At 59.3% G+C, this 56,377-nt stretch carries 49 protein-coding genes (2 of these 49 cut by a window edge); 26 read left to right on the top strand and 23 right to left on the bottom strand.

All coding sequences use genetic code 11. The features are described from left to right. On the bottom strand, positions 1–976 hold the 5' portion of the coding sequence (locus tag F6X24_RS03110; protein WP_191906433.1) for an AAA family ATPase. 332 nt of this gene lie to the left of the window's left edge; 976 of the gene's 1,308 nt are visible here — the first part of the coding sequence; it begins with the start codon at positions 974–976; its stop codon lies beyond the left edge, outside the window. A gap of 91 nt (positions 977–1,067) precedes the next feature. Between F6X24_RS03110 and F6X24_RS03105 the strand changes: the two genes are divergently transcribed. Together F6X24_RS03105 and F6X24_RS03100 are read left to right on the top strand one after the other, a co-directional pair. Next, positions 1,068–2,468 carry a sensor histidine kinase gene (locus tag F6X24_RS03105; RefSeq protein ID WP_151086514.1) on the top strand — a complete coding sequence of 467 codons (1,401 nt, stop codon included), beginning with the start codon at positions 1,068–1,070 and terminating at the stop codon, positions 2,466–2,468. A gap of 76 nt (positions 2,469–2,544) precedes the next feature. Next, complete coding sequence (locus F6X24_RS03100; protein WP_151086512.1) at positions 2,545–4,200, top strand: FAD-dependent oxidoreductase; 1,656 nt, start codon at positions 2,545–2,547, stop codon at positions 4,198–4,200. 47 nt (positions 4,201–4,247) lie between these two features. Here the strand turns inward: F6X24_RS03100 and F6X24_RS03095 are convergent, their stop codons facing one another. The 3 genes from F6X24_RS03095 to F6X24_RS03085 form a co-directional block, all read right to left on the bottom strand. Continuing rightward, positions 4,248–5,612, bottom strand: coding sequence for a lysophospholipid acyltransferase family protein (locus tag F6X24_RS03095; protein ID WP_151086510.1), 1,365 nt, complete (start codon positions 5,610–5,612; stop codon positions 4,248–4,250). Between the two features lie 73 nt (positions 5,613–5,685). Continuing rightward, a complete protein-coding gene (locus F6X24_RS03090) occupies positions 5,686–6,444 on the bottom strand; it encodes a hypothetical protein (protein WP_151086508.1) in 759 nt (252 codons plus the stop codon). A gap of 165 nt (positions 6,445–6,609) precedes the next feature. Continuing rightward, positions 6,610–6,948 (bottom strand): DUF4157 domain-containing protein, encoded by a 339-nt coding sequence (locus tag F6X24_RS03085; RefSeq protein WP_151086506.1) that lies wholly within the window; start codon positions 6,946–6,948, stop codon positions 6,610–6,612. 385 nt (positions 6,949–7,333) lie between these two features. On the opposite strand from F6X24_RS03085, the gene F6X24_RS03080 reads away from it, so the two are divergent. Both F6X24_RS03080 and F6X24_RS03075 read left to right on the top strand, forming a co-directional pair. Then, positions 7,334–7,975: a C40 family peptidase gene (locus F6X24_RS03080; RefSeq protein WP_229725305.1), complete on the top strand. Its 642-nt coding sequence runs from the start codon at positions 7,334–7,336 to the stop codon at positions 7,973–7,975. Positions 7,976–8,129: 154 nt separating this feature from the next. Further along, positions 8,130–8,900, top strand: a complete 771-nt coding sequence (locus F6X24_RS03075; RefSeq protein WP_151086503.1) for a YkvA family protein — start codon at positions 8,130–8,132, stop codon at positions 8,898–8,900. An 80-nt stretch (positions 8,901–8,980) separates the two neighbouring features. Here F6X24_RS03075 and F6X24_RS03070 read toward each other — a convergent pair whose 3' ends face one another. The 5 genes from F6X24_RS03070 to F6X24_RS03050 all read right to left on the bottom strand — a co-directional run bounded on the left by F6X24_RS03070 (position 8,981) and on the right by F6X24_RS03050 (position 16,325). Beyond that, complete coding sequence (locus F6X24_RS03070) at positions 8,981–9,241, bottom strand: acyl carrier protein (RefSeq protein ID WP_151086501.1); 261 nt, start codon at positions 9,239–9,241, stop codon at positions 8,981–8,983. 110 nt (positions 9,242–9,351) lie between these two features. Beyond that, a complete protein-coding gene (locus F6X24_RS03065) occupies positions 9,352–12,792 on the bottom strand; it encodes an efflux RND transporter permease subunit (protein WP_151086499.1) in 3,441 nt (1,146 codons plus the stop codon). A gap of 30 nt (positions 12,793–12,822) precedes the next feature. Continuing rightward, entirely contained in the window at positions 12,823–13,950 is a 1,128-nt protein-coding gene (locus F6X24_RS03060; protein WP_151086497.1) for an efflux RND transporter periplasmic adaptor subunit, read from the bottom strand. 47 nt (positions 13,951–13,997) lie between these two features. Continuing rightward, positions 13,998–15,659 carry a TolC family protein gene (locus F6X24_RS03055; RefSeq protein ID WP_151086495.1) on the bottom strand — a complete coding sequence of 554 codons (1,662 nt, stop codon included), beginning with the start codon at positions 15,657–15,659 and terminating at the stop codon, positions 13,998–14,000. A gap of 48 nt (positions 15,660–15,707) precedes the next feature. Next, complete coding sequence (locus tag F6X24_RS03050) at positions 15,708–16,325, bottom strand: TetR/AcrR family transcriptional regulator (RefSeq protein ID WP_229725303.1); 618 nt, start codon at positions 16,323–16,325, stop codon at positions 15,708–15,710. Between the two features lie 326 nt (positions 16,326–16,651). Here F6X24_RS03050 and ispF point away from each other — a divergent pair, with 326 nt between their 5' ends. From ispF to F6X24_RS03025, 5 genes are all read left to right on the top strand, one after another. Beyond that, the gene (gene ispF, locus F6X24_RS03045; RefSeq protein WP_151086493.1) at positions 16,652–17,131 is read left to right on the top strand and encodes a 2-C-methyl-D-erythritol 2,4-cyclodiphosphate synthase; all 480 of its coding nucleotides are present in this window, start codon (positions 16,652–16,654) and stop codon (positions 17,129–17,131) included. Positions 17,132–17,146: 15 nt separating this feature from the next. Further along, on the top strand, positions 17,147–18,820 hold the full coding sequence (locus F6X24_RS03040; protein WP_151086492.1) for a M28 family peptidase: 1,674 nt from the start codon (positions 17,147–17,149) through the stop codon (positions 18,818–18,820). Between the two features lie 58 nt (positions 18,821–18,878). Next, the gene (locus F6X24_RS03035) at positions 18,879–19,256 is read left to right on the top strand and encodes a GxxExxY protein (RefSeq protein WP_151086490.1); all 378 of its coding nucleotides are present in this window, start codon (positions 18,879–18,881) and stop codon (positions 19,254–19,256) included. A gap of 52 nt (positions 19,257–19,308) precedes the next feature. Further along, positions 19,309–20,679 (top strand): LutB/LldF family L-lactate oxidation iron-sulfur protein, encoded by a 1,371-nt coding sequence (locus tag F6X24_RS03030; protein ID WP_151086488.1) that lies wholly within the window; start codon positions 19,309–19,311, stop codon positions 20,677–20,679. Between the two features lie 71 nt (positions 20,680–20,750). Continuing rightward, on the top strand, positions 20,751–21,815 hold the full coding sequence (locus F6X24_RS03025) for a hypothetical protein (protein ID WP_151086486.1): 1,065 nt from the start codon (positions 20,751–20,753) through the stop codon (positions 21,813–21,815). Between the two features lie 32 nt (positions 21,816–21,847). On the opposite strand, the gene F6X24_RS03020 is transcribed toward F6X24_RS03025, so the two are convergent. From F6X24_RS03020 to F6X24_RS03005, 4 genes are all read right to left on the bottom strand, one after another. Then, positions 21,848–22,888 carry an IS630 family transposase gene (locus F6X24_RS03020; protein ID WP_151086484.1) on the bottom strand — a complete coding sequence of 347 codons (1,041 nt, stop codon included), beginning with the start codon at positions 22,886–22,888 and terminating at the stop codon, positions 21,848–21,850. A 30-nt stretch (positions 22,889–22,918) separates the two neighbouring features. Further along, on the bottom strand, positions 22,919–23,812 hold the full coding sequence (gene sdaAA, locus F6X24_RS03015) for an L-serine ammonia-lyase, iron-sulfur-dependent, subunit alpha (protein ID WP_151086482.1): 894 nt from the start codon (positions 23,810–23,812) through the stop codon (positions 22,919–22,921). A gap of 176 nt (positions 23,813–23,988) precedes the next feature. Then, positions 23,989–24,450 carry a peptide-methionine (R)-S-oxide reductase MsrB gene (msrB, locus tag F6X24_RS03010; RefSeq protein ID WP_151086481.1) on the bottom strand — a complete coding sequence of 154 codons (462 nt, stop codon included), beginning with the start codon at positions 24,448–24,450 and terminating at the stop codon, positions 23,989–23,991. A gap of 76 nt (positions 24,451–24,526) precedes the next feature. Further along, positions 24,527–25,066, bottom strand: a complete 540-nt coding sequence (locus tag F6X24_RS03005) for an RBBP9/YdeN family alpha/beta hydrolase (protein WP_151086479.1) — start codon at positions 25,064–25,066, stop codon at positions 24,527–24,529. Positions 25,067–25,111: 45 nt separating this feature from the next. On the opposite strand from F6X24_RS03005, the gene F6X24_RS03000 reads away from it, so the two are divergent. After that, entirely contained in the window at positions 25,112–26,656 is a 1,545-nt protein-coding gene (locus tag F6X24_RS03000; protein ID WP_151086477.1) for an NAD(P)H-hydrate dehydratase, read from the top strand. A gap of 32 nt (positions 26,657–26,688) precedes the next feature. Here F6X24_RS03000 and F6X24_RS02995 read toward each other — a convergent pair whose 3' ends face one another. The 3 genes from F6X24_RS02995 to pafA all read right to left on the bottom strand — a co-directional run bounded on the left by F6X24_RS02995 (position 26,689) and on the right by pafA (position 29,950). Continuing rightward, on the bottom strand, positions 26,689–27,546 hold the full coding sequence (locus F6X24_RS02995; protein ID WP_151086476.1) for a UbiA prenyltransferase family protein: 858 nt from the start codon (positions 27,544–27,546) through the stop codon (positions 26,689–26,691). Between the two features lie 86 nt (positions 27,547–27,632). Continuing rightward, positions 27,633–28,184: an inorganic diphosphatase gene (locus tag F6X24_RS02990; RefSeq protein WP_151086474.1), complete on the bottom strand. Its 552-nt coding sequence runs from the start codon at positions 28,182–28,184 to the stop codon at positions 27,633–27,635. Positions 28,185–28,249: 65 nt separating this feature from the next. Then, positions 28,250–29,950 (bottom strand): alkaline phosphatase PafA, encoded by a 1,701-nt coding sequence (gene pafA, locus F6X24_RS02985; RefSeq protein WP_151086472.1) that lies wholly within the window; start codon positions 29,948–29,950, stop codon positions 28,250–28,252. 136 nt (positions 29,951–30,086) lie between these two features. Between pafA and F6X24_RS02980 the strand changes: the two genes are divergently transcribed. After that, positions 30,087–30,788: an HAD family hydrolase gene (locus F6X24_RS02980; RefSeq protein WP_191906432.1), complete on the top strand. Its 702-nt coding sequence runs from the start codon at positions 30,087–30,089 to the stop codon at positions 30,786–30,788. A gap of 213 nt (positions 30,789–31,001) precedes the next feature. On the opposite strand, the gene F6X24_RS02975 is transcribed toward F6X24_RS02980, so the two are convergent. Continuing rightward, a complete protein-coding gene (locus tag F6X24_RS02975) occupies positions 31,002–31,529 on the bottom strand; it encodes a 3-hydroxyanthranilate 3,4-dioxygenase (protein WP_151086469.1) in 528 nt (175 codons plus the stop codon). Between the two features lie 90 nt (positions 31,530–31,619). Between F6X24_RS02975 and F6X24_RS02970 the strand changes: the two genes are divergently transcribed. Beyond that, positions 31,620–33,425, top strand: coding sequence for a hypothetical protein (locus F6X24_RS02970; protein WP_151086467.1), 1,806 nt, complete (start codon positions 31,620–31,622; stop codon positions 33,423–33,425). A gap of 54 nt (positions 33,426–33,479) precedes the next feature. On the opposite strand, the gene F6X24_RS02965 is transcribed toward F6X24_RS02970, so the two are convergent. Next, entirely contained in the window at positions 33,480–35,411 is a 1,932-nt protein-coding gene (locus F6X24_RS02965) for a hypothetical protein (RefSeq protein ID WP_151086465.1), read from the bottom strand. Between the two features lie 42 nt (positions 35,412–35,453). Continuing rightward, entirely contained in the window at positions 35,454–35,996 is a 543-nt protein-coding gene (locus F6X24_RS02960) for a hypothetical protein (protein WP_151086463.1), read from the bottom strand. A gap of 187 nt (positions 35,997–36,183) precedes the next feature. Between F6X24_RS02960 and F6X24_RS02955 the strand changes: the two genes are divergently transcribed. From F6X24_RS02955 to F6X24_RS02945, 3 genes are all read left to right on the top strand, one after another. After that, positions 36,184–36,909, top strand: coding sequence for a glycosyltransferase family 2 protein (locus tag F6X24_RS02955; protein WP_229725484.1), 726 nt, complete (start codon positions 36,184–36,186; stop codon positions 36,907–36,909). A 36-nt stretch (positions 36,910–36,945) separates the two neighbouring features. Beyond that, positions 36,946–38,073, top strand: coding sequence for an acyltransferase family protein (locus F6X24_RS02950; RefSeq protein WP_151086460.1), 1,128 nt, complete (start codon positions 36,946–36,948; stop codon positions 38,071–38,073). 343 nt (positions 38,074–38,416) lie between these two features. After that, positions 38,417–40,096: a hypothetical protein gene (locus F6X24_RS02945; RefSeq protein ID WP_151086458.1), complete on the top strand. Its 1,680-nt coding sequence runs from the start codon at positions 38,417–38,419 to the stop codon at positions 40,094–40,096. A gap of 89 nt (positions 40,097–40,185) precedes the next feature. On the opposite strand, the gene F6X24_RS02940 is transcribed toward F6X24_RS02945, so the two are convergent. Then, complete coding sequence (locus F6X24_RS02940; RefSeq protein ID WP_151086456.1) at positions 40,186–40,731, bottom strand: carbohydrate binding domain-containing protein; 546 nt, start codon at positions 40,729–40,731, stop codon at positions 40,186–40,188. Positions 40,732–41,017: 286 nt separating this feature from the next. On the opposite strand from F6X24_RS02940, the gene F6X24_RS02935 reads away from it, so the two are divergent. From F6X24_RS02935 to rfbA, 6 genes are all read left to right on the top strand, one after another. Then, entirely contained in the window at positions 41,018–41,617 is a 600-nt protein-coding gene (locus tag F6X24_RS02935) for an acyltransferase (RefSeq protein ID WP_151086455.1), read from the top strand. A gap of 89 nt (positions 41,618–41,706) precedes the next feature. Continuing rightward, positions 41,707–43,005, top strand: a complete 1,299-nt coding sequence (locus tag F6X24_RS02930) for a nucleotide sugar dehydrogenase (protein ID WP_151086453.1) — start codon at positions 41,707–41,709, stop codon at positions 43,003–43,005. Between the two features lie 85 nt (positions 43,006–43,090). Continuing rightward, complete coding sequence (galE, locus tag F6X24_RS02925) at positions 43,091–44,122, top strand: UDP-glucose 4-epimerase GalE (protein WP_151086452.1); 1,032 nt, start codon at positions 43,091–43,093, stop codon at positions 44,120–44,122. Positions 44,123–44,222: 100 nt separating this feature from the next. After that, a complete protein-coding gene (gene rfbB / locus F6X24_RS02920; RefSeq protein ID WP_151086450.1) occupies positions 44,223–45,278 on the top strand; it encodes a dTDP-glucose 4,6-dehydratase in 1,056 nt (351 codons plus the stop codon). Positions 45,279–45,388: 110 nt separating this feature from the next. After that, on the top strand, positions 45,389–46,396 hold the full coding sequence (locus F6X24_RS02915) for an SDR family oxidoreductase (protein ID WP_151086448.1): 1,008 nt from the start codon (positions 45,389–45,391) through the stop codon (positions 46,394–46,396). A gap of 106 nt (positions 46,397–46,502) precedes the next feature. Beyond that, positions 46,503–47,381 (top strand): glucose-1-phosphate thymidylyltransferase RfbA, encoded by an 879-nt coding sequence (rfbA, locus tag F6X24_RS02910; protein WP_151086447.1) that lies wholly within the window; start codon positions 46,503–46,505, stop codon positions 47,379–47,381. A 73-nt stretch (positions 47,382–47,454) separates the two neighbouring features. Here rfbA and F6X24_RS02905 read toward each other — a convergent pair whose 3' ends face one another. Beyond that, positions 47,455–48,663 (bottom strand): ATP-binding protein, encoded by a 1,209-nt coding sequence (locus tag F6X24_RS02905; RefSeq protein ID WP_151086445.1) that lies wholly within the window; start codon positions 48,661–48,663, stop codon positions 47,455–47,457. Between the two features lie 171 nt (positions 48,664–48,834). Between F6X24_RS02905 and hemA the strand changes: the two genes are divergently transcribed. Continuing rightward, positions 48,835–50,115, top strand: a complete 1,281-nt coding sequence (hemA, locus tag F6X24_RS02900) for a glutamyl-tRNA reductase (protein ID WP_151086443.1) — start codon at positions 48,835–48,837, stop codon at positions 50,113–50,115. Between the two features lie 100 nt (positions 50,116–50,215). Here hemA and F6X24_RS02895 read toward each other — a convergent pair whose 3' ends face one another. Next, positions 50,216–50,536, bottom strand: a complete 321-nt coding sequence (locus F6X24_RS02895; RefSeq protein WP_151086441.1) for an ArsR/SmtB family transcription factor — start codon at positions 50,534–50,536, stop codon at positions 50,216–50,218. A gap of 724 nt (positions 50,537–51,260) precedes the next feature. Between F6X24_RS02895 and F6X24_RS02890 the strand changes: the two genes are divergently transcribed. From F6X24_RS02890 to F6X24_RS02880, 3 genes are all read left to right on the top strand, one after another. Then, on the top strand, positions 51,261–52,373 hold the full coding sequence (locus F6X24_RS02890) for a mechanosensitive ion channel family protein (RefSeq protein WP_191906431.1): 1,113 nt from the start codon (positions 51,261–51,263) through the stop codon (positions 52,371–52,373). Positions 52,374–52,473: 100 nt separating this feature from the next. Continuing rightward, positions 52,474–52,956 (top strand): GAF domain-containing protein, encoded by a 483-nt coding sequence (locus F6X24_RS02885; RefSeq protein WP_151086437.1) that lies wholly within the window; start codon positions 52,474–52,476, stop codon positions 52,954–52,956. A 72-nt stretch (positions 52,957–53,028) separates the two neighbouring features. Continuing rightward, positions 53,029–54,414 (top strand): FAD-dependent oxidoreductase, encoded by a 1,386-nt coding sequence (locus tag F6X24_RS02880; protein ID WP_151086436.1) that lies wholly within the window; start codon positions 53,029–53,031, stop codon positions 54,412–54,414. Between the two features lie 70 nt (positions 54,415–54,484). Here F6X24_RS02880 and F6X24_RS02875 read toward each other — a convergent pair whose 3' ends face one another. Further along, the gene (locus F6X24_RS02875) at positions 54,485–55,354 is read right to left on the bottom strand and encodes a hypothetical protein (RefSeq protein WP_151086434.1); all 870 of its coding nucleotides are present in this window, start codon (positions 55,352–55,354) and stop codon (positions 54,485–54,487) included. A 203-nt stretch (positions 55,355–55,557) separates the two neighbouring features. Here F6X24_RS02875 and F6X24_RS02870 point away from each other — a divergent pair, with 203 nt between their 5' ends. Then, a protein-coding gene (locus F6X24_RS02870) for an isopenicillin N synthase family dioxygenase (protein WP_151086432.1) crosses the window boundary here: on the top strand, positions 55,558–56,377 show its 5' portion. Its footprint extends 158 nt past the window's final position; 820 of the gene's 978 nt are visible here — the first part of the coding sequence; its start codon is at positions 55,558–55,560; its stop codon lies off the right edge, out of view.

The raw sequence follows: 56,377 nt of genomic DNA, 5'->3' as shown, positions 1-56,377 counted from the left end.
CAAAGCGACGGCGCAGGGCGTAGTCGAGCGGGGCCAGCGAGCGGTCGGCCAGGTTGAGCGTGCCGATGACATAAAGATTGGCCGGCACAAAAAAGCGCGGCGCCTCGGGCGGCGCGTAGGGTAGGCGCAGGCCATGCGCCAGCCCGCGCTTATCGGGTTCCAGCAGCAGAAGCAGCTCGCCGAAAATACGGGCTACGTTGCCCCGGTTGAGCTCATCAATCAGCAAAAAATATGGGCGTTCGGGGTCGGCAGCCGCACGTTGGCACAGCAGCGGCAATATGCCCGGCACCAGCCCGAACTGTCCCTTGGCCCCCGGCCGGAAACCTAGCATAAAGTCTTCGTAGCCATAGCTGGGATGAAACTGCACCAGCTCAATGCGCTGCTCATCGCGGGCACCCAGCAGCAACCAGGCCAGGCGGCGGGCCAGGTAGGTTTTGCCGGTGCCGGGCGGCCCTTGCAACAGCAAGGCCTTGCGGCGCCGCAGGCCGGCCAGGGCAGCATCCAACTCATTTTCAGAGATAAATAGCTCGGCCAGCGCCTCCGGCCGGGTATAAGCGGGCGCAGGTGCAGCGTACGCCAACGTGGGCTCGGCTACGGCCGAAGCCCCGTTTTTGATTGGCGTAGCCGGACCGGTGTACAGGTCTTCGGCCTGTTGCTCAGCGGCCTGGCCCTGGTCGTGCGAAGAGCCGGCGGTAAGAACAGGGCGCTTGGCGGCAATGGTAAAATCGAGAGCTTCGAGCAGCGCATTGGTTGGCTGGCCGGCCGGGTGAGGCCAGCGCGCCTGCGGGTCGGACTGCGCTAGGCGATAAGCCAGCTCGGCTACGGCGCGGGGCGGATAGCGGCGGCCCCGATACAGCAGCTCATACACCGTGCTCGGGGGCAGGCGACGGCCTTCGCGCTCTACCAGCCGCAGGGCGCGTAGTACTTGCTCGCGGGTGAGAGAGAGGGCTGGTGGGGTAGAAGAGACGGTGGTCACGGTGCAAAAGAACAGCTGTTGCGAAGCACTTACGCGGGTTGCCGCTGCCGGGTGCCGGCGACTTCAACGGCATTGGGTAGTTACTTTGGGTATGGCTCAGCAACTTCCTCCCGACCCCGCCGCGCTCAGTGGCATTATTGCGTTTCAGGGCCTGCCCGCCGACGTGCTTGACTGGCTGCTGCAAGCGGGTGAGTTGCGCCAGTATGCCGATGGGGAAATACTGGTGCAGGCCGGCGACCCGGCCGATGTGATGATAGCCGTAGTAGCAGGCACAATGCAATATTACCGCCTCGACAATGGCCGGCGCGAGCCGATTTTTCGTATTGAGGCCGGCTATCTTAGCGGCGTGCTGCCTTATTCGCGGCTACAAGTATTTCGCGGGCAGGGTGTTGCGGTAGGCAACACCAAGCTGTTCTTGCTGCCGCGCACCCAGTTTCCGGCCCTGGAGCAGGTAAGCCCCGAGCTGGTGCAGCGCCTGGTAGCCGTGATGAGCGACCGCGCCCGCGACGAAGTGCGGGGCCAGGAGCGCGACGATAAGCTGCGTGCCCTGGGCAAGCTGTCGGCAGGCCTGGCCCACGAGCTGAACAACCCCGCGGCAGCTATTGCCCGCGCATCGGCTGCCTTGAACGAGGCGCTGAAAAAAAAGCCCTTTTTGCTCACCAACCTGCTGGCGGCCTGCCCGCCCGCCGAAGCCGTAGCCGCTTTGCTGAACTACGGCGGCCTGCCCGAGGCGGCGCCGGTGCGCTCGGCCCTAGACCGGGCCGACTGCGAAGACGAGCTGGCCGATTGGCTGCAAGCTCAGGGCTGCCCCGATGGCTTTGCCCTAGCGCCCGGCCTGCTCGATGCCGGCTACACCGCGGCCACCCTTACCCCGCTGGTGGCGTCGCTGCCCGCGCCGGCGCGCCCGCCCGCCCTGGCCTGGTTCGAAAGCCACCTTTCCGCGCTGCGCCTTACCCACGACATTCATGAGGCCAGCCAGCGCATCAGCACCCTGGTGGGCAATGTTAAAACCTACTCGCACATGGACCGCGCCGGCGGGCGCGAGCTGCTGGTCGTAACCAGCGGCTTAGATAGCACGCTTAATATATTTGACCACGCCCTGCGGCAGAAAAACGGCAAGCTCATCCGTACCTATAGCCCCGATTTGCCGATGGTACTGGGCGAGGCGGGTCAGCTTAATCAGGTGTGGACCAATTTGTTGGATAACGCCATTGATGCCCTGCCCGCGAGTGGTGGCGTACTTACGGTGCAGGCGGTAAAGGAAGCCGATGGCGTTTGCGTCAGCATTATCGACAATGGCAGCGGCATTGCGCCCGAAGTGCTGGCCCATATGTACGAGCCCTTTTACACGACTAAGCCCGCCGGCGAAGGCAGCGGCCTGGGGCTTGATATTGCCCGGCGCATTGTGCAGGAGCACGGCGGCCAGCTGGAAGCCAGGTCGGAGCCAGGCCGTACCGAGCTGGCGGTATGGCTGCCGGGCAAGGTAGCGTAATCAGCAACCTGCCCGAAAAGCAACTATTATGCAGCCTGTACCCTACGGCAAGCACTAGCTCACCCCGAACCCGTTTATGAAAAAGCCGATTATTCTGACTGTTGACGACGACGCGCAGGTGCTGGCAGCCATCACCCGCGATTTGCGCCAGGAGTTTCGCAAAGACTACCGTATTCTGAGCGTCAGCTCGGGTCCCGAAGCCCTGACGACTCTTACCGAGCTACGCGCCCGCGCCGAGCCGCTGGCCTTGGTGCTGGCCGACCAGCGCATGCCCGAGGTGGAGGGCGTGGAGGTGCTGACCCGCGCCCGCGAGCTGTTTCCGGAAGCTAAGCGGGTGTTGCTCACAGCCTATGCCGATACAACAGCGGCCATTAAAGCTATCAACTCGGCGCAGCTCGACTATTATCTGCTCAAGCCCTGGGACCCGCCCGAGCAGCTGCTCTACCCTACGCTGCACGATTTGCTGGCCAGCTGGCAGGCCTCGTACCAGCCGGCCTTCGCGGGCCTGCGGCTGATTGGCTTTCAGTGGTCGCCGCTCTCGCACGAGCTGAAAGATTTCCTGAGCGGCTACATGGTGGGCTACCAGTGGCTTGACTTTGAGCAAAGTGCCGAGGCCAAGGTATTGCTCAAAGCCAATGGGTTTGAAGCGGAAGACCTGCCGGTTGTTATCTGCCCTGATGGCAAGGCCGTCGCCAAGCCCAACAAGCTCGACCTGGCCCGGCATCTGGGCCTGCTCGTCGATGCCAAGCAGGAGCTGTACGATGTGGTGGTTATCGGGGCGGGGCCGGCCGGGCTGGCCGCCGCCGTATACGGGGCCTCGGAGGGGTTAAAAACGCTCATCATCGAGCGCCAGACGCCGGGCGGGCAGGCCGGCTCGTCGTCGCGCATCGAAAACTACCTGGGTTTTCCTACCGGCGTGAGCGGGGCCGAGCTGGCTCACCGTGCCTGGACCCAGGCCACCCGCCTCGGGGCCGAGTTTATGGCGCCGCAGGAAGTGAAAAGCCTCTGCGTGCAGGATGGCTACAAAGTGCTGACCATGAGCGACGATACGGAGGTAAAAGCCCGCGCTGTAGTACTCACCACGGGCGTCAGCTACCGCATTCTTAATGTGCCGGGGCTCGACCGCCTCAGCGGAGCCGGCGTGTACTACGGGGCCGCCCGCACCGAGGCCCGCAGCTGTAGCGCCCAGCCAGTGTACATCATTGGCGGGGGCAACTCGGCGGGGCAGGCAGCTATGTACCTCTCTACCTATGCCTCGCGGGTATTTATTGTTATTCGGGGCGAAAGCCTGGCCGCCAGCATGTCGGCCTATCTTATTGAGCAGATTAGTCAGACGCCCAACATCGAGATTCTGCCGCGTACCCAGGTGCGCGAAGCCTGCGGCGAGCAGGCCCTCGACGCCGTAGTTATTGAGCAGGAAGGCCACCAGCCCGAAAAGCGTCCCGCCCGGGCACTCTTCGTATTCATCGGGGCCAAGCCCAGCACCGAATGGATATGCCAGCTGGCCCTGTGCGACCCGAAAGGCTACCTGCTCACCGGCCGCGACCTGGTAGCCGACCCGCGCTACAAAACGGCCTGGAAAAAAGACCGCGAGCCTTATTTACTGGAAACCTGCGTGCCGGGCTTGTTCGCGGCCGGCGATGGCCGCGCCGGGGCCATGGCCCGCGTAGCTTCGGCCGTAGGCGAAGGCAGTATGGCCATCAAATTTGTGCACCAGTACCTGGATGAATAATATATAATTAATTATATATTATTCATCCAGGTACTGGTGCCAGGTAGCTACCTCGTGACCGGGCGTTGTGCGTAAGCTTCGCGGGCTTCGTCGAGCAGGCGTAGTACCGTCGTGCGCTGCGCTTGCAGCAGGCTGCGGGTAGCGCCCGGCAGGCGGCGCACGCGCAGGCGGCGAAGCCGGGCGCTCAGGGTTTGCCAATAGCCCAGCGCGTAAAAGCCCGCGATGGGTAAGCTGCTCACAAATAGCAGGGTAAGACGCCAGTCGTGCGTAAGCCAGTGCTGCACGGCGGCCGCTTCCAGCGCATAAGCCAGCGGAAAGGTGAGCATACCCACGCCCAGCATAATACCCGCGATAAACTCCGTTTCGCGGGTGGCGCGGTGGGCTATTTCAGCCGGCAGCTTATAGGGCAGATAATTGGTAAGCAGCCCATAGAGCCACACCGGAAAGCCAGCTATCAGGTACAGGTAGTCGGCCAGCCCGGTGCCGGGGCGCTGGCTTTGGTCGAAGTCATCATCGTCGAGGCGCTGGTGCTGCAAGTTGGCCAGGTACTCGCTGAGGGCGGTGCGCAGGGCCGCCAGGCGGCCCGCGTCGTGCTGCTCAAACCAGGCCAGCGCATCGAGCAGGGTGCGGCTGAGCTGAAAATTATCGTAGAGCGTGGTGGGGTCGTCGTCGGGGTTGAGGTGGTCGCCGAAGGTGCGCTCCACCTGCTGGGCCAGCTGCTCGTCCTCGGCCGCGCGGCTGATAACGAGCCGGCGCGTAAGCCGGCGGCGAATCTCCTCGGTCATCTCATCGGCCGCCGCGTCGGGGTCTTGCCGGTAGCGGGCCGCGTAGTCGCTCACCTCAATCGGCGGGGCCACGTTCAAGAATACATCGGAGCGAAAGCGGCTGGGGTCGAAGTAGTTGGTGCCCACGCACACAATTTTCAGGCCCAGTCGGAAATCGTGCCGGGCCTCCGTGCCCAGCGCGATGCGGGCCGCGCCGGTTTTGAGGGGCCGCAGCCGGCGCTCGCTCACGCTGGTGCCTTCCGGAAAAATCATGACCGTGCCGCCGCGCTCTAGGTAGTCGTAGCAGCGCCCAAAGCTGGCCTCGTTGCTGGCCGCCAGCTGCGCGGCGCTCAGGGCCTCGGCGCCGGTTTCGGCATCCTGCCGCCGGAAGATGGGAATGCAGTTGCCCGAGCGCATAATAGCCCCGAGGAAGGGGTTTTTGAAGAAGGTGCTCTTGGCCAGAAACGCGATGGGCTGGCGGCGGTGCACGGCCGTCACGAGCGGGTCCATCAGGGTATTGGGGTGGTTGCTACACAGCATGAGCGGGCCGGGTTGGCGCAGGCGCTCCCGGTGGCGCACCTCAAGCCGGCGAAAAAACACGCGCAACCCCACGCGCACCAGGGGTTTCATGAGGGTATAAAAGAGCATAGGCGGCAAGTTTACGCAAAAAGGGCCGGCTGCAAGCGCAGCCGGCCCTTTGCCGATGGTTTTGCCCAGGCGCTTAATAGGCGCTGTTCAGCTGGTCGAGGTTATTAGGGTTCTGGCTGCCCGAGGTCTTAGCATCGTAGCGGCTGCCCGAAGCCGGCCCCTGGTCGCGGCGCTGGCCGCTGCCATACGATTTGCTGCCTACGTTGTTGCTGTAGTCTGATGAAGCCGTGCGGCTGCCGTAGTCGGCTCCGTGCTGGTGCGAGGAGGCGTAGCCGCTACCCGAGCTCACGCGGGGGTTGCCGGCCCCGTAGCGGCTGCTGCCCCAGGGACGCTGCTGCGCGCCACGCGGGCTATAGTCATCGCCGGCATCAGCCCGCGAGTTTTTGTCAAACGGCGAGCGGCGCGACTTGTGGCGGTATTCGGTTTCCTCCTCGTGCGAACTTTTGTTGCGGGTGGCCAGCAGGGCGATACCCGCTGCCAGTAGGCCCACGCCTACTGCCTTCTGCGTATTAGATAAGTTGCTAATGCGGGTCCAGGCCTGGGCACCCAGGTCTTTAGCAGCCTGCGGCAGCTGTTGCGCCTGGTCGGTCAGCCCCGAATCGGCGAGCCATTGCTTGCCGCTGGTCAATGCGCTGTTCAAAGCACCCTGAATGCCATCGGCCGCCGGCTGGTTAGTAGTATAATCGGTTGGATACTGGCCCTGGCCGGTAGCATGAGCCGCCGTAGTAGAAAACTGGCTGTCAGCGTGTGAAGACGTACCGAAAGCCTGATTAGCGTTGGAATGCGAAGGGGTGGCTGAGCCGGTGTACGGCTGGTTGGACGTAGGTTCCATGAGCGAAGAAGAGTAATGGGAAAAGGATATGGTTGGCCGCCGCCGGAGCAGTGGCACTGCTGTATTCGTAATTCAGGCGCCGTGGGTTGCAAGTAGTGGCCCCTTACTGAGAAGCATTGACGCGGGCGGGCGCAACCTGGCTGGCACCCAGCGAAGCGCTTTTCATCAGGGCCGATGTGGTTGCGCTGTCGGGCTGGTAGCTCCTTCAACGAAGCGTCGGGCACCCTCCCGCGCTTCTACCTCAAACTTATTCTGGTAGTAGCCTACTCGCGCCGACTCTACGAGATAGAGCCACAGAAAGCGGACGGTGCCCAGCTCGCGCACCTGGCGCAGGTGTACTTCCTCGTGCGCTACCCACTCAGGGTCGGCCAGAAACTCTTCGCGGGTGGCCCCGCTCAGGTGCACGGTCTGGCCCAGCACCATGGCCACGCGGGGAGCACGCCCCAGTACCAGCCGGGCAATACGGGCCAGGGGAGAATTGACAAAAGTGTTGAGCTTACTCATTGTATAAAATTCGGGCGTGGCTACGAAACCAAATCAAGGAAGGTTGCAAGTGGAATTGCTAAATATTAGTTCTTTTACGGTACTTTTTAAAGAAAAACATACTTTTTTTAAGAAATTAGTAGGTGGGTTAGGTTTTTATTGCTTAGCTTTGGCTACTGGCTACCCGCTAAAAAAGCTTTTAAAAGGTAGCTATTACGCTTTCACTCAACCTTAATTCCAGCCGCTTAGCGGCACTGCCTAGCGCAACAGTTTACGCTTTTCTGCCTTCCCGGTCAGCCAGCTTGAGGGCGCTGGCCGGTGCCCACCCCAACGACGGACAATGAAGAATACCCTGCTATCTTGCCTCGCCGCTGCTTCCCTGGCGCTTTCCTTTTGCTTTGAAAAAATGCCCGATGCCCCGGCTTCGGCTGGCGCTTCAGCTCCGGCAGTCGCCGAGGCCTCTTTGCTTTCGGGCCTGCTCGGCTCCGATGGCTCGGCCACCAAGCCGGCTACCGACGAATCGGGCGCCGTTAGGGCCTCGCGCGACTCGCTGGCCTACGGCTACTACAACCAGACGCTGGGCGTACACCTGGCTCACACCGAAAATAAAACGCTGCTGCAAACCGTAACCGACTGGCTCGGCACGCCTTACAGCTACGGCTCCAACTCGCGCCGGGGTACCGACTGCTCGGGCTTCGTGACGCAAGTATTCAAAAAAGTATATGGTATCACCCTGCAGCGCAGCTCGCGCTCCATGTTCTCGACGGTGAAGCGGGTGGCCAAAACTGATATGAAAGCCGGTGACCTCGTGTTTTTCCGTCACGGCCACGGGGCTATCTACCACGTAGGTATCTACCTGAAAGACGGGCGCTTTGCCCACTCGGCCTGCAATGGTGGCGTGATGGTAAGCTCGCTCAATCAGCCCTACTACCACCACAACTTCTACGCGGCCGGCCGCGTGGCTGGCACGGAGGCTGCCCCGGCGCCCACCACCCCGGCCGACGTGATAGAAATGCTGGCTGCCGCCGAGCACGCCCGCCCCGAGTAAGCACCCAGCGGCTACCCTGTTGATAACGACTCCTGGCATTTGCGCCGGGAGTCGTTTTTTTGGGCCCGTATAACTTGGCAGCCGCTAATGCAGTAAACAGCCAGTTGCTAACCTTCGGCGGCGGTGCCGCTTCGCTTTCCCTCCTTTTTTCAGCATGGCTACTTCTAACACGCCTCCGCCCTCCGGCAGTGATATCGCTGCCTCCGTCATCTTTAAGAAATTTCTGGCTGCCGCCGAAGGCTACATCAAGCAGCCTACGCGCCTGAAGAAGCTGCTGCTCGACGCCTTTAACAAAGCCCGCGAGAAAAAGGAAATTGGTACGCTGGCCCACGAGGCCTGGGAAACCATCCAGAGCTTGTTTCGCCTCATCAAGCTGAGTGCCGCCGGTGAGTACACGGGTGTGCCTACTACTACGGTAGTGGCTGCCGTGGCGGTGCTCATCTATTTTCTATCGCCGATTGACCTGATTCCGGATTTTATTCCGGTGGTGGGCCTGCTCGATGATATGGCGCTGATAGCCTGGTTTTCCACTTCCATTAAGCACGAGCTGGATAAGTTTCACGAATGGGAGGCTGCCAAGGCGGCTACTGTAGTGGCCGACGACGAACTGTTTAAAAGCCGTAGGGCCGGCTCGGCTTACCGGACAGCCACCGAGCCCTGGGAAACCCGCAGCGCCGCCTCAACCAATCAATCGGCCAAAAACGCCGGTACCCTGGCCCTGCCCGATGGGCCGGCTGGTACCGGGCAGTCGGCTACCGATGCCGGGCTGGGCTCGCCTTCCAGCTCCACTACCCGCCCGGTGCACGATGCCGGGGCCGATGTGGGCAGCGACAATCGCCCTGGTATTGATGCCATAGCCAACACAACCGATAGCAGCCGCGACGGCAACGATGGCCGCATCGAAACGGGTGGCAACGTGCGCTAAAGCAAAAAACACGAACCAAGAAGCCCCCTGACCTCGCACGGAAGTCAGGGGGCTTCTTGGTTCGTAGCGGCTGCCTGCCGCTACGCGGCGTGGGCCGTTACATAGCGCACAAAGTCGCCAACGGTATAAAAAGGCACTTCGTCGGGCACTAGAATATGGAAGTTGCGCTCCAGCTCCACGATAATATCTACTACATCGACGGTATCAAAGCTCAGGTCGCGACTCAGGCTGGCGGTGCGGCGCAGGCGTACAGCCTTGATAGCCTTGCGCTTACTGATAATACGCAGCACTTGCTGCTCAATGCTTTTAGAGGGAACGGTAGCTGAAATCGCGGTAAACATAACTTTTTACAAAAACAAGGTGAGATAGGCAGGAAGTAACGCAGCCGCTCGTCGGTTGCGGCTGGCCACTCGATGAGTAGCCGGAAGAAACCGACGAGCTCCCGCAAACTTTAGGCCAGTACCGGGGGCGTAGCCGCTTCTACTTCCTCGGGGCTCAGCACGGCAGCGGGCGGCTGGTTGTTCACGTCGCGGCCGGTGATTTTGGCCCGTAGCTTCTCGTTAAGAAGATACATGACCGGGACTACCAACAGCGTGATAAGGGTTGCAAACGTTAACCCGAAAATTATTGTCCAGGCCAGCGGGCCCCAGAACACGACTGATTCACCGCCCAGGAAGAAGTGCGGGTTGCCCGAGTTGAATAATTCATAAAAGTCTATATTCAACCCCACGGCCAGCGGAATAAGACCCAGCGTAGCCGCCGTAGCCGTCAGGATAACCGGGTTGAGGCGGGTGCGGCCGGCCGTGACGAGCGCATCGTGCAGGCTCATGCCCTGAGCGCGGAGCATGTCGGTAAACTCGACGAGCAGGATACCGTTTTTCACCACGATACCAGCCAGCGCGATAACGCCGACACCCGTCATCACAATGGAGATATTCATGCCCGAGATAGCCAGGCCTAGCATCACACCGATAATCGAGAAGATGATTTCGGTGAGAATAATAAGCGGCTTGCTCACGGAGTTGAACTGCGTAACCAGCACCAGAAAGATGAGTGCAATGGCCCCGATGGCCGCTACGCCCAGGAAGTCGCTGGTTTCCTTCTGGTCTTCCTGCGCCCCACCCATGCGCACGGTGTAGCCGGGCGGCACAGGGAAGCTTTTGAGGGCGCGCTGCACATTGGCTACCACATCGGGTCCGGTGAAGCCGTTGAGCACGTTGGAGCTGATGGTGATAAGGCGGTGGGTGTCTTTGCGCTTAATGCCGCCGTAGGTGGTGCCGTAGTGCACATCGGCGATGGCCGAGATAGGCACTTGGCGCACCGCGCCGGTAGCATCACGAAACGTGAGCGGGGCATTCACAATGGCATTCACGTTGTCGCGGTACGGCTTGGCGTAGCGCACCTGAATGGGATACTCATCGTCCGGCGTCTTGAATTTGCTGGCCTCGAAGCCGTAGATGGCGGTGCGCACCTCCGAGCCAATCTGGCCGGTGCTGATACCCTCACGGTTGGCACGGGTACGGTTAATGGTAACGCCGATTTCGGGGTTGCGGTCTTCGAGGTCGGAGCGCAGGTCTTCGATGCCCCCGATTTTGAGCGAGTCCACATAGCGCTCCACTTTCTTCGAGAGCGCGGCCAGCTTGGGATAGTCGTCGCCGGCTACCTCAATAGCCACCGGCTTGCCCTGGGGCGGCCCGCTGGCCTCCTGGTCAACCGAAACTTCGGCACCCGGAATGCCTTTCACGGCTTCGCGAATATCATCCATGTAGATGTGGGTGGCTTTGCCCTTGCGCTCGCTCAACTCCTTAAACGCGATGCCTACTTTGCCCAGGTGCGACTGCGAGGTGCCGGCTGCCGTCGCCTCGCTGGGGTCGCCCGCGCCGATGGCCACGTTGGTAATCACCGATTCCACGTCGGGGTTGTGGCGGCCAATCACCTTATACATCCGGTTTTCGATGATATGGGTAATCGAGTCCGTCACTTCTACGCGGGTGCCCACGGGCATCCGCAAGTAGGTATAGATAAACTTGGGGTCGCCTTTGGGGAAAAAGTCTACCTTGGGCTTGCGCGCACCCACGGCCATAATGCTGAGTACGCCCAGCACTACCAGGCCGCCCACGATGGCAACCTGCCGCCACACCTTGCCGCCCACGGCCAGCTCTACCAGGCGGGCATAGCCGTTCTGGAAGCGCGGCAGCACGCTGCGCTGGAAGCCGGCTATCAGGTACACAAACACATACTTATCGAGGAAGCAAAGCACGATAATGCTCATCATCAGGTTGCCCAGAAACTTCGAGCCCGACAGGTAGCCGCCGATGGCCACCAGCAGCAAGCCGCCCATTCCCAGCAGAAACCCGCGCGTAAGCTGCGGCTTCTGCACCCGGTCGAGGTGCTCTTCGCGCTCCATGAAGCTCACGGCAAACACCGGGTTCATGATGAAGGCTACTACCAGCGACGCGCCCAGGGTAAGAATGAGCGTAACCGGCAGAAAGAACATGAACGAGCCCACAATACCGGGCCAGAACATCAGCGGCACAAACGGGGCCACGGTGGTGAGCGTGCCGGCCAGTACTGGCACAAATACTTCTCCGGCTGCATACTTGGCGGCCTGCGGGGTGCTCAGGTTGGGGTGCTCGTGCAGCAGGCGGTGGGTGTTTTCGATTACCACAATGGCGTCGTCGACCACGATGCCCAGCGCCAGCAAAAAGGCGAAGAGCACAATCATGTTCAGCGAGAAGCCAAACATGGGCAGCATAATAAAGGCCAGGAACATCGACAGCGGCACCGACAAGCCCACAAACAAGGCGTTGGTAGTGCCCATGAAAAACATCAGAATCAGGGTTACCAGCAAAAAGCCGATAATGATGGTGTTAATCAGGTCATTAAGCGTGTTGCGCGTGTCGTTCGACGTATCACCGGTAATCGTGATTTTCAGGCCTTTCGGCATGCTGGCTTCCGATTCTTTCACCAGCTGGTGAATCTTGTCGGAGGCGTCGAGCAGGTTTGCGCCCTGGCGCTTCACCACGTTCAGGGCAATGGCAGGCTGGCCGTCGAGGCGGGCAAAGCTCTCGCGGTCTTTAAAGCCATCGGTCACGGTGGCAATGTCGCCAAGCCGCACCGGTGAGCCGCGCAGGTTCTTAATCTGAATATCAGCGATATCGGCGGCCTTCACATACTGGCCGGCCACGCGCACGGCGCGCTTCTGCGAGCCCACGTCGATAGAGCCCCCCGAAACGGTAATGTTCTCGCGGGCAATGGCATTCTCAATATCGGTAAAGCTGAGCTGCGACGCTTGCAGCTTATAGAGGTCCACATCTACGTTTACCTGCTGCTCCAGCGCGCCTACTATATCGACGCGGGTAATTTCGGGCAGCGCCTCAATCTTATCCTGAAAGTCGTCGGCGAGCTTTTTGAGCTGGGCAGCGGGCAGGTTGCCGCTCAGGTTGACGTACATAATCGGCTGCTCCGAGATGTTGACTTCCTTCACCAGCGGGGCGCTGGGCAGGTCGTTGGGCAGCTCGGTGCTGGCCTTGTCCACGGCATCCTTGATGAGCTGCTTGGCCGCCTGCACATCAACGCCGGAGTTAAACTCCACATCGACAATGCAATAGTCCTGGTTGGAGGTGGAGTTGATTTTCTTCACCCCGTTCACGCTCTTGATTTCTTTCTCAAGCTGGCGCGTCACCAGGTTCTCAATGTCGGTGGGCGACGTACCGGGGTACACCGTGGCCACGATAATGCGCGGGATAACGATATCCGGAAACTTCTCCTTGCCCAGCTTGATGTAGGCAAAGATACCCGCTATCGAAATCAATAGCGTGATAATATATATACTGGTCTTGTTGTTTATCGACCAGCTTGTGGGCCCAAACTCTTTTTCAATGTCTTGCATACTAGCTAGTTGTTACTTGAAAGAGTAGATTTAGCTGATTTTCACCGTCTGGCCGTCGTTCAGGTTCTGATAACCCGCCGAAATCACCTCATCGCCCGTGTGCAGGCCGCTGAGTATCTCCTGCTTGCCGTTGTAAGTCTGGCCGGTTTTGATGACGCGCTTCTGCGCTACGGCTTTGCCTTTTTCGCGCGCCACCACGAGCACGTAGGCGTTCTCTTCGTCGTGCTGCACCAGGTCAACGGGCAGCACGGTGGCATTGGCATGGCCATAGTTCTGAATGCGCACGGTAGCCACCATGTTGGGCCGCAGGCGGTTAGCCTTATCGGCCGGCAGGCGCAGCTCCACGGTGAAGGTGCGGCTGGTGGCCGAAATAGTGCGGCTTACGGTGCGCACGGTGCTCGGAATTTCTTCGTTGCCGAGGTCGGGCATGGCCACGAGCGCCTTGTCGCCCGCCTTAATGCTGCCGGCGTAAGCTTCCGACACGTCGGCGAGCACTTTGCCGCCCTGCCCGCTGTTGAGCTGCACCACCGGCGAGCCGGGCGCTACCGTTTCGCCGAGCTTGGGCAATACGTTATCAACCACGCCGCTGTACGGAGCCACCACGTTGTACATAGCCCGCTGCTGGTTGAGGGTGGAGAGGTTGCGCTGCAGGCCCTCATAGGTATTCTTGGCTTGCAGGTATTGGATTTCAGTGCCAATCTGCTGCTTCCAGAGGCCGGCCTGCTTTTCGTACACAATGCGCGCCAAATCCAGGCGGGTGCGCAGCTCGGCAATGCTGGCGTCGAGCACCGAGGCATCGACGGTCGCCAGCACCTGGCCCTTATGCACCTGGTCGCCGCGCTGCACCCGCACGCTGGTAAGCGTGCCGGCCGCCCGCGAGCTGACGGTCGAGTTCTGGTCAAAATCGACGCGGCCCTGCACTTCGAGGTAGCCGGCAAAGTTTTCGGGAGCCACTTTCAGCACCGATACCGGCACGGCAGTGCTGGCCGAGTCGGTCTTGCCCGCCCCGGTTTTGGCTTCGAGGTCGGCTATTTTGGCCTGGGTAGCGGCCTGGTCGGCCTTGAGCTTGGCTAGCTCGGCCTTGGGGTCTTTGGTACCGCCACAAGCGGTAAGAGCAACGGCAACGGTGGCAGAAAGAAGAAAGGAAGTGGGGCGCATAAGGTAGGAGCTGACGGCCATGCCGAGCATGACGTTCTTTTAAGGGGTTACTTGGCCTGCGTGTAGAGTTCGCCGGTGGCTTTGTCGCGGTCAACCTTCGCTACCAGCACATCATAAATAGCCGAGTAGTAATTGGTTTGGGCTTCGCGCAGCGAGGTTTCGGCCGTAATAACTTCGAGGTTGGAGCCCACGCCGGCATTGAACTTGATGCGCGTGACGCGCGCCACATCGGCGGCCAGGTCGAGGTTGGCCTTTTGGTTATCCAGCACGTCGAGGGCGTTGACGAGAGTAGCGCGGCTCTGCGCATCCTGCAAATCGATGCTCTGGCGCAGGGTTTCAAACCCTTTCTCAATGGTTTGCTGCGCGATGCGCGCCTGCTGCACCTGGTAGCGGCGCCGAAAGCCATCAAACACCGGAATGTTCAGGGCCAGCCCCACGTTGCCGAAGCCAAACCAGTTCTGGTTGAGCTGACCGGCGCTGTTGGTCGAGGTAGGCCCCCGGAAGGCAAACAAGTCGCTCGCCGTCTTGGCTGAGCCCGAAAAGCCGTAAGCGGCCGTAAGGGCGAGGCGCGGATAAGCACCGGCCTGCCGGTTGCGCAGGTCGAGCCCGGCTAGGGCCTGCTGCGTTTGCAGGGTCGAGAACTCAATGCGGTTGTTGTAGTTGAAAACTGCGTTTGCCTGGCTGGGCTGGCCGTTGTTGATGCCCGGCGTGGGCGGTCCCGTAGTGCCCTGGCCCGCGCTGGTCGGGGCCGCCGGCAGACTACTCAGGCCAGTGGCCCCGCCACCGGTGCCGAAGCTGGCGGCCCCCAGGTTGCGACGCAGCGTTCCGGCATCAACGACCGCCGCGCCGAGCGAGTCGGTCAGCTGCACGGGCTGGCTTTGGGGCAGGCCCATCTGAAATTTGAGGAGCGCCACGCTCAGCTCCGTGAGGCGCTGCGCTTTTTGCTGCTCTACCACCAGGTTGTTGCGCTGCACGCGCAGGCGGTCTACGTCGAGCTTTTCGGCAAAGCCCGCCTTAAACGTCTGGTTGGTTTGGTAAAGCACCGTGTCGAGGCGCTGCACGTTGCGGGCCAGCAGGGCCAGGCGCGAGCGCGCTACCAGGGTACTGTAGTAGGCTTTGCTAACCTGCTCTACTACGTCAATCTCGGCCTGCTGGGTCTGTTTTTTGGCCAGGTCGGTGTAGACCTTAGCTGCCTTGAGGCCAATGAGATAGGAGCCGTCAAAAATCTGCTGTGAGAACGAGGCCGATGTGTTGCCTGCGTATTGCAGGCCAAAGGCAAACGGCTGGGGCGGTACCGATACCGGGTCGCCGTAAGTCGGTGCCAGGGTTATCGGATTGCCGCCCTGCGCCTTGTTGATATCGGCTTGCGTCAGGGTTGTGCCTTTCAGCACCGGGCCGGCCAGCGCGCCAAAGTCAACCAGCGACTTTTGCAGCTTGAAGTTGTCGGCTACGTTGGCCCCCACGTTCAGCTGCGGCAGGCCCTGGGCTTTTATTTCGCCCACGCGGGCGGCCGCGGTCTGCTCGGCCAAGCGCGTGGCCTGCAGGCTCGATTTGTTTTGCACGGCAAAGTGCACTGCCTGCGAGAGGCTCAGGGCCATTAGGCCGGAAGAGGGCTGGCTCGGAAGCGCGGCCGGCGCCTGGGCCAGGGCTGCCGGCCCAAAGGCCAGCGCCGAGGTGGCCAGCAACGCGCCTAATAAGGATTTATTCATAACAGGTGAAAGACGAACAGTCTGGTAAAGAGCAGGTAAAGAGCCGGGCTATTCTTCCTCGGTGATGCGGCGATACTCGTTAATAAGCTTGTGTCCCTTGAGCGTAGCCACCCCCAGGAGAAAATGCTCGTCGAATACCCGGTTCACGCGGTCGGGCCCAAACTGAGCGGGCGGGTACAGCACCGGGTCGAAGGCCAGCTCAATCTGGGCCAGGTTGAGGCGGGCCAGCACCTCCACGTCGAGGTCGGGGCGGTAGAGGCCTTCGGCCATGCCCCGGCGCAGGTTCTGGGTTATCTGGTTGAGAATGAAAGTGTTTTTGTGGGCTACAAATAGTACCCACGCATCGGGATGATACTTGCGCAGGTCGTAGAAAATGCTGGGGTGAATGTTGCTGAACTGCTGGTCGGCCCAGTGCGAGAGGTTCAGCATTTCTTCCACGGCGTTGGCTGCCGGGGCCGCTATGCTGGCGCACTCGCCCTGCACCTTAGCCAGGTGCGTGCTCATCACGGCCAGCACGATTTCGTCTTTGTTGGTGAAGGTCTTATAAAGCGTCTTTTTCGACATCGCCAGTTCGGCCGCGATATCGTCCATGCTTACACTCTTGATGCCGTTGCGCATAAACAGCGCGGCCGCTTGGTGCAGAATCCGGTCCTTGGTTTCTATCATGACGCTGCAAAGATACGACGGAAACTTTTGATGGGCTCAAAGTTTCCGCGTTGTTTTTTGCTCGCGTCAGCCGACCAGATTGGTTGTTTGAGTAGTTATGTAACCTGACGGATTAACTCCGCTTTTACTTTAAGCAGGTCCAGCATTTTCGGTCCTTTGGGGATAAGCCCGGCCAGCAACAGCTAACTTTATTGTCTGCGCAAAGCTAATAATATTAGTTAAAACTACAAGCTCTTTTTCAGTAAAAGTTAAGCGATACCGAGCGGCCTCTCACGGCATCCCCGCAGGTAAATACCTTTGCGCTCCATCCCGCTTACTCAGTGCTTATGAAAATCCGCGTTGGCTTCGGCTACGACGTTCACCAATTGCAGCCGGGCCTGCCGTTCTGGCTGGGCGGCATCCTGGTGCCACACACCCACGGCGCGCACGGCCACTCCGATGCCGACGTGCTCATCCACGTTATCTGCGATGCGCTGCTGGGCGCGGCCAACCTGCGCGACATCGGCTTTCATTTCCCCGATACCGACCCGCAGTATAAGGGCATCGACAGCAAGAAGCTGCTGGCCGAAACGCTACGCCTGCTACGCGGCAAAGGCTACGAGCTGAGTAATATAGACTCTACTATATGTTTGGAGCAGCCAAAGGTGAACCCGCACATCCCGGCCATGCGTCAGGCGCTGGCTCAAGTAATGGCCGTTGAGGAAGACCTGATTTCCATTAAGGCCACCACGACCGAAAAGCTGGGCTTTGTGGGGCGGCAGGAAGGCGTGGCGGCGTACGCTACCGTCTTGATTTATAAAGCGTAATACCAAGTATTTCTCATGAAATCCTTTTCTCTCTGGCTGGCCGCCCTGGCGCTTCCGGCATTGGTGCAGGCGCAGACCAGCCCGGCCAAAACTAAAATCAAGCTTAAAAACGTGCCGGCTGCGGGTATTGCGCCGCACGGCCCGGTGCCGGTGCCAGCGCAAACGGCCGACTACGTTACTACATACGCCGAGCGCTATATTACGCAGGAGCACCTGCGGCGCGACCTCAGCGTGCTGGCTTCGGATGAGTACGAGGGCCGCGAAACCGGCACCAAGGGCCAGAAAATGGCCGCCGCTTACATCAGCAAGCAGTTTGCCGCCGACAGCCTGGTAGCCCCCGTTACGACCAATACCGCCAACCCTTACCTGCAAACCTTCAACCTCGAGCGCAGCGCCTGGCAGCCGGGCGGTACCATCACCGTGGGCGGCAAGGCCTACGAGTGGCTGAAGGATTTTTATGCGTTTGGCCGCTCGCCGTTTCAGCAGGCTACCGCCGTGCAGCCGGTATTTGTGGGCTACGGTATTGAGCAGGGCACGTATTCCGACTACGCGGGCCACGACGTGAAGGGCAAGGACCTGATTATGCTGCTGGGTGAGCCCCGCACCACCGAAGGCAAGTCGGTGCTCAGCCCCGACGGCTCGGCCACCAAGTGGGCCGTTGATTTTCGGGCCAAGGCCGCGCTGGCGGCGCAAAAGGGTGCCCGCAGCGTCTTTTTTGTCGATTTTTCGCCCAAGGCCGATTTTGGCAAGCTGGCCGCTCGCCTCACGCCGCGCATTATGCAGCCCACCATCGCAGCCGCCGACCAGGCAGGCGGGCGGGCGCCGTCGTTCTTCGTGTCGCCGGCCCTGGGCCTGAAGCTGCTGGGTACCAGCGACGCAACCATTCGGAGCTACGAAACGGCCACGGCCGCCGCCAGGCAGCCGGTAGCCACTAAGGTTAAGCCCGCCAAATTCAGCATCAGCGCCCCGCAGGAGCGCAGTGCCGTAAGCACCGAAAACGTGCTGGGCTTTTTGCCGGGCACCGATAAGAAAGAGGAAATTCTGGTGGTGTCGGCGCACTACGACCACCTCGGCATCATTGGCGGGCAGGTGTACAACGGGGCCGACGACGATGGCTCGGGCACGGTGGGAATGCTCAGCATTGCGCAGGCCTTTACCAAGGCCGCCCACGCCGGGCACGGCCCGCGCCGCAGCATCCTGTTTCTGGCCAATACGGGGGAGGAGAAAGGCCTGCTCGGCTCCGAGTATTACACCGACCACCCGGTATTTCCGCTGGCCAGCACCATCACCGACCTCAACATTGATATGATTGGTCGCACCGACGATGCGCACCAGGGCAAGGCTGATTACGTGTACGTTATCGGGTCAGATAAATTGTCGTCGCAGCTGCACGCGGCGCTCATCGCGGCCAATCAGCAGCACGGCAACCTCGACCTCGACTACCGCTTCAACGACCCCAACGACCCGAACCGGTTTTACTACCGCTCCGACCACTACAACTTCGCTAAGAAGGGGATTCCGGTGGCATTTTTCTTTAATGGCGTCCACGCCGACTACCACGAGGCCAGCGACGAGATTGCCAAAATTGAGTTTGATAAGCTGGAGGCACGGGCCCGGCTGGTATTCTATCTGGCCTGGGATTTGGCGAACCGGGAGGCGCGGCCGGTGGTAGACTCGAATAAGCCCTGATTATTTAGCGCGAAGTTTCGCGAAGCTGAGCGCGAAGTCTGGTAAAGCCGCTTCTACTATGCATGAGAATGAAATTGATGGTCATATTCGCACGGCAGCGTTTAAGGTGAGCACGGTGCTGGGGCCGGGTTTGCTGGAAAATGTGTACAAGCTGGCTTTGGCTCATGAACTTCGCAAAGCCGGATTGCTGGTGGTGACCGAAGTAGGGGTGCCAGTCGTTTACGATGGCTTACAGCTGGATATCGGCTACCGGTTGGATATCCTGGTTGAAAAAAAAGTCATTATTGAGTTAAAGTCGGTAGAGGCATTGGCCCCGGTGCATTTTAAACAGCTGCAAAACTACCTGGGACTCACGGGCTGTAAGCTGGGCTTACTCATCAATTTCAACGTGGTTTCGCTCCGTGAGCATATTCACCGCATAGTGAACAAGCTGTAAGAGCCGGCTTTACCAGACTTCGCGTTCAACTTCGCAAAACTTCGCGCTAAATATGAAATTGACCGCCTTCCTCCAAGACGCCGAACGCAAAGCCTTCGACCTCGAGCACCGCCGCAAAATCCGATTCAACATCGGCAAATACGACGCGGCCGTGAGCGCCGGCATGCAGCATTACGCCGACCACGAGCTGGCCCGCGCCCGCGCGTCATATATAAAACATAATATATTAGAAAGGCTTGACGAATACCTGCTGGAGTTTGAGCAAAACTTCACCGCGCGCGGTGGGCGGGTAGTGTGGGCCAACGACGCCCAAGAAGCCCTGGCCGAAATCGGCCGCCTCACGGAAGCCCGCAACGCCCGCACCGTGGTGAAGGCCAAGAGCATGACCACCGAGGAAATCCACGTCAATAAATATTTGCAGAGCCGGGGCGTGGAATCGGTCGAAACTGACCTGGGCGAGTACATCGTGCAGCTAAACGGCGAGCGCCCCTACCACATCGTGACGCCGGCCATGCACCTGAGCAAGGCCGACATCGCCGATATTTTCGTCAAGCACCTTGGCATCGAGCATACCGACGATGCGCAGCAGCTAGTGCTCACGGCGCGCCACCTGCTGCGCGATAAGTACACTTCGGCTGAGGTCGGCATTACGGGCGGTAATTTTCTGATTGCCAGGGAGGGGGCCGTGGCCGTGACTGAGAACGAAGGCAATGCCCGGCTCTCGGCTACTTTTCCGGGGCTGCACATCGCGGTGGTGGGCATCGAAAAGCTGATTCCGCAGCTCACCGACCTTGACTTGTTCTGGCCGCTGCTCAGCACCAGCGGCACCGGCCAGCAGGTAACGGTGTATAACACCGTGTATTTCGGCCCGCGCCAGCCCGGCGAAACCGACGGCCCCGAGGAGATGGTCGTTATTCTGCTCGACAACGGCCGCACCAACCTGCTGGCCCGGCCCGACCGCCGCGAGGCCCTGCGCTGTATTCGCTGCGGGGCCTGCCTCAACGTGTGCCCGGTGTACAAAAATATTGGCGGCCACACCTACGAAACCACGTATTCGGGGCCTATCGGCTCGGTTATCAGTCCGCACTTGTCGGGCCTGAAAGAGCACCAGCACCTGAGCTTTGCCAGCAGCCTGTGCGGGGCGTGCACCAGCGTGTGCCCAGTACGCATTAACCTGCATAACTTATTGCTGCTCAATCGCCAGCAAAGCGTGGCCGAAGGCCATAACGCGCCCGTGGAAAAGCTGGCCATCGGCCTCTGGCGCTGGAGCATGTGCCACCGTTGGGCGCTCGATGTGCTGCCCGGCCGCCTCAAGGACTTTAGTCTTGGCTACCTGCTCGACCAGGCCGGCTGGCGCAAGCGCCGCGAAAGTCTGCACGTAGCCGACAAGTCGTTTCGGCAGCTGTGGCTGGCCAAATCATAGAGACGGCCAGCTTGCTTGCGCCGGCACTACGCGCTGGCAGCCAGTAAACGCTTCTGTCCGTACAGGTGCTTATGCCGTTTGCTGTAAAGTTTATTAGCCACCTGCTGGTGGGACTGGCCGGGGGCTGGGTCGTTATTATTACCGTATCGGGGGCCATTCGCTCCTTCATATTGCCACGCAACGAGTCGGTGCGGCTCAACGCCTTCGTGTTTGGGGGGGTGCGGGCGCTGTTCGACTTCGCGGCGCGGCATACCAGCACTTTTGCCCACCGCGACCGCATTCTGGCCCACTACGCGCCGGTAGCGCTGGTAGCATTGCCCATTGGCTGGCTGGCGCTGGTGGGAGCGGGGTTCACGGCCATCTTCTGGGCGCTGGGCGTCGAAAGCATTACCAAGAGCTATGAGCTGAGTGGCAGCTCCTTGCTCACGCTGGGTACGACGCCGGTACAGGGCCTGGCCCTCAACATATTCAGCTACTCCGAAGCCACGCTGGGCTTGCTGCTGCTTACGCTGCTAATATCGTATTTGCCCACTATTTACCAGGCCTTTTCGCGCCGCGAAGTGGTAGTGGCCCAGATAGAGCTGCGGGCCGGTATGCCCCCCGTAGCCAGCGGCCTGCTCAAGTGGCTCGGCCACGATGGCAACTTCGCCAACGACGACGCGCAATGGCTGGCCTGGGAGCACTGGCTGGTTGAAATTGACGAAAGCCATACCTCGCTGCCGGTACTCGCTTTCTTTCGCTCGCCGCAGGCTGGCCGGTCCTGGGTCACGGCGGCCGGGCTCGTGCTCGACACGGCCAACTTGCTGTTTTCGGCGCTCGACGTGCCCCGCTCGCGGCAGGTCGAGCTGACGTTTACGGCCGGCTGCCTGGCCGTAAACCGGGTGCAGCGCTTTTTCGATAAGAAAGCTGAAACGCAGCCCACCGAGCTGCGCACGCCCGAAGAAGTGGCCGCCGCCAACCCCGGCCGCGAAGCCTTTGCCAAGGTCTGGCAGGAGCTGCGCGAAGGCGGCCTGCCCGTGCGCCCCGATGAAGAAGCCGCCTGGCAGCACTACCAGGCGCTGCGGATGCGCTACGCGCCCTCCATTGAGTTTTTAAGTCAGCTGCTGCTGGCGCCGGCAATGGGCTCGCTGCATTAAGGGCTTACTCGTCGGGCAGGATGTTATACCCGTCACGAAGTGGGTTGCGAATCCAGGAGGTGAAAGTTGAGGGTAAGTAAGGACGCGAGTTCTTGGCCGAACTCGTTGAGTCGGGAGAAGAAGCCGAGCACGGCTTGTCGGAAGTGGCCCTTGGTGCGGTAAAAGGTGGCGTTGATGATTTTCTGGCGCAGGAACTTCCACAGGCGCTCAATCAGGTTCAGGTTGGGCGAATAGGGCGGCAGAAAGACCTGCACCAGGGGCTTATCGGCCAGCCACTGGGTCAGTTCCTGGTTTTTGTAGTAGCGGGCGTTGTCGCAGACCACGTAAATCGGTTGGCTGGGATGGGCGGCCAGCAGCTGTTCGTATAAGGCTTTTGTGCTCTGGGCGTTGACGCAGGCCGTTTCGTGCACGTACACCTGCGTAGGGCAGTGCGCGTTGAGGGCCGCGTTCAGATTCACCCGTTCGCGTCCGCTGACCGTAGGCAGGGGCCGCTGTGCGCCTTTTTCGGTCCAGGCCCGGGTGCAGCGGGTGTTGTGGGTGGGGTGGGCCGCGTCGGCAAAATACACCACGGCGTCGCCGGCCGCAGCCCGTTCCAGCAGGGGCTGCAACCGGTTGGCCAGAAAAGCGGCCTGCGCGTCGGCGTCCGCTTCGCAAGGCATGGGCGTGGTGAGCTTGTACACAAAGCCCAACCGGTGTAGCAGGTCCGTCAGGCCCGAAACCGAGTAGCGCACGCCGGTGGCCTGTGTCAGCCAGGCCTGCAACGGGCGGCAGTCGGTGTACAGGGTCCGGCGCAGCTCCTGGCACAAGCCGGCGAGTTGGGTGCTGGTCAGCAGCCCCCAGTAGCCGCGCTGCTCGTGGGCCAGGTACTTCTCCAAGCCCAACCGGGCAAAGGCCTCGGCGTAGCGGTACACCGTGCCATCATCCAGCCCCAAATCGTCGGCAATGCTTCCCGCCGAGCGCCCCTTGTCCAGCAACAGCACCACCGTCACTTTTACGTAGCCCTCGTCATCGCGCCGTTGCTTTTGCAACGCACGCAACCGTTGGCGCTCCGGGTCGGTGAGGGAAACCTGCATGCCGCAAGTTTAATCAACGGCTTTCGCTTTTTACTTCGCGACGAGTTTAACATCCTGCACCAGCACCATTTTCTCGATTTCGCGGCCGCGCCGGGTGTTGGCCAGGCCGCCGAGGGCCGTTTCCTTGTAGCGGGTTTCCATGCTCTGGCCCACCTCGCCGAGGGCGGCCACGCACTGGTCGACCGGAATAACCGGGTCGACGCCCGCGATGGCTATCTGGGCCGACGAAAACGCGATAGCCGCCGCCGAGGCGTTGCGCACCACGCAGGGTACTTCCACGAGGCCCGCCACGGGGTCGCACACCAGCCCGAGCATGCACTGAATAGTAATGGCTACGGCTGCAAAGGTCTCTTCCACCGTGCCGCCGAGGCAGTACACAATGGCCCCTGCGCCCATGGCAGCGGCCGAGCCGGTTTCGGCCTGGCAGCCGCCCACCGCGCCAGCCAGTGAGGCATTCTGCTCGATAATGAGCGCAATGCCGGCCGCTACCAGCAGCCCTTCCAGGATTTTACGGTCGTCGAGCTGATGAATGCGCTGAATGGTGGTGAGCACGCCCGGCAAGATGCCCGACGCGCCGGCCGTGGGCGCGGCCACCACGCGGCCCATGCACGAGTTCACCTCCTTGGCTCCCAGGGCGCTTATTATCAGTTGCTTGAACTCGGGCGAAAGTACCGTGACGGGCGAGGCGGCAATCTTCTTGGCGCCGTTGTTTATCATGCCCGACCGCGAGGTCATGTTGCCAGTCTGGCCCTCGTGCACGGCATCGCGCATCACGTCGTAGGCCCGTTGCAGGGTAGGCCAGATGGCTTCCTCTGTCGCCCCTTTTTGCTCAATCTCATAAGCCAGTACGGGCTGGTAGAGCGGCTCGCCGGTAGCGGCGCAGTGCGCCTGCCAGGAAGCAAAATCGGTGAATAAGAGCGACATGGCGGGGTGGGTTGGGGTAGAGCGGTAATAGAGAATGTTTAAAGATAAAAAAGAACGTCATGCTGAGCTTGTCGAAGCATCTCTACTGCGCCACCAGGATTACTCATCCGACGAAGCGGTAGAGATGCTTCGACAAGCTCAGCATGACGTTCTTTCTAGAAGTCGGCGGTGTGAGCCTACGCCGCCGGCTCCTTAGTCGTCACCAACCGGATGCTGGCCGAGTTGATGCACAGGCGCAGGCCGCCGGGCGGCGGCCCATCGGGAAACACGTGGCCCTGATGCGCATCGCACACGTTACAAAGAACTTCCACGCGGGTCATGCCATAGCTGGTGTCTTTCTTGTACCGGATGGCAGCCTCGTCGACGGGCTGCGTAAAGCTGGGCCAGCCGGTGCCGCTCTCAAACTTGGTACGCGAGTCGTAGAGCGGGGTGCCGCAGCACACGCAGGCATACAGGCCGGCTTCGTGGGCCTCGCAATACTCGCCGGTGAAGGCGCGCTCAGTGCCGTGCTCACGCGTCACGTGGTACTGCTCGGGCGTGAGCTGAGCTTTCCACTCAGCGGGTGTTTTTTCGACGCGGCGGGGCGGGGTCGGGGCCCCGTGGTTGGCCAGCCGGATAACGTCGTTCCAGGTTTGCATAAGAAAAAATAATAGGGAGTTGTGCAAGTAAAACGTCTGACGACGCCCAGGGTTCAAAGCGGCGGGGTTGGGGCGGCTAGGCCCACCCGCGCAGCAGTTCCAGCCCCGCCGGCCAGTTGCCGTGGCCGCTGGCCGCGTTGAGGTGGCCGGCGGCTTCGAGTAATATCAGCTCGCTGCCCCAGGCCTCGGCAAACTGCCGGGCCCGTGCCACGCTTACCCACTCATCGGTGGTGCTGGCGACTACTTTACTTGGAAAAGGCAGGCGTTGCAGCGGCATGGGCCCGAAGCCGGTGGTGGGAAAGACGGCGAAAGACGACGTATCTACGTCGGCGGGCGCCACCAGCAGCGCGCCTTTTATACGGTGGCCATAGGTGTTGGCCCAGTGCGCCACCGTCACGCAGCCCAGGCTGTGGGCAATGAGCACTACCTGGCTTAGGTCTTCGCCGGCCAGTGCCTGTTCGAGGGTAGCAACCCAGTCGTCTTTGTCCGGCGCATCCCATTCGCGCTGCTGAATGCGGGTGAAATCCGGGTTTTGCCGCTCAAAATAGCTTTGCCAATGTTCGGGCCCCGAGCTGCCCAGTCCGGGCACGATAAAGAAGTGAGTTTTTCTTTGCATGGCTAAAAGTAGCTCGCCAGCCATTTTTCGCGTTAGATACCGACTATGAAACTTCTTTCCGCCGCCCAAATCCGCGCCCTCGACCAGGCCACCATCGCCGAGCAGCGCACCACTTCGACTGCGCTCATGGAGCGGGCCGCCACGGCTCTGGGCGACTGGCTGCGCCGCCACTACAGTCCCCGCGAGGCCGGCGAAATATGGCTGCTGTGCGGCCCCGGCAACAACGGCGGCGACGGCCTGGCCCTGGCCCGCCTGCTATTTATGGCCGGCTACGCCGTGCGCCTGGGCCTGCTGCCGGCTGAGAAATACTCCGATGACTATCAGTACAACCATCACGTACTGCCCAAAGTCATCCCGATAACCGAGCTAAGCGCTGATAATCTGCCCGCTATTCAACCGGGCGCGCTGGTAATTGATGCGCTATTTGGCACCGGCCTCAGCCGTCCGCTCGATGGGCTGGCTGCCGCCGTAGTGCGTCGCCTCAACGACAGCCACGCCCGCGTGATAGCCGTGGATTTGCCCAGCGGCCTGCTCGCCGATGCGCCCCAGCCCGATGCCAGCGCCCCCATTGTGCGGGCCACCCACACCATCAGCTTCGGCCTGCCCAAGCTGGCTTTTCTGCTGCCGCAAAATGCCGGGTACGTGGGCGAGTGGCACGTAGTTAATATTCAACTTAGTGAATATTTTGTCGAACAGGCTGAAACGCCCTGGCAGCTTACGCGCATGCCGGGCACGTTGGGTTTCGATGCGGCTCTGGCCGCGCTTACGCCCGACGTGACCCTGCCCAGGCGCAGCAAATTTGCCTATAAAAATACCTTCGGCCACGCGCTGCTGCTGGCGGGCAGCCGGGGCAAGATGGGCGCGGCCGTGCTGAGCAGCGGCGCCTGCCTGCGCGGCGGCGTAGGCCTGCTTACGGTGGCGGTGCCGGGCTGCGGCTACGATATTATCCAGACGACGCGGCCCGAGGCCATGTGCCTGCCCGACGCTGAGGCCGACTTCATCAGTGAGTTGCCCGATTTGCAAGCGTATCAGGCCATTGGCATTGGCCCCGGCCTGGGGCAGGACGAAGCCAGCCGCGCCGTGCTCGAAAAGCTGCTGCGCGAAGCGAAGGTGCCGCTCGTCATCGATGCCGATGCGCTCAACCTGCTGGGCCAGCACCGCGAGCTGCTCGACCTGCTGCCCGAAAATACGGTGCTCACGCCCCACATCGGCGAGTTTACGCGCCTCACCGAAAAGGCCCGCGACGACTACCATCGCCTCGATTTACTGCGCCAGTTTGCGCAGCAGCACAAGTGCGTAGTCGTCCTGAAAGGCGCTTATACTGCCGTGGCTGCGCCCGATGGCCAGGTGTATTTCAACAGCACCGGCAACCCCGGCATGGGCACCGGCGGCAGCGGCGACGTGCTTACCGGCCTGGTCCTGGCGCTGCGCGCCGACCAGCGCCTCGACCCGCTGCGCGCCGCCCGCCTTGCCGTGCTGGCCCACGGCCACGCCGGCGACCTCGCCGCCCTCGAAACCGGTGAGGCCGGGCTGGTGGCCGGTGATTTGGTGCGCTTTATCGGCCCGGCCCTGCGGGCGCTGACGGCGTAGCGGGCAGTCTGCCCTGACGAAGTCTGGAATATTCAAAAAATAAAATACGCCGCTGCCTGCACCAGCAGCAGGCCATCGGTAACCAGGGCGAAGAAATAGTCGCCCCGCCGCTCCTGCGCGGCGATGACAACGGCGGCGCAGAGCGCGGCCGGCAACACAACCGCCAGCGGTGAGGCCTCGCGCCCCAGGCCCAGCGCCACGGCGGCGGCCAGAAAGCTCAGTGACACCAGCTTAGCCCCCTTTATACCCAGCAGCACCGGAAATGTGCGTAGCGCCACGGCGCCGTCGCGGCTGTAGTCGCGGATGTCGAACACAATGGCCAGGGCCACGACCAGGCAAAACCGCTGCCCCAGCAAACCCAGCGCCGAGGCCAGCGGCCGATGCAGCGCCAGCGCGGGCAGGCCTACCGTCACGGCGGCCCACACCCCCGCAATCAGAAATACTTTCAGCAGCGGCACTTCGCGGATGGCCCGCCAGCGCCCCCGCCACGGCAGCACCGGCCACGAGTAGCCAATGGCCAGCGCCGCCAGCGGCAGCAGTATCGGCAAAAAATGCACCCAGCCATCCGTGAGCAGCAGGTAGGCTCCCGTGAGAGCGGCCGTACCCGCCAGCCCCAGCATGGCCGGCCGGTGCCGCTGCTGCCAGGCCTTGCGGCCCGAGGTGCCCGGCGGCTGGCTGTGCTTAAAGGGCAGCGCCGCATCGAGATTATAGGTCAGCAGCGTGGCCGCAAACACCAGCACTACCGTGTGCAGGCCGGCTGCGCCGCCGCTGGCCGGCCACAGGCGCAGCGTGGCGGCCGTTTGGGCCGCGGCGGCCGCGGCCAGCCACCCGCTGCTGTACAGCAGCGCATCAAGCAGGCGCAGGGGCAGGGCACGGCTGGCAGCGGGCATGGCTGGGTAAAAGTGGCACAAAGAAAAGAACGTCATGCTGAGCGGTTCGCCGCTCGGCATGACGTTCTGCTAACGGTTGGGAAGGGCTAAGCGGCCGGCTTATCGCCAAACGTTTCTTCGTAGAGCTTGATGCTGTCGTTGATAATGCGGTAGGCTTCTTCGCGGCCCAGGAACTGCTTTACCTCTACGTGCTTGTTTTCAAGGGCTTTGTAGTCTTCAAAAAAGCGCTGCATCTCCAGCATCATGTAGGGCGGCAGGTCGCTCAGCTCATTATAGTGATTTACCGATACATCGTGGGCAGCCACGGCGATGATTTTATCATCCTCCTCGTCCTGGTCCAGCATCTGCATCACGCCGATAACCTTGGCCTCCACGAGGCACATGTGCGGAATATCGACCGAGCACAAAACCAGGATGTCGAGCGGGTCTTTGTCGTCGCAGTACGTCTTCGGAATAAAACCGTAGGCGGCCGGGTAATGCACGGCCGAGAACAGCACGCGGTCGAGCTTCAACAGGCCGCTGTCTTTATCCAGCTCATACTTGCCTTTGCTGCCTTTGGGGATTTCGATAACACCGGTAACAGTTTCGGGTAAATTATCGCCGCGCGATACGTCGTGCCAGGGGTTGAAATGGGTCACGTTTAGTGTGGGGATGAAGAATAAATGGGAGGATAACGTAAAAGTCGGGACGAACGCCGAACTACCTATTTCAGCACTTCCAAAAGCGGCGTGCCGCTGGTGCCGCTGGGCTCCTGAATGTGCAGGTAGCGAGCCACGGTAGGGGCAATGTCGACAATCTTAACTTCCTCGGCCGACTCGCCGTGGTGCACGTGCCAGCCCCAGAACAGCAGCGGTACGTGGGTATCGTAGGCCCATGAGGCGCCGTGCGTGGTGCCCTTCACCACGGGGTAGGCGTAGGCTTCGAGCCAGCCCGGCGACATCACGAACAGCACGTCGCCCGAGCGCGGGGCGTAGAAGCCGTTGGCCTGATACATGCTCAGGCCCACCGGCCAGGCGTTGCGCTGCAAGTCGGTAGCCGAGATGGCCTGCGCAATGTGGGGCTGCTGGCGCAGAATCTCGGCTACTTCGTTCTGCACCTTGGCCAGCTCCAGCTTTTTCTGCAGCAGCAGCGGGCGATTGAGGTATACCTGCTGGTTTTCGAAATCCAGAATCCAGTTGCCGGCGCCGTAGCGGCGCACCAGGGCGCGCTGCACCGAGTCGCGCACGGGCGCCGTGCCCATGCCGCCGCCCGGCAGGCGGTGCGCTTCCAGAAAGCCGGCAGCCTGGTCGGCGGCGTGGTCGGCGGTCAGAAATACCAGCGCCTCCCCTTTGCCCACTTGCTTGTCGAGCGCATCGAGCACGCGGGCCAGGTCGCGGTCGAGGCGCAGGTAGGTATCCTCCGTTTCGATGGCCGTGGTGCCAAACTGGTGCCCCACGTAGTCGGTGCTGCTAAAGCTCAAGGTCAGAAAGTCGGTTTGCCCGCGCTGGCCCAACTGCTCCTGGCGCAGGGTTTCGATGGCAAAATCGGCCGTGAGCGAGTTGCCAAAAGGCGTGGAGCGGATAAGGTCGAGGTTTTGGGTAGGCGCGGCGGGCTGCTTCTCGCCCGACGACTTTTCGGTGGCTTTCACCGAAGCCGAGGGCGTAGCGCTCAGCGTGGGCAGGTCGTGCGGAAAAACCGGCTTGGCCTCGCCCTTAAAAGCCGATTCCCAGGGCACGTCGTCGGGGGTGCTTTCGGTGTACTCGCCAATCGGCAGCAGGGTGTTCCAGGGCTGGCTAAGGTACTGTGCGGCGTGGCCCGCCGCATTAAACTTGCTGACCCAGTCGGGCAGCACCGGCATGTAGAACGTGCTGGTAATGAACGCTCCATTGGTGCCATCGTACCAATAAGCCGCGTTGGCCGCGTGCCCGGCCGGCAAAATACTGCCCCGGTCCTTGATGCACACGCCGATGACTTTGCTCTGGAAGTTGGTGGCCAGCCGCAGCTCGTCGGTAATAGTAGTGGCCAGGTTGTGGCGCGGCGACATCTGCCCGGCCGCCGCCGTGCCGCCCACGGCCTGCACGGTTTTATCGTCGGTCACGTACGTGGTTTTGCCGGTTTCGCGCTCGTACCAGTTGTTGCCCACAATGCCGTGGGTAGCCGGCGTGGTGCCGGTATAAATGCTCGTGTGGCCCGGCCCGGTATAAGTGGGCACGTAATTATAATGGCAGCTTTCGTAGCTAAACCCCTCGCCCAGCAACCGCCGGAAGCCGCCGCTGCCCAGCTTATCCCAGTAGCGGTAGAGGTAGTCGTAGCGCATCTGGTCGATTACAATGCCCACCACCAGCTTGGGCCGCGCCAGGGCCGGGCCTTTCTTTTGCGCCAGAGCTGGCAGGGCGAGCAAGGTCAGCAGCAATATCTTTTTCATGCAAAAGCCGGTAAAGAAGGCCGACAAAGATACCGTGCCAGTGAAAGAGCGAGGCGGCAATTCAGCAGAATGCTGACTTAAATCTGTGTTTCTATTGCCTGACGCGTTTTCGGCGGGCTGACTTTTCTCGATGCTTATGCCCAACCTTCAAGCTCTCATCTTCGATATGGACGGCGTCCTCATCGACAACACACCCGTGCAGGCCCGTGCTTTCCAATTGCTTTTCCGCGACCAGGGGGTGCAGGTAGATGCCACCCAGCTGCTGCGACGCCTGAACGGCGCGCCGGCCTCCGAAATTCTCGAGGAAGCCTTTGCCGAAAAGCCGCAGACCGCTAAGCAGCTCGAAGCCCTGGCCAGCCAGCGCGAATTTCTCTACCGCACGCTGTATTGGGACGACCGCCGCGCCCTGCCCGGCCTGGTCGATTTCTTGGAAGCTGCCCGCGCCGTCGGCCTCAAAATTGGCCTCGGCACCGGCTCGGGCCAGGAAACCATCGGCTACATCCTCGACGACCTCAATCTGCGCCGCTTTTTCGATGTGGTTATCACCAAAGACGACGTAGATAAGGGTAAGCCCCACGCCGATACCTACGCCGTGACGGCCCAAAAGCTGGGTGTGAAGCCCGAACACTGTGTGATATTTGAGGATGCCTTGCTAGGTGAGCAGGCCGCCTACCGTGCCCATATGCACTGCGTAGCCGTGGCTTCGACCCTGCCGGGCCGCGATTTTCAGGCCCCGCTGCTGGTCATCCGCGATTTTACTGAGCTTACACCCGCAAGGCTGCGTGAAGAGTTTGAGGCAGCCGGAGCAGTGCCAAAGCCGGATAAAAGCCGGGCATAGCAGCTTTCCGCACCATTAGAGCAGTTCCCTAACTGGCCCCTGAACTACCCAACTACCGCGCCCACGGCACGGCGGAACCGCGTCATTAGAGTCGTCTCAGAAGCTCATTCTATGGGAGGCACCGCCTCCCCCGAAAAGTTACGCTGCGCTAAACTCGCGCCAGTCTGAGGGCTGGCTGGGCAGCTTTAAAGCCAGACGAAAGAACCGAAAATACTATCCCATCTTAGCCGGCGCTTCCATATACGTGCCGCACATCTTGCACGTCCGCAGGTCGCCATTAGCCCAGAAACGGTCCATGATGGGCGGCAGCTGGGCCACGATGTCGGTAATCTCGGCAAATTCCTCGTAAAGCTGGTGGCCGCAGTTTTCACAATACCACTGGAAGCCGTCGAGCTCGCCGGCCGTGCGGTAGCGCTCCAGTACCAGGCCCACCGTGCCGGCCGGCCGGCGCGGCGAATGTGGCACGCCGGCCGGCAGCAGAAACATGTCGCCGGCTTTTAGCACGATATCCACTGGCTGGCCATCTTCGATAATCTTCACCACAATATCGCCTTCGAGCTGCCAGAACAACTCCTCGCCCTCGTCGACGTGGTAGTCCTTGCGGGCGTTGGGGCCGCCCACTACCATCACAATAAAGTCTTTATTATCCTTGAAAACCTGCTGGTTCCCTACGGGCGGCTTAAGCAGGTGGCGGTGGTCGGCAATCCACTGCGTAAAGTTGAAGGGGCGGGCAATGGGCATAGAAGTTAGCAAAAGAGGAACAATACAAAGCTAGCTACCGGTCCGCCGCTACTTTTGTTGAAATAATATAGATTAAGACTAATATTAAGTATGTTGCCTGACCCCGCTTCTTCTTCTGTTAATCATCTGGGCGGGCGATGGTTGGTGGGCTTGCTGATGGTTTATGCCGCACTGTTTGTCTGGTACAGCTGGCCGCTGAGCCGGGAATTTAGCACGGCCTTTGTGGGCTACGCCAACCAATACATCTGGAATGTCTGGAATTTTCGGCGGCAGGTAGTGGCGGGGCATAGCCCCATGTTTACGCCGCTGCTGCTCTACCCGCAGGGCACCAGCCTCTGGCTGCACACCTATACCCAGGTGCTGGGCGTGCTTAATCTGGTGCTGAACCAGGAATTCCGGTCCGTTAACCTGGGGTTGCTGCTGAGCTTCGTGCTGTCGGGGGTAGGCGCGGCGCGGCTGGCGGGGCGTTGGGTGCGCCAGCCGCTGCTGTGTGCGCTGGTGGGGTTCGCCTTCGCCTTTTCGCCCTACAAGCTGGCCCGCTGGCCCGAGCACTACAATCTGCTGCTCACGGCCACGGTGCCTTTCTACCTCTCCGCTTTTCTCGATGCCTTTGCCTTCGAAGTCGGTCGGCTCTGGCCGCGCATACGGAGCCGGCGGGCGCTGGCATGGGTAGTTATCTTAGTGCTAGTTACTTTCTTTAGCGATTATCACGTGCTGGCCGGTCTGTGCTATTTTTCGGCGGGCTACGCGGCGTGGTGGGGCCTGCGGCTGGGGGCTATCCGCTGGCGGCGCTGGCCGCCGTGGGCCTGGCTGGCAGCTATTTTTGTGCTGGGCCATTTTGTGTCGCGCGGCCTTGGGCTGCTGGGGCTCGATGACCGGGGTGGCATCTGGTGGGGCGGCGACCTGGCCGGCTACCTGGTACCGCCCGTGGGCAGCCGCTGGCTCGCCACCGCCGCTACCGATGCCTTCTGGCACAGCCCCCACTTCCACAGCCCGGCCTCCGTCGAGAATATTAGTTTTTTGGGATATATACTGCCGCTGGCCGCCTTATTTCTGGCAGTGGCCGCGCTGCGTTCGCCCCGCCTGGGTAGCCTGCCAGCCGCGCCCGCCACTCCCGCCGAAACCCGGCCCTTCTGGGCACTGCTGCTATTGTTTGTGCTGCTCACCATGCCCGAGCTGCGCTGGATGGGCCACGACCTGTTTCGATTACCAACTGGCATCGTGCATTTTGTGCCCTTCTTCAACAATATTCGCTGCCCCGTGCGGCACGTAATGATGGCCTCGCTGCTACTGCCCCTGGCAGTCTGCATCGGCTTGGACAGGTGGCTGTTGGGGCGGGCGCGGGGCTGGCGCCTGGGGCTGCCGGCGCTGCTGCTGGCGGGCGTTTTCGGGGAGTATCAGCACACGGCCTACCCGCTTATTCGGGCTGCTGACGTGCCGGAGGCTTACCGCTTGGCCGCGGCCTTGCCCGGTGGTATCCTGTTCCCAGTTCCCCTAGGCTTGCGCGATGGCAACCAGCAGGTGGGTACCATGAACCCTGCGGAGCTTTTTTACCAGACGCGCCACGCCAAGGCGCTGCGGGGCGGCTACCTCTCGCGGGTGCCGGCCGCCACTTTTGCGGCCTTCGCCCACGAGCCGGTACTGCGCACGCTGCTTATTGCACAGCAGCATCCCGATTCGCTGGCGCTGCTGCCTGCCCCCACGCCCGCCGAGCTGCTGGCTTTTCGGCAGCGCTACCCGCAAGCCATCTTTGTCATTCGTCCCGAGCAGCACGAGCAGCCGGCGCATCGCCTGCTGCGCCAATGGCTGCTGCCGGCCGGCTACACCGAGCAGCTGGTAGCGGGCTACGAGGGAGATTACAGCTTGCTAAAGCCTCCGCTGCCTGCGGGCTATTAAAGCCGTTTCGGGAACAGCGTAGTAGTTGGGCTGAGGCGGCGGCAAAGCAAAAAACTACTTGCTTTGCCGTAGCGCACTCACGCTCAAATTGTCGATATAGAGGGTGCTGGCGGAGGCCCCGTTCATGACATACACCTTTACCTCGTCTTCGGGGCGTGCTTCGGCGGGTAGCTGACTGGCAAACTTTACCTCGTCCCACAGGCCGGGAGTGCCGCCCCACAAGGTGGTTATCTCTCCGATTTTATTGGTAATGCGGATAGCCTGCCACTTGTACGGGTCGGCATTGGGATGCCGAAACTCGATTACCAGCTGTGGCATCCCGTGGATATTGTATACTTTTTCCGGAGAGTAGGCCTGCACCCGCGCCTCTACCCAGTCGCCGGCCCGCAGGTTGGCGGCTCCCAGCTGCCCCTGGTAGCCGGGGCTGTAAGGATGCGCCTTGTTTACGAGCAGCGCCGGGGGCATCTGGGCAAACTCTGTGGTGCGCGCTGAGCTGGTATCGTGGCTGAAGTCGTTGAAATACACCATTTCGGCCTGGTAAAGCCGGAGGTCGGGGGCCGGCTCGTTGGTGTCAAACTTGGTCAGGGCCTCTTTATCAACCTGCGTTTTACCGAAAATCGCCAGGTAATAGCGCTTATTCATGTACTCCGTGATAAATATGCCCTGGCACATCTGCCACGCCTGGAATACGTTGAGTGCCACACAGCCCACGAGAGCCAGTGTGGTGAATGCGCGCACCAGCCGCCCGCGCTGCCACAGCGTCTGCAGCGCTACGCCCAGCGGCAGCGTCAGGATAGGGTAGGCCTGCACCATCGTGCGCGACCCCACGCTATCCATATACCACCAGCACCACCAGCTGTAGGATATGAGCAAATGCAAGGGTAAGTAGGTAACGAGCAGCCAAAACCACTCGCGCCGCTGCCGCCACAGCAGCGCAATGCCCAGCACGGCCAGTCCCATCAGGGGCGTATAGGTAAGCCAACCGTTATTGAAGCTAAACAGCCCCTGAAGCAGATGCGGGTGCCGAAAATCGAACTTCTCGCCGGGGTACGAGTCGTAGAGCCAATGGCCCGACATGTGGTGCCAATATAGGATTTGTGGAATGTTTAGGGCTATTGCTACTGCTGCCGCCAGCAGTATCTGCTTCCAGTGCCGGGCCGCCAGCTGCAGGCGGGCACGCAGGCCCGCCGCAGTAGCAACTCCAAACAACAGCGGCGCCAGCAGGATAATAGCCTCCGAGGGCCGAATCAGCACCGCGAGGCCCATGGTCAGGCCCAGGCCGCCCGCCAGGTACCAGCGCGGCCGCTCCAGCCAGTGCGAAAGCAGCAGCAGCGTAGCCGTGTGCAGCATAAACAGGCTATTGTGCGAGTACAGGCTGCGAAATACACTGTATACCAGGTAGTTGGTGCCAAGGTGCACTGCCAGCAGCAGCACCGCGCTCAGGCGGTCGCTGAAGCAGCGCAGCAAAAATCGCCGGAGCAGCCCCAGCCCCAGCAGGGCGTAGGCCAGTCCGGCCAGGTACAGCATCAGCTGGTAGGGTGGCGAGTAGCCGTCGGCGGGATACTTGCTAAAATGCTGGGTGTAAAAGTGCGCAGCCTGAAAAAAAGGCCACCACAGTAGGGCCTGCCCCATGGTGTACTTAATAACGTACTGGTCGGGGTTGGTGCGCGCTCGCGATACTTCCCAGTTGCCCAGCGGGTGGGCCGGGTTGTCGCGGTTGGTAAGCCCCGTGCGGTCGAGCAGCTCGGGCACAAACCCGAGGCCATCCAAATCGTGGTAAACCGTGGTGGCGGGCAGGTAGAGGTAATACCCGAACATATCCCAGCGGGTCACCTTCAGGTTGGGCCAGTTGGCAGTAGAGGCAGCCATGCCAAGTAGCACGGCTACCAGCAGCCACATGGCTGCCCCTGACCACGGAGCCCGGCGCCGGGCGGCCCGCAGCCTGGCAGGCAAGGAGGAAGGTGCTACGGCGGCTAGTGGGGTCATGGCTAAACGCAAAGAGAATAGGCCCGGAAGCAGGTCGGTAGATTAATCGGCCCGCAGTAGCTGTAAGTCGTCGAGGTAAGCAGGTTGCGTGCTGGTATTGCGCCACATATATACTTTCACCCGGCTGGTAAAGGGGGCGCCTTCGGGCAGCGTGATGACATGGTCTACCTCACACCAGTTATTAACCGAAGATTTGGCCGTTACTTCCTTAAGCAGGTCAAAGCTGTCCCAAAGCAACGGCTTATCCTCGCCGGGGTTTTTAAGCTCCGTCACCAGCAATACGCTCGCCTTGTCATTGGGCAGAAAAACCCAGCCGTGCAGCCGCAGCTTGCTGAGCCGGGTGCCGCTGAGCTTGCCAAACAGGTTGTCGTAGCCCATGCTATACTCCGTTGCCGGGTCAACTTTGGCAGAATAAGCGCCCGAATGCGCCCGCTCTTTTGTAAGCGAAGGCACGTTGGCACCATTCTGCCACCCGTCGAGGTCGTCGAAGCTGGTGGCCGCCAGCTGGCCCGCCGGGGCGCTGGTAGTGGGCCCGCCGCACGAAAAAAGGACAACGCCAAGAAGCGTAAAAAGAATAATTTTCATCACTTATCGCAAGAAGACAACGGGCAAAAGTAGGGCGCACGGACCAAGGAAACCACAACTAAGCTATATGCTTTGCTATGCACGTAGCTTGGACGAACGCCCGGAGGGGAGTTTGTGCAGAATGAAGTCTAGTTTTGGAGTTCAATTTCAGGAGGCGTGGTCGCTGACCAGCCCTTTCGCTCTTATTTTGGTGCAGTTCACAACCCTTTCCATCATCGTGCCCGTGTACAACGAGGGCCGCACGATACACCAGATTCTGGACTTGCTGCGCGAGCTGGAGCTGGTGAACAATATTGGCAAAGAAATTATCTTGGTGAACGACTGCTCTAGCGACGATTCGGCGGCTGTCGTTCGGGCCTATGCTGCGCGCTATCCCGAACTGGGCCTGCGCCTGCTCGAGCACGCCGTGAACCAAGGCAAGGGCGCGGCCCTGCACACGGGCATTGCTGCCGCCACGGGTGAGTACGTCATTATTCAGGATGCCGACCTGGAGTACGACCCGCAGGAGTACAATCTGCTGCTCAAGCCTATTCTCAAGGGCTTTGCCGATGTAGTGTATGGCTCGCGCTTTATGGGCGGCAACCCGCACCGCATCCTGTTTTTCTGGCACAGCATCGGCAATGCCTGGCTCACGTTTCTCACCAATATGGTGACCGACCTGAACCTGACCGATATGGAAACCTGCTACAAGCTGTTTCGGCGCGACATTATCCAGGGCCTGCAACTCGAAGAAAAGCGCTTTGGCTTCGAGCCCGAAGTGACGGCCAAGGTAGCGCGGGTGCCCGGCGTGCGCCTCTACGAGGTAGGCATTAGCTACTACGGGCGCACCTACGCCGAAGGCAAAAAAATCGGTTGGCGCGATGGTTTCCGGGCCATCTATTGCATTCTTAAGTATGGTCTGTTGCGCCGCTGATTATTCTGAAAATAATACAAATTATATTTTTCGTAAATGTCACCTGCTTATACTGCCCCAAAGCACCGAATTCACTTTGCAGGGCTCAATGCACTCCGGTTTGCGGCTGCGCTGGCCATCGTTGTTTATCATAGTACACTGGGAATACAAGAGGGTAAGCCATCTGCGCTAAAGCTTCTATTGCATAACTTAACTGTAGGTGTTGACCTGTTTTTTATAATAAGCGGTTTTTTAATAATCTACCTGCTCTTAGCCGAGAAAGCAAATACGCTAACCATCAGTTTAAAAAGATTTTACTTGCGTCGTGCACTGCGTATACTTCCGCTGTATCTGCTGATTGTGGCTATTGCCTACTTTCAGTACCATGAAAGTAATCCCGGAATAGATTTTTCAAAGTACTTGTACTTTTGGGGTAATTTTTGGATGATTGGCAAGGGTGACTGGACCGTAGCGCCGCTCAACCCGTTGTGGTCATTGTGCATAGAAGAGCAGTTTTACTTGATAGTTCCGCTCCTGATTTTCCTGATTCCTACCAAACGTCTGCCAGCGCTATTTATAGGGATTTTTTTATTGAGTTTGTCATTCCGCATCTACACTGCGCTAACTGTACAGGCCGATTGGATGATTATCTATTGCCACACTCTTAGCCGCTGCGATATGCTGGCGTTAGGTGGTTTGCTGGCCTATGCGCACTTTAAGCGGCCCATTGTACTAAGTTTGCCCGACTGGCTTTTGGGGATACAATTGTTTGTATTTATTGTGCTGCTGAGCGTCTTGGATACCAGCAATTACGAAACCTTCACTTTCGCTACTTTCAAGAAGTACCTGATTGCCTGGCCCCTTTGCTTTATCTTCTGCTTCTTTGTTTTCAATAATTCTCCTTTTGTAAAATCATTGGTTAAAAGCAGTATAATTGATTACCTAGGCAAAATATCTTTTGGTTTATATATGTATCATAGTCTGGTTATTGATTATCTTGACCGGCACAATTGGCATCTGCCACAAAGTATGGAATATGGTCGGCCAATAGTGGTTTTTGTGTTGACTGCAGGCGTTGCAGCAGTTTCATATGAGCTCTTAGAGAAGCAGATTTTAAAGCTGAAAAATCGGTTGGAGGTTATATATACCCAGCCAAGCGAGAAGGCCCTACCAGAAGCAGATTAGTGCCTTCATTATCCGTCGACCATACTGTCAAGATGTGCAGTACAAGGAGGCATTAGGGCTAGGTGCTGGCAGAAGTAAATGCTATCAGCAACACACTAAATACCGGACTATTCCTTCGTATTACCATCTGTACCCGCAAGCTATGCGGGTACAGGCGGACTGATTATTCTTAATATACGTTCAGCCTATGTTGCTTCCTACTACTTATGCTTCTCGTTGGCCCGCGCGTCTAGGGCTACTAGCTATGCTGGTTTTACTAGCATTATCGTGGCATTTTTACTTGGAGCGTGCAGTATACTCCGATCTGGCAGGCCATGTATTCACGAATATCAGGACTAAGGCGATGTTCATTCAGAACCGGCGCTTTGCCCAGGCCCCCACGCAGGTACTACCCCTGCTGGGCATCTGGGCTAATGCCTCGCTCGACCTACTGTTGCGGCTGTTCTCTAGTAGTTTTATACTATATTACCTGATTGTGTACCTACTCAGCGCCTACTGGCTGCGCAACGAGCGGGCGGCTTTGCTCATGCCTTTTTCGCTGGTGCTGATAGCCTCGCGCACCTTCTACTGGCCGCAGTCGGAACTGGCGCAGGCTATGGCTATACTGGTACTGGCGCACGCCGGCATCAGCCGGCGCACGCCGCTGGCGTTCAACTTCACTACGCTGGTACTGGCACTACTCATAGTTACGGGCATCTTTGGGCACCCGCTGGCAGTCTTCCCCTTTCTGTTTTTGTGGGCCTATGAGTGGTTGCTGCGGCGGCGCTGGCGCGACTGGGGCTACTACTCGTTGCTGGCGGTGGGCCTGCTTACGTATGTTTTTCGCTCGGCGTCGGTGCCGGCAGGCAGCTACGAAGACGTAGGCTCGGCCTTTAGCACCAACCTGCGTATGCTGTTTCCACACTACCTGAGCTTGCCCAGCTTCGGCGACTTCTGGCACCTGTGCCGCACCAACTTTGTGGCTATTCCGGTAATACTTCTGGTGCTTACCGGCTACTACCTATGGCAGCGCAGCTGGCCGGCCACGCTGCGCCTGCTGCTGGTGTGGGGAGCGGTGAGCAGCTACGCGTTTATCGTTAATGTGTGGCGCCCCGAATTCGGAGAGTCCACTTATATGGAAAACCTCTACCTGCCCCTCGGTATTCTGGTAGGAGCACCGCTTGCCTTTGAGCTACTTCCGGCTCTTGAGGGCAGTCTGGGCCGGCGTGGGCCGTGGCTGGCGGCTGGTGTGCTGGCCCTGCTACTGACCGGGCGCCTGGCGGCCGTGTATCAGGTACACGACACCTATACCGGCTATCAGCACTGGTTGCAGCGGGTATTGGCCTATACTCATCAATTTCCCGAGCGCCGCTTTTTTCTAGATGATGTCAATGCCGACCCGACGCGCCTGCGCGCTGGCTGGCCCTGGTGGTCTACTCCCTACGAAACCCTGCTTCTTAGCGCCCGCCAGCAGCCCAATTCGGCCCGGTCGGTATACGTCTGCAATGATATGCCGCACTTTACGGAGCTGGGCAAGCAACCTGGCCTGTTTGTGGCACCCTTCGAGCAGCTTCCCCTGCAGGAGCTTCCCGCCCGCTACTTCCGCATGCCCGATACCCAGCTGGCTTACCGCCTGCTGAACAGCGACCCGCCAGCCGATACACTGGCCCTGGGCCCTTACATAGCTTCCCGCCGACAGGCCCACATTGAATTGGTGGCCATTCCCGAAACCCTTAAAAAAGATCATCAGCGCACGGCGCTGGTGCGCATCAGCGCTCCGGCCGCAGCTATGCCGTTGCACTCGGGCTTGCACACCGACCACCCGACGCTGGTGCGCAGCCGCTTTTTGGGGGCCGGCGACTGGCCCACTGATGTCCCCAGCGTCGAGGTGCCGCTCGAAGTAGATGTGTGGCAGCCCTGGCTTCAGGATATTCCGCTTAGCTGCCCATCCAAGCCAGGGAGCTATACGTTGGAAATCAGCCTCTTCAGTAAAGGTTACCGCGACTGGCCTGTGCAGCTGCGCGTGCCGGTAGAAGTAAAATAGCCTTTATAGCGACCGTTCAGGAAAAGGGCTGGAACAATTGCTGTTCCAGCCCTTTTCCTGAACGGTCGCTATAAAGGCTGGCTAACGCGCTATTTGGCTTCGTTGTCGAGCGAGAGCGACAGGTCATCGAGATAAACCGGCTGACCGCCATCGCCGCGCCAGAGGTATACTTTGAAGGTCGAAGTAGCTTTTGCCGTGGCCGGAATAGTGATGACCCGCTCTATTTGCTGCCACTCGTTGAACTTCTTCACTTCCTTTTTCAGGTCAATGCCATTCCAGAGAAGCACGTTATTAGTCGGAAGGGTAGGGTCTTTAATCTCCGTCACCAGTTGGGCGCTGGCCTGGGGGCTCGGCAAATAAACCCAGCCGCTAATCTTTATTTTTTCGGGTCGGCTCGTGCTCATTTTGCCAAGGGTGTTATTGTAGCCCAGGCTATAGTCAATTCCCGGCCGCACCGACACGCTGTACGCGCCAGAGTGGGCCTTCTCCTTCGTCAGGGAAGGCGGCGGCGTATCCCCCATCCAGCCATCAACCGACTCAAAGTTATTGCTGGCTAGCGAGTTGGCAGGAGTAGAGGTCGAATCGCCGCAGCTGGCTAACGAGGCCATCAGTAGAAGGGCTAACCAGTTTTTCATGAGTTAAGAAGGTAAATCTATAAAATTCAGCCTCAAAGATAGGCGCCGCTAATGCGAGTTGACATAGGCTGGGCCCCGGCAGCGAACGCTCGGCTACGGCCTGCTTTTTATTGGTTGAAGCACCAGCGCAGTTCTCGGGAGGCGTGAGCGGGCTGCCCGCTCACGCCTCCCGAGATAGGTTGGGCGCTATAATATTCAAGAAAATAGATTTATGTTAAAGTAACTCGCTTACTCCTTAACCCCCTTGCTTTGCTACCTTTGCGGTCGCAATTGCTTATTCCGCCCCGTGTCCACCCTTCCTGCTGATTTTTATGCGCACCCCACCGCCGTGCTCGACGCGGGCTGCCGCATAGGAGCAGGGAGCCGTATCTGGCACTTTTGCCATGTGGCGGCGGGGGCTGTGCTGGCCGAAAACTGCTCGCTGGGCCAAAACGTATTTGTAGCCGATGGCGTCACGCTGGGTCGTAATGTGAAGGTGCAGAACAACGTAAGTCTTTACGGCGGCGTAGTATGTGAAGATGATGTGTTTCTAGGCCCGTCGGTGGTATTTACCAATGTACGCAATCCGCGCTCGGCCGTGCCGCGCCGGGGCGAAGGCCATTACCAGACGACCTATCTGGAGCAAGGCGTGAGCATCGGGGCAAATGCAACCATTATCTGTGGCGTCCGGCTTGGGCGCTATGCCTTTGTAGGTGCCGGAAGCGTGGTTACGCACAACGTGCCGGCCTATGCGCTCGTCTACGGTACGCCCGCCCGCCCGCAGGGCTGGATGAGTGCCTATGGCCACCGGCTGCGCTTCGATGAAGCGGGCCGGGCCACCTGCCCCGAAAGCGGCCAGCAATACCAGCTAAGCCCGGATAAAAAAACAATAGTTGAAATCGATTAAAAATTGAGAATTAAAAATTAAAATGGGGCAGCAAGTAAGCCTGGGTTTAGTTTTTAGTTTTTAATTCATAGTTTATAATTCCTACAAAAGTGTACGACGAACTCCTCCGCAAAGAAGCCAAGCTGGCCGTGATTGGCCTCGGCTATGTAGGCTTGCCCATCGCCCTCGAATTTGCCAAGCAACTCTCGGTTATCGGCTTCGATATCAATGCTGGCCGCGTGGAGATGATGCGCAACCACCAGGACCCTAGCGGCGAGCTCGATAGCTCAGCTTTCGAAGGCTGCGATATCACTTTTACTGACTCGCTGGAATTGCTTCGCGAGGCCCGGTTCTTTATTGTGGCTGTGCCCACGCCCATTGATGAGCATGCGCAGCCTGACCTCAAGCCCCTGCTGGGGGCTTCGGGCTCGGTGGGCAAGGTGTTGAAAAAAGGCGACTACGTGGTGTTTGAAAGCACTGTGTACCCCGGCTGCACCGAAGAAGACTGTATTCCGGTAATGGAAAAGCTTTCGGGCCTGAAATTCCAGACCGACTTCAAGGTAGGCTATTCGCCCGAGCGTATCAATCCCGGTGACAAGGAGCACACCCTTACGCGCATCGTAAAGGTGGTGAGCGGCTGCGATGAAGAGTCGCTCGACGTTATCGCCAAAGTGTACGAGCTGGTAGTAAAAGCGGGTGTTCACCGCGCCAGCAGTATCCAGGTAGCCGAAGCAGCCAAGATTATTGAAAATACCCAGCGCGACGTCAACATCGCCCTGATGAATGAGCTGTCGATGATATTCGACAGGATGAATATTAATACCTATGAAGTGCTGGAGGCGGCCGGTACGAAGTGGAACTTCCTTAAATTCTCCCCTGGTCTGGTAGGCGGCCACTGCATCGGCGTAGACCCGTACTACCTTACTTATAAGGCTAAAGAGTTGGGCTATGATGCCAAGGTTATCCTGAGCGGCCGCACTACCAATGACAACATGGGGGCTTATATCGCCCGCAAAACGGTGCAGATGATGATTAAGCGCGGCAAGGACGTGGCCAAAAGCCGCGTGCTGGTAATGGGCGCAACCTTTAAGGAAAATGTAGAAGACATCCGCAACTCTAAGGTGGCCGATGTGATTCAGGAGTTGAAAAACTTCTCGGTAAACGTGGATATAGTTGACCCACACGCCAGCTCCGACGAGCTGCACCACGAGTATGGCTTCCGCCTCACGGCCGCCGATAAAATCCGTACCGACTACGATGCCGTTATCGTGGCCGTGAGCCACCAGATGTACGTGGGCAAGGATGAGGCATACTTTAAGTCCATCACGGCCGGCAATGCTGTGCTGGTAGACATCAAAGGTCTCTACCGGAACAAGCCGATGGAGGAAATTCATTACTGGAGCCTGTAAGTAAATGCGTAATGCATTGGTGGTTAATAAGTGATTTACTCTAATCTGTTAGCTATTAATCGTTACTCACTAACTATTACTCACTATGAAAAAGATTCTGGTTACCGGCGGTGCTGGCTACATTGGCTCCCACACGGTGGTTGAGCTGGCCCAGGCCGGCTACGAGCCCGTTATTGTCGACAATTTCAGTAATTCGAGAAAGTCGGTGCTGGACGGGTTACGGGCCATTCTGGGCCATGATGTGACGTGCTACCCCATCGATTGCGGCGATGCCGACGCTTTGCGTCAGGTATTCAAGACGGAGGGTAACGTGCAGGGCGTCATTCACTTCGCGGCTTTTAAAGCCGTTGGCGAATCGGTAGCCAAGCCATTGATGTACTTCCAGAATAACGTGGGCTCACTACTCACGCTGCTGAAAGTAATGCCGGAGTTTGGAGTAGAAAGCCTGGTGTTTTCTTCTTCGTGCACGGTTTATGGTATCCCCGACGCGCTGCCCGTAACGGAGGCTACGCCCACCAAGCCGGCCTCGTCGCCTTATGGCCGCACCAAGCAGATGTGCGAAGACATTGTGCACGATGTGTCGGCTGCGCCCGATAATAAGCTGCATACCATTCTGCTGCGCTATTTCAATCCGATTGGGGCCCATGAGTCGGCGCAAATAGGTGAGTTGCCCCTGGGCGTGCCCAATAACCTAGTGCCGTTTATCACCCAGACGGCGGCGGGTATTCGCGAGAAGCTGACTATCAATGGCAGCGACTACGATACGCCCGACGGTACGAACGTGCGCGACTATATCCATGTAGTGGACCTGGCCAAGGCCCACATTACGGCCGTGCAACGTCTACTCGACCGCAAAGCCAGCGACGTGGTCGAAACCTTTAACGTGGGCACGGGCCACGGCAATTCGGTGCTTGAGGTAGTAAAAACCTTTGAGCAGGCCAGCGGGCAGAAACTTAACTACGTCATGGGTCCGCGTCGGCCCGGCGATGTGCCGGCCATCTATGCCGACGCCACCAAGGCTGCCGACGTACTTGGTTTCACAACGACTACCTCGCTATTAGATTCGCTGGCCAGCGCCTGGAAATGGCAGCAGGCTTTAAAAAATGTGGGAAATTAGAAAATGGCAAATGTGAAAATGAGTAGGCTATAGATTTTCTTTTTAGCACACTTACAATTTTCATACTGTTATATTTCTCACATCTTCAAATTTTAAAAATATGAAAATTCTCATCACCGGCGGGGCCGGCTTCATCGGTTCGCACGTAGTGCGGCTGTTCGTTACCAAATATCCGGAATACCAGATACTTAATCTGGATGCGCTGACGTACGCCGGCAATCTGGAAAACCTGCGTGATATCGAGAACGCCGCCAACTATAAGTTTGTCAAGGGCGATATCGCCGACCAGGCATTTATCGACCAGCTCTTCGCCAACGAGGAGCCCGATGCCGTCATTCACCTTGCCGCCGAAAGCCACGTTGACCGCAGTATTACTGACCCGATGGCGTTTGTGAAAACCAACGTCATCGGCACGGTTAACCTGCTGAATGCGGCCAAAAACCTCTGGAAGCCCAAGGGGTTTGAGGGGCACACGTTTTACCACGTCAGCACCGACGAAGTATACGGCTCGCTTGACTTCGGCCCCGAGCTGTTTACGGAAGAGACGTCGTACGACCCGCGCTCGCCCTACTCAGCCTCCAAGGCCGCGTCCGACCACTTTGTGCGGGCCTGGTACCATACTTATGGCCTGCCCGTGAAGCTGAGCAACTGCTCGAATAACTACGGGCCCAACCACTTTCCCGAAAAGCTGATTCCGCTGGCTATTCACCGCCTGCGCACCGGCCAGAAAGTGCCCGTGTATGGTAAGGGTGAAAACGTGCGCGACTGGCTGTTTGTGAAAGACCATGCCACGGCTATCGACGCGGTATTTCACAAGGGAAAGCTGGGCGACACTTACAACATCGGGGGCGTAAACGAGTGGCAGAACCTTAAGCTCATCGAGCTGCTCTGCGACGTAGTAGATGAGAAAACCGGCCAGCCTCAGGGTACTTCGCGCCAGCTCATCACCTTCGTAACCGACCGCGCCGGCCACGATATGCGCTACGCCATCGACAGTAGCAAAATCATGCACGAGCTAGGCTGGAAGCCGAGCGTAACCTTTGAGCAGGGCCTGAGCCAGACCATTGACTGGTACCTCGCCAACCAGGAATGGCTGGATAGCGTGACCAGCGGCGCCTACCAGGAGTACAACACCAAACAGTACGCGGGCCGCTAAACTTATTTTGTTATTGCGAGCGCAGCGAAGCAATCGCACCTGCACGATACCCCAGCGATTACGTTCTGATGCGATTGCTTCGCTGCGCTCGCAATGACAAACCGACAGCTATGTACGAAATCCCTTTTACCGACCAGCCCATCACCGAACTCAGCTTCCTCGTCACGGGCGGCGCGGGTTTTATCGGCTCCAATCTGGTTGAATACCTGCTGAAGCACAGCGCGAAAAAGGTGCGGGTGCTGGATAATTTCTCCAACGGCTTCCGCAAAAACCTGCGTTTATTTGAAGGCAACGCGGCGCTGGAGGTGCAGGAGGGCGATATCCGCGACCGTGAAGCCTGCGCGCGCGCCGTGCAGGGTATCGACATTGTACTGCACCAAGCGGCGCTGGGCTCGGTGCCGCGCTCCATCAACGACCCCGTGACGACCGATGAGGTAAACGTGGGCGGCTTTGTAAAAATGCTGTTTGCGGCCAAGGAAGCCGGCATCAAGCGCTTCGTGTACGCGGCTTCGTCGTCGACCTACGGCGACCATCCCGGCTTGCCCAAGGTGGAGGACCGCATCGGTAAGCCGCTCTCGCCCTACGCCGTCACCAAGTATGCCAATGAGCTGTATGCCGACGTATTTGCCCGTACCTACGGCATGGAAATTATCGGCCTGCGCTACTTCAATATCTTTGGCCCGCGCCAGGACCCGGGCGGCGCGTATGCGGCAGTTATTCCGCTGTTTATCGACGCCATTCTGGAAAATAATGCCCCCACGCTCAACGGCGACGGTGGCCAGACCCGCGACTTTACCTTCGTGGCTAACTGCGTGCAGGCCAACATCCGGGCGGCGCTCACCACCAATCCGGAAGCGGTGAATCAGGTATATAATATCGCCGTGGGCGACCGTACCTCGCTGGTGCAGCTATACGATATCCTGCGCGAAGAAGCCCACTCGGACCTGGCTCCCAGGTTTGGCCCCGACCGTGCCGGCGATATCCGCGACTCACTGGCCGACATCACGAAGGCCGAAACCCGACTGGGCTACGCGCCGCAGGTGCGCATCCGCGAAGGCCTGCAAAAAACCTTGTCGTGGTTTAAAGACAACCAGGATTTTATCAAAGAGCGCAACTAAAGAAGCGCAGAGTCTCGCAAAGTTGGCAGGGTTCCGCAGAGTACTTAGCCACCAACTTTTGCGAAACTCTGCCAACTTTGCGAAGCTCTGCGCTAAAAATAACTCTATGAAAGGCATTATCCTCGCCGGCGGCTCCGGCACCCGGCTGCATCCGCTCACCCTGGCAGTCTCGAAACAGCTTATGCCGGTGTATGATAAGCCGATGGTATATTACCCGTTGTCTATATTGATGATGGCTGGTATTCGGGAAATTCTTATCATTACCACACCCCACGACCAGGAGCAATTTAAAAAACTGCTTGGCGACGGCCAAAGCCTGGGCTGCGACTTTCAGTACGTAGTGCAGGAAGTGCCCAACGGCCTGGCGCAGGCCTTTGTGCTCGGGGCTGATTTTATTGGCCAGGACAAGGTGGCTTTGGTGCTGGGCGATAATATCTTCCACGGCGAAGGCATGGAGGAGCTACTCAAAGCCAATAACAATCCCGACGGCGGCGTGGTGTATGCTTACCATGTGCATGACCCCGAGCGCTACGGCGTAGTGGAGTTCGACGCCAATAAGGTAGCCCTCAGCATCGAGGAAAAGCCAACTCAGCCCAAGAGCAATTATGCCGTGCCGGGCCTGTATTTCTACGATAACGACGTAGTGGAGATTGCCCGTAACCTGCAGCCCAGCCCCCGTGGCGAATACGAAATCACGGACGTAAACCGCGAATATCTGCGCCGCGGCAAGCTAAAGGTGGGTATTCTGGGCCGGGGCACAGCCTGGCTCGATACCGGCACTTTCGAAAGTCTCATGCAGGCCGGCGAGTTTGTGCGGGTGCTGGAGCAGCGCCAGGGCCTCAAAGTGGGCTCTATCGAGGAAGCCGCTTTCCGCCAGGGCTTTATCGATGCCGCGCAGCTCCGCAAAATTGCGGCCCCGCTGCGCAAAAGCGGCTACGGCGATTATCTGATGAACCTGCCCGACCAATTGGTAATGGGTGCCTGAGTCGCGGATTTAGCGGATTCTTCGGTCTCAAAATCCGACCAATCCAAAGAATCTGCTAAAGCCGCGGTTCCGACTACTGATTCAGCACCAGTCGGAACGTAGTGCCTTTGCCCACTTCGCTCCACTTCACGAAAAGACGGCCCTCGTGGTAGTTTTCGATGATGCGGCGGGCCAGCGCCAGGCCCAGGCCCCAGCCGCGCTTTTTGGTGGTGTAGCCGGGCATAAATACGTTTTCGAGCTTGTTTTTAGGGATGCCTTTGCCGGTATCGGTAATATCGATGGCGACCTGGGGGTGGGGCGCGCGCCGGCGCCACCACTGCCGCCGGGGCTTTACCCGGCGCAGCCGCAGCGTGATGGAGCCGCGCCCATCCATAGCATCGACGGCGTTTTTGCAGATATTCTCGACTACCCAATCGAATAGCGGCACGTTGAGGCAGGCTGGCGTATCGAGCGGGAGGTCCGTTTCGATGGTGAATTTTACCTTGCGCGACACCCGGCTTTCGAGATAGGCAATGGCGTTGCGGGTGGTCTGGTACAGGTTTTCGGCCTTGAGCACCGGCACCGAGCCGATATTGCTGAAGCGCTCGGTAATGATTTCGAGCCGTCGGATATCCTTGCCCAGCTCTTCTACAATCGGCTCGTCCTGAAACCGTTCGGACTGCCGCAAATACTCCTGCCAGCCCACCAGCGAGCTGAGCGGCGTACCTAGCTGGTGCGCCGTTTCCTTGGCCAGGCCCACCCACACCCGGTTTTGCTCGGCCCGCCGCGAATAGCTGAACGAGATGTACGCCATAATGCCCAGGGACGCGATAACGGCCAGGGCTGCCAGCGGGTAGGTGCGCAGCTGCCGCAGCAGCCGCGAATCCTGATAGAAAATATAGTTGCGCGTGCCGCCCGCCAGCTCAATCACAATGGGCGGGTGGCGTTTCTGCATTTCCTGCAATACCTCATTCATCCGCCGCACTGAGTCGGCCGCTGGCAGGTGCGTACCCAGCCCCAGGTTCTTGGCATCGTTAATATTCTCGCCATCAGTCAGGATAACCGGGATGGTCGTGTTGGCTTCAATAATCTGCTCTTGTAAAAAAGGCAGGTTTTTAGTGTCTTCCGTATTTATAATGTAGCGTAGCGTTTTGGCGTATAAGTCAATCTGGCTCTGCTCGCGCTCCGACAGTCGCTGCACGAGCACGTTGGTATAAATAACAGTAGCCCCGGCAATAAGCAAGGCCATTACCAAGACCAAGAGCTTGATGCGCGATTTTTGGTCGTAAAGGGGAGGAAGCATAGGGGGTAAAGGTCGGGCCTGCTGCCCGGAGCGCAGAATACGCAGTTCAACGAGGAAAAGCCCGGGTTTGGGTAGTTACCGAGTCTTCCGAACCCAATCGGCACTCTACCTGTTTCCATCGCAGTTATTTATACCGTAATTTTGCAGGCCGGCCCAGCGTCGTCCCGTGCTATGTCCCATCCGTTTAAGGCTGTCAGTTTATCTTTCCGGAATGCCCCTCTTGCTATTCGCGAGCTGCTGGCGCTGGATGAGGCCGCCTGCCGTCGCTTTTTAGAGCAGCTCCGTACCGAGCTGTACTTATCGGACCTGCTGGTGCTGAGCACCTGCAACCGCACCGAAATCTACTACGCCCACGAAGACGACCACTCGGCCGCCATTATACGGGCGCTGGGCCAGCTTAAGCACCGCCCCGATGCGCTAAGCTTTGCCCCGTATTTCGACCTGTTTGCGGATGCCGACTCGGCCACCCGCCACCTGTTCGAAGTGGCCCTGGGGCTCGATGCGCAGGTAGTGGGTGATATGCAGATTATCAATCAGGTAAAAAACGCCTACCAGTGGACGGCCGATGCCGACGCGGCGGGGCCATTTTTGCACCGGTTGCTGCACACTATCTTTTTTGCCAATAAGCGCGTGCAGCAGGAAACCAGCTTCCGCGATGGGGCGGCTTCTATGAGCTACGCCGCCCTGGAGCTGGTGGAAGAGCTTACCGCCGATGTAGCGAGTCCGCGCGTGCTGGTGGTAGGGCTGGGCGAAATCGGGAGCGACGTATGCCGCCACCTGGCCGATAGCAGGAGCTTTGGCAGCGTGACGCTCTGCAACCGCACCCGCGCCCGCGCCGAGGAGCTGGCCGCCGAGTTTGCGCCCGGCCGCCTGCGCATTGCCGATTTCGAAAACCTGACCGAAGCGCTGCGCGAAGCCGATGTTATCATCTCATCCATCAACCGCGAAACGCCTTTCTTTACCCACAGTCTGGTTGCGCACCTCGATGTGCTGAGCTACAAATTCTTTATCGACCTGGCCGTGCCGCGCTCCGTGGCCGCCGAGGTGGAGCAGGTGCCGGGCGTGCTCGTGTATAACGTAGATGCTATCCAGAGCAAGGCTTCGGCCGCGCTGGAGCAGCGGCTGGCGGCCGTGCCGCAGGTGCAGGCTATTATCGCCGAAAGCCTGGTAGACTTTGCCGACTGGAGCCGCGAGATGCTGGTATCGCCGCTTATTCAGCGCATGAAAGCGAGCCTCGAGCAGCTGCGCCAGCAAGAGCTCGACCGCTTCCAGAAAAAAGCTACCCCTGCGGAAGTGAAGCTACTCGACGAAGCTACGCGGGCCTTTATGCAGAAGGTATTGAAGCAGCATGTGCTGCACCTTAAAGCCGCTTGCCGCCGCGATGAGGCCGAGCAGCTCCTTCCTTTGCTTACGGATATCTTCGACCTGGAGCAGCAGCCTGTCAGGGCTTAAAAGCCGCTTGCCCGAGCAAAGCCGACAGGCAGCAAATCGGGCCCGGATAACATTCAATTAATTGAATGTTATCCGGGCCCGATTTGCTGCCTGTCACGAACTAGATACGGCCTGAGTAGTCTTCCAGGGTATCAATAATCTTCAACAGCTGCGGAACAGCCAGCGAGTAGTAGATTTTGGTGCCCAGCTTGCTCGACTTCAGTACACCGCGGTCTTTCAGCGTGATAAGGTGCTGCGAAGCAATAGCTTGAGGGATATCGAGTGCCTGGTAGATTTCGGTTACCGACATCTGATGGTCTTTGGTCTTGCTTTTGCCAAGCAGGTCAACAATGGCGAGGCGCTTGGGGTGCGAAAGCACTTTGAGCATGGCGGCTGCGCGGTCTAACTGCTCAGCTTCAACGCGGGAATGCAAAGGTTTCATGGTGACTTAAAGTTAAAAATGGTAGAAGGGAGAATAGAAGAATGAACCCAATCACCTATTACTAGGATGCTGGTGCTGCAAAGTAAACGAAAGAATACTATAGTACACCATACTTTCTGCATAAAGGGCAATAAAAAATTTAGCTGCGGTACTTGGGTAAGTACAATTTAGTGGCTTCAAACAGGGTTTAAGGCCTTTTTTTGGATTTTGAACATAGCGGCACGATTCATAAATTTTCCGGGAAACTAGCGAAAAAATTCTTACTTCGCCCTAGCCACGGTTAACTGGCCTATAGCTGATGTGAGCTGTGAGGGGCTACTCTTTCACCGGGCTTTCAGGAAGCAGAAGCGTGCCGAGGCGATATTGCACGAGCACAAATGAGCACGATTTATCAGTTCTTCATAGAGTGCAATAATGCGGGCGGGAGATAACGCGGGAGCGAAAGAATATTAAAGTTATAGCATGTTCTGGTGGGTTGCTTGCCAGTAGCCTGGACCATAGGCAAGGGAATCAGCAATCGTTAAGCTACCGACTCACGTAAGGGACCGGCTTACTTTTGCCATCGGGTTTCGGTTACAGCGGCTTTGCAGTCAGTATATGGGGGTATAATTGCATGGCTGGGCTTCGCCAGGAGTCAGTCGGGGCGGCGCAGCGGTCCATAATCCGTAAAAGGATAGGCTTGTACGACGCTGCGTACCCGAGACGTTTGATTTACCCCTTACCAATGGCGATACCTGACTTTTTGCGCCGGGAAATACTCGGCAATCAGCTGTTTGACTACCTGATAGCCGCAGTTATTATGCTGCTGGGAGCGGCGCTGAACCGACTGCTGTCGCGGCTGCTGAGCAAGGCGCTGTTTCGCCTCACCAAGCGCTACACGGCGGGGGTGTCGGAAGCCGAGCTGCACAACCTGCTGATTCAGCCGCTGGGAGCACTTTTATTCTTGGTAGCTTTTTACCTGGCTTTCAGCGTGCTGCGCTATCCTATGCCGCTGGCGCCGGTGCCGGGCGTCGAGCCCTGGCCTAAGGTGGCGCTGCTCGGGCTGTTTCATCTGGGCGTAATTGCTACCGTAGTGTGGGTGATTATGCGGCTGGTCGATTTTGCCTTGCTGGTAGTGCAGCGCCGGGCCGAATTGATGGCCACCACCGGCAGTCGGCGGCTCGACAGTCAGTTTCTGCCTTTTGCCAAAGACCTGCTCAAGGTTTTTATTGTGGTCATCGGCTTGCTCGTAGCGCTGGGGCAGGTATTTGCGGTGAATGTGACGGCCCTGATTGGCGGCCTTGGCATTGGCGGGCTGGCCGTAGCCTTCGCGGCCAAGGAAAGCCTCGAAAATCTGCTGGCTTCGTTTACCATCTTTATCGACCAGCCTTTTGGGGTAGGGGACCTGGTAACGGCGGGTAGTGTGAGCGGCACGGTAGAAAAAATCGGCTTTCGCAGCACGCGCCTGCGCACGGCCGAGAAAAGCTACCTCACGGTGCCCAATAAAAGCATGATTGACAAGCCGCTCGACAACCTGAGCCTGCGCACGGCCCGGCGGGTTGGCTTCACGCTGTATTTTGACCAGAAGACGACCAGCGACCAGCTGCAGGCCATTATTCGGGAGGCAGTGGCGGCCATCGCGGCGCACGCGCTGGTGACGCAGGATGTGCAGATGAAATTCAGTGCCATCTCGCCCGCTGGCAAGGAGGTAACCGTACAGTATTTTGTCGAAACCACAAGCTACGACGAGTACCTCGACGTGAAGGAGTCGCTCAACTACCGGCTGCTGGAAGCTGTCGAGCACCAGGGCGGTAGCTTTGCGGTGGCCGCTCCGGCTGCGCCGGCGGCCTCGGTTTAGCCGGGCCGCAGCGGCTATTTTTGCCGGCCCGCAAAACTTGTGGGGGCCGTATAGGCTTGTTGCTGGCGGTAGCCGCCAACCGGCCTCATTTACTCCTCTCATGTCTGAAACGCTGTTCCTGACGCCGGACCTCTCCAAGGCCGCCCGCTACGCCGAGCTGCACCCGCAGCTGAACGCGCTCACCGCCGCTGAAGCCGACTGCACCGCCAATCTGGCCAACACGGCCGCCGCGCTGCGGCAGGCCTTTGGCTTTTTTTGGGTGGGTTTCTATATAGTAAAAAATGAAGAGTTGGTCCTCGGCCCGTTTCAGGGACCCATCGCCTGCACCCGCATCCGCAAGGGGCGCGGCGTGTGCGGTACCAGCTGGGCCCAGGCCCGCACCATACTGGTGCCCGATGTGGAGGCTTTTCCCGGTCATATTGCCTGTAGCTCCGACTCGAAGTCGGAAATAGTGGTGCCCATACTGAAAAACGGGCAGGTAGTAGCTGTGCTCGACGTGGACAGCGACCAACTGGCTGACTTTGATGAGGCTGACCAGGACGGTCTGGAGCAGCTGATGCAGCTGGCCAGCGCCTGGTTTTGAGGTAGTATACGTTTTGCCGTTTGGCCAGGCTCTACCAGAGCCTGGCCCGGCAGCCGCTAGCAAGTAGAAATAATGGCCGACTATTCATCTTCCGCAGCCGAGGCTGCGGCCGAGCCGCTGGTAATAATGGGGGCGGGGCTGATAGGCTCCCTGCTTGCCTTGTACCTGGCGCGGCGCGGCCACCCGGTGCAGGTATTTGAGCGCCTGCCCGACCCGCGCAGGCAGGGCTTGCTGGGCGGCCGCTCCATCAATCTGGCCCTCTCGGACCGGGGCTGGCGCGCGCTGGCCGGCGTGGGCGTGGCCGACGACATTCGGCAGGTAGGTATTCCGATGTACCGGCGCGTGATGCACGACGGGCAGGGAAAGCTCACGTTTCAGCCCTACGGGCAGGAAAACCAGGCCATCTATTCCATCAATCGCGGCAGCCTCAACTGTACCTTGCTCGACCTGGCCGAACAGGAGCCGCGTGTGCAGCTGACCTTCGGCCAGAAGCTGACCGGGCTCGACCTGCCGGGCCGCCGGCTGCACTTGCAGGATGTAGCCAGCGGGCACGAGCAGGATGTAGCCTACGAGCGGCTGTTTGGGGCCGACGGGGCTTTTTCGGCCGTGCGCGCCGCTTTGCAGCGCACCGACCGCACCGATTATTCGCAGCAGTATCTCGAATATGGCTATAAAGAGCTGACCATTGCCGCAGGGGAGGCCGGCAGCTGGCAGCTCGAAAAAAACGCGCTGCACATCTGGCCCAGGGGTAATTTTTTGATGATTGCCCTGCCCAACCCCGATGGCTCGTTTAATGCCACGCTGTTTTTCCCGTATGAGGGCGACAAGTCGTTTGCCGCACTGCAAACGCCGGCCGAAGTAGCCGCATTTTTTGCCGCTACCTTCCCCGACGCCGTGCCGCTGATGCCGCAGCTTACCAACGAGTTCTTCGACCACCCCACGGGTTCGCTCGTTACCATTCGCTGCTTTCCGTGGGCCTACCACGATACGGTGCTTTTGCTGGGCGACGCGGCGCACGCCATTGTGCCGTTTTACGGCCAGGGGATGAATGCCGGCTTTGAAGACTGCACGGTGCTCAACCAGCTGCTGGAGCAGTATGGCGAGGCCAACTGGGGCCAGGTAATGGCTGCCTTTGAGCACCAGCGCAAGCCCAATACCGACGCCATGGCCGACCTGGCCCTCTACAACTTTGTGGAAATGCGCGACCGGGTGGCCGACCCACGCTTTCTGCTGCAAAAGCGCATCGAGAGCAAAATAGCCGCCCAATATCCGGGCCAGTGGGTGCCGCTCTACTCGCGGGTCACGTTCTCGCCCGATACGTCGTATGCCGAAGCCTGGGCCGCCGGCCAGCGCCAGGAGGCCATCATGGCTCAGCTCATGCCGCACATTCAGGCCGAAGCCGATTATGAGAAGCCGGAAGTGCAGGAGCTGGTAAAGCAGGAGCTCAGTAAAAAATAATCGCTTGTCATTGCCGGCGCAACTGAGTGAAGCGCGGCAATGACAAGCGATTTAAAGAGGTAGCGCCGGGCTAGGGAGCTACCGTAATAGTGCGCGTAACGGAGTTGTACGGGCCGGGAATCAGGTTGCCGCTACTGTCGAGCAGCTCCAGCTTGATAGTGGCCTGGCCGGCCGGCAGGCCTTCCATCATGTAAGGCAGCCACTGGTCGAGCATAAACTCGGTGCCATTGATAGTAGCTCTTACCTTGTTGCCATCGGGCGCCAGCGTGGTATTTACGAGGTAAAAGTCCAGCATAATTTTCTGCGCGTCCTTCCCCGAATACGTGTCCTTGGGACGGCTATAGAAAAGGTGCGGGGCCTTCAGGTCGAAGTTCAGGGGCGGGGTGCCGGCAGGCGGGGTACCTACCGTGATGGTGCGCAGGTCGTAGGCGCCGGCGTGCTTGAGGCTTTCGTGGTACGAGCGCGACAGAAACGACAGCACTACGTGCTGGCCGTCGGCGATGGGCTTGGTAAATTTCGTATCGTAGTGCGCCGTGTAGGGCTGATTGTCCACGATGTTGTGGATGTGCTGGCCTTTCATCGAGTTGGCCATTTGCATGGCGTGGTCGCTGGCCGTCATCTTGGTCAGCTGAAAGTTGGTGAGGTCGTACGAAAACGCTACTTCCCCACTGGGTAGCGTTGAGCCCTCAATGGGCGCATTCACCCGCATCTGGGCACTCGGAAACTTGGGCGAGTCGTTGTAGGGTGTGAGGGTAATCCCGCCTTTGGTCTGGGCCTGGCCCGATACGGTAGAGGCGGTGCGCGGCGCCCCGATAGCGTTGGGGCGGTCGGCGGGGCTAACGGTAGAGGTTTCGGCCTGCTGCGAAGTGCTGCAGCTGCCCAGCAGCGCCAAGGCCGCCAGGGCCAGGGTACCACTAAGAGGGGTGGCGAATCGGTTCATGTGAAAAGAACAGAAAGAGGTAAGAAGTTCTGCAAGGTACGCGACGGGTGCGCCTTCAGGTTTTGTATTAACTTCGCGGTGGCTACTTACTGGTTGCTGCTGGTGGGAGGGAGCCGGCGGCCAGCTGCGTACGCAGCTGGCCGGCTCAGCCCGCTACCAGAAGATAGCCGTCATCAATCAGCAACCAACAACCCCTTTTTGTTATGGCTGATAATCTGCCTGACCACATTCCATCGCTCGACCTAGCTGATTTCCGCTCGGGCGACCCCACTCGTAAAGCCCGATTTGTGCAGGAGCTGGGCGCTGCTTACCAAAGCATCGGCTTCATTGCCCTCAAAAACCACGGCCTCAACGAGGAACAGACCAAAGAGCTTTACCACGACGTGCAGCAGTTTTTTCAGCTGCCCGACGCGCAAAAGCAAGCGTATGAAAACCCGGCGCTGGCCGGCCAGCGGGGCTACATCAGCAAAGGCAAGGAGCACGCTAAAGGCCGCAATACCGGCGACCTGAAGGAGTTTTACCACGTTGGCCAGGAGGTGCTTGATGACACCGACCCGGTGAAAAACGACTACCCGGCCAATATCTGGCCCCGTGAGGTGCCCCGCTTTGAGCAGAGTACCATGAAGGCGTACCGTACGCTGGAGGCGGCCGGCCAGGATGTGCTGCGCGCCATCGCCCTCTACCTGGAGCTGCCCGAAAATTACTTTGACGACAAGGTGAAGCACGGCAACAGCATTCTGCGCCCCATTCACTACTTCCCCATCGAAGACCCCGACGCGGTGCCGGCCGATGCCGTACGCGCCGCCGAGCACGGCGACATCAACCTCATTACCCTGCTGATGGGGGCCAGCGCCGATGGCCTGCAAGTGAAGCGCCGCGATGGCCAGTGGATACCGATTACGGCCCTGCCCGACCAGATTGTGGTGAACGTGGGCGATATGCTGCAGCGCCTCACCAACGGCGTGCTCAAGAGCACTATTCACCGCGTAGTAAATCCGCCCCGCGAGAAAATGAATACCTCGC

It is taken from the genome of Hymenobacter baengnokdamensis, from assembly GCF_008728635.1.
Taxonomy (GTDB): Bacteria; Bacteroidota; Bacteroidia; order Cytophagales; family Hymenobacteraceae; genus Hymenobacter; species Hymenobacter baengnokdamensis.
The sequence above is the reverse complement of the archived record's forward strand: the minus strand, read 5'-3'. Positions and strand labels throughout refer to the sequence as shown.

What these genes read in the sequence shown, in the direction of transcription:
- F6X24_RS03105 (WP_151086514.1), top strand. Translation starts at nt 1,068, where the DNA reads ATGGCTCAGCAACTTCCTCCCGACCCCGCCGCGCTCAGTGGCATTATT.
- F6X24_RS03100 (WP_151086512.1), top strand. Translation starts at nt 2,545, where the DNA reads ATGAAAAAGCCGATTATTCTGACTGTTGACGACGACGCGCAGGTGCTG.
- F6X24_RS03095 (WP_151086510.1), bottom strand. Translation starts at nt 5,612, where the DNA reads ATGCTCTTTTATACCCTCATGAAACCCCTGGTGCGCGTGGGGTTGCGC.
- F6X24_RS03090 (WP_151086508.1), bottom strand. Translation starts at nt 6,444, where the DNA reads ATGGAACCTACGTCCAACCAGCCGTACACCGGCTCAGCCACCCCTTCG.
- F6X24_RS03085 (WP_151086506.1), bottom strand. Translation starts at nt 6,948, where the DNA reads ATGAGTAAGCTCAACACTTTTGTCAATTCTCCCCTGGCCCGTATTGCC.
- F6X24_RS03080 (WP_229725305.1), top strand. Translation starts at nt 7,334, where the DNA reads ATGCCCGATGCCCCGGCTTCGGCTGGCGCTTCAGCTCCGGCAGTCGCC.
- F6X24_RS03075 (WP_151086503.1), top strand. Translation starts at nt 8,130, where the DNA reads ATGGCTACTTCTAACACGCCTCCGCCCTCCGGCAGTGATATCGCTGCC.
- F6X24_RS03070 (WP_151086501.1), bottom strand. Translation starts at nt 9,241, where the DNA reads ATGTTTACCGCGATTTCAGCTACCGTTCCCTCTAAAAGCATTGAGCAG.
- F6X24_RS03065 (WP_151086499.1), bottom strand. Translation starts at nt 12,792, where the DNA reads ATGCAAGACATTGAAAAAGAGTTTGGGCCCACAAGCTGGTCGATAAAC.
- F6X24_RS03060 (WP_151086497.1), bottom strand. Translation starts at nt 13,950, where the DNA reads ATGCGCCCCACTTCCTTTCTTCTTTCTGCCACCGTTGCCGTTGCTCTT.
- F6X24_RS03055 (WP_151086495.1), bottom strand. Translation starts at nt 15,659, where the DNA reads ATGAATAAATCCTTATTAGGCGCGTTGCTGGCCACCTCGGCGCTGGCC.
- F6X24_RS03050 (WP_229725303.1), bottom strand. Translation starts at nt 16,325, where the DNA reads ATGATAGAAACCAAGGACCGGATTCTGCACCAAGCGGCCGCGCTGTTT.
- ispF (WP_151086493.1), top strand. Translation starts at nt 16,652, where the DNA reads ATGAAAATCCGCGTTGGCTTCGGCTACGACGTTCACCAATTGCAGCCG.
- F6X24_RS03040 (WP_151086492.1), top strand. Translation starts at nt 17,147, where the DNA reads ATGAAATCCTTTTCTCTCTGGCTGGCCGCCCTGGCGCTTCCGGCATTG.
- F6X24_RS03035 (WP_151086490.1), top strand. Translation starts at nt 18,879, where the DNA reads ATGCATGAGAATGAAATTGATGGTCATATTCGCACGGCAGCGTTTAAG.
- F6X24_RS03030 (WP_151086488.1), top strand. Translation starts at nt 19,309, where the DNA reads ATGAAATTGACCGCCTTCCTCCAAGACGCCGAACGCAAAGCCTTCGAC.
- F6X24_RS03025 (WP_151086486.1), top strand. Translation starts at nt 20,751, where the DNA reads ATGCCGTTTGCTGTAAAGTTTATTAGCCACCTGCTGGTGGGACTGGCC.
- F6X24_RS03020 (WP_151086484.1), bottom strand. Translation starts at nt 22,888, where the DNA reads ATGCAGGTTTCCCTCACCGACCCGGAGCGCCAACGGTTGCGTGCGTTG.
- sdaAA (WP_151086482.1), bottom strand. Translation starts at nt 23,812, where the DNA reads ATGTCGCTCTTATTCACCGATTTTGCTTCCTGGCAGGCGCACTGCGCC.
- msrB (WP_151086481.1), bottom strand. Translation starts at nt 24,450, where the DNA reads ATGCAAACCTGGAACGACGTTATCCGGCTGGCCAACCACGGGGCCCCG.
- F6X24_RS03005 (WP_151086479.1), bottom strand. Translation starts at nt 25,066, where the DNA reads ATGCAAAGAAAAACTCACTTCTTTATCGTGCCCGGACTGGGCAGCTCG.
- F6X24_RS03000 (WP_151086477.1), top strand. Translation starts at nt 25,112, where the DNA reads ATGAAACTTCTTTCCGCCGCCCAAATCCGCGCCCTCGACCAGGCCACC.
- F6X24_RS02995 (WP_151086476.1), bottom strand. Translation starts at nt 27,546, where the DNA reads ATGCCCGCTGCCAGCCGTGCCCTGCCCCTGCGCCTGCTTGATGCGCTG.
- pafA (WP_151086472.1), bottom strand. Translation starts at nt 29,950, where the DNA reads ATGAAAAAGATATTGCTGCTGACCTTGCTCGCCCTGCCAGCTCTGGCG.
- F6X24_RS02980 (WP_191906432.1), top strand. Translation starts at nt 30,087, where the DNA reads ATGCCCAACCTTCAAGCTCTCATCTTCGATATGGACGGCGTCCTCATC.
- F6X24_RS02975 (WP_151086469.1), bottom strand. Translation starts at nt 31,529, where the DNA reads ATGCCCATTGCCCGCCCCTTCAACTTTACGCAGTGGATTGCCGACCAC.
- F6X24_RS02970 (WP_151086467.1), top strand. Translation starts at nt 31,620, where the DNA reads ATGTTGCCTGACCCCGCTTCTTCTTCTGTTAATCATCTGGGCGGGCGA.
- F6X24_RS02965 (WP_151086465.1), bottom strand. Translation starts at nt 35,411, where the DNA reads ATGACCCCACTAGCCGCCGTAGCACCTTCCTCCTTGCCTGCCAGGCTG.
- F6X24_RS02960 (WP_151086463.1), bottom strand. Translation starts at nt 35,996, where the DNA reads ATGAAAATTATTCTTTTTACGCTTCTTGGCGTTGTCCTTTTTTCGTGC.
- F6X24_RS02950 (WP_151086460.1), top strand. Translation starts at nt 36,946, where the DNA reads ATGTCACCTGCTTATACTGCCCCAAAGCACCGAATTCACTTTGCAGGG.
- F6X24_RS02945 (WP_151086458.1), top strand. Translation starts at nt 38,417, where the DNA reads ATGTTCATTCAGAACCGGCGCTTTGCCCAGGCCCCCACGCAGGTACTA.
- F6X24_RS02940 (WP_151086456.1), bottom strand. Translation starts at nt 40,731, where the DNA reads ATGAAAAACTGGTTAGCCCTTCTACTGATGGCCTCGTTAGCCAGCTGC.
- galE (WP_151086452.1), top strand. Translation starts at nt 43,091, where the DNA reads ATGAAAAAGATTCTGGTTACCGGCGGTGCTGGCTACATTGGCTCCCAC.
- rfbB (WP_151086450.1), top strand. Translation starts at nt 44,223, where the DNA reads ATGAAAATTCTCATCACCGGCGGGGCCGGCTTCATCGGTTCGCACGTA.
- F6X24_RS02915 (WP_151086448.1), top strand. Translation starts at nt 45,389, where the DNA reads ATGTACGAAATCCCTTTTACCGACCAGCCCATCACCGAACTCAGCTTC.
- rfbA (WP_151086447.1), top strand. Translation starts at nt 46,503, where the DNA reads ATGAAAGGCATTATCCTCGCCGGCGGCTCCGGCACCCGGCTGCATCCG.
- F6X24_RS02905 (WP_151086445.1), bottom strand. Translation starts at nt 48,663, where the DNA reads ATGCTTCCTCCCCTTTACGACCAAAAATCGCGCATCAAGCTCTTGGTC.
- hemA (WP_151086443.1), top strand. Translation starts at nt 48,835, where the DNA reads ATGTCCCATCCGTTTAAGGCTGTCAGTTTATCTTTCCGGAATGCCCCT.
- F6X24_RS02895 (WP_151086441.1), bottom strand. Translation starts at nt 50,536, where the DNA reads ATGAAACCTTTGCATTCCCGCGTTGAAGCTGAGCAGTTAGACCGCGCA.
- F6X24_RS02890 (WP_191906431.1), top strand. Translation starts at nt 51,261, where the DNA reads ATGGCGATACCTGACTTTTTGCGCCGGGAAATACTCGGCAATCAGCTG.
- F6X24_RS02885 (WP_151086437.1), top strand. Translation starts at nt 52,474, where the DNA reads ATGTCTGAAACGCTGTTCCTGACGCCGGACCTCTCCAAGGCCGCCCGC.
- F6X24_RS02880 (WP_151086436.1), top strand. Translation starts at nt 53,029, where the DNA reads ATGGCCGACTATTCATCTTCCGCAGCCGAGGCTGCGGCCGAGCCGCTG.
- F6X24_RS02875 (WP_151086434.1), bottom strand. Translation starts at nt 55,354, where the DNA reads ATGAACCGATTCGCCACCCCTCTTAGTGGTACCCTGGCCCTGGCGGCC.